Below are 57671 nucleotides of genomic sequence, written 5' to 3' on the forward strand. Positions count from 1 at the left end.
TCGGGCACTTTATGAGCTCAACATCGATATTATCTGTGCCAATACTCCGCAGGCCAAAGGCCGTGTCGAGCGGGCCAACAGGACTTTGCAGGATCGCCTGGTGAAGGAATTGCGACTGCGCGGCATTGATACAATCGAAGCAGCAAATGCTTATGCGCCGGAATATATTGCAGACTTCAATGCCCGGTTTGGCAAGGAGCCGCGCAATCCGAAGGATATGCATCGACCGCTGGCCGGGCATGAGAACATCGACAGCGCGATGTGCCGGAAGGAAGTACGGACACTTTCGCAAACACTGACGCTGCGTTACGACAAGGTGCTGTTCATCCTGGAGCCGACGGAGCTTGCAAAGCGGCTGGCCCGACAGAAGGTGATTGTCTGCGATTATCCGGATGGCCGTCTGGAGATCATGCATGGAACGGACACCCTGCCCTATACAACCTTCGACAAGCTTCGTTCTGTTCACCGGTCGCCTGTTGTCGAGAACAAGCGATTGGATGACATGCTATCGATTGTGGCCGAGATGCAGGCAGGTCGGGAATTGCAACGCAGTAAGAGTGGACCACGCAGAACGGGGCAGACGAACCACATGTTTGGTGTTCGCGACGGCAGCACAGCCAACGGTTATCAGAAGCGTGAGCGCAAATCGCGCACCGCTTACATGAACGATCCTGAAGTTACTGCACGTCGGGAAAAAGCATTAGCCCGGTTGGCTGCAGCCGAGTGAAATGCCCATCTTTAATGACATTTGGCACTCTCAAAGCTAAAGCCGAAGAGGTGGATATTCACCCGCCCCCATTCCTCGCTTGCAACCCTGACCAGCCTCTCGGAATGGGGGCTGAACGTCAGCACCTGTCGCATTTCTATCTTGCTAAAAACGTCGCATCCCTAACTTGCTAAAACAATGTTGATGCCAAGGGAAGCTTGATCGCTCATGAAAAGAAGCGCCTTTTCAGGCGCCTCTTTCTGTCTGTCTCAGAATGTCCGCTGGAGCGCGATCAGGCCTTGCCACGCGTCTGACCCGTTAAGGACAGACTTTTTGTCACGCCAGCGCACGTAAGAGATTTCGGGCGTGACCGTGAAGCCAGGAACCAGTTCGTAAGCGACGTTTGCCGTCGTGTAGAACGTGTCTGTGGCATCGTAAGAAAGCTGGGCATTGATGATGGCCTTGTCGGATATTTTGTAAGCGCCGCCACCCCAGGCAGCCCAGTCGCCGCCCCATTGACCGTAGAAACTATTGATCGCGCGAACCTGGCCTGCAGCTTGTCCGTTGTCGCCTTTGACGTCCATATAGCTGTCTTTGTTGGACTTAAAGCCACCCATGGCCCATACGGACAGCTTGTCATTGATGTTGAGATTGCCACGCAGCTTGCCCGCCCATTTTTCGTTCCGGGCATCGTATGCAGCAACTGTAATGACCGCGCCCCAGTCTTGAGCATATTTCAGACCACCGACGACGTGCGGGGTATAGTCACTTATAGTGCCGTCAAAGCCGTATTGCTTATCTGTATCGAGATTGTTGCCCTGTTCCAGCGACAGGATTGCCGAAATGCCATTGCTGCCGGAGTAGGTATAGCTGATCAAGCCTGTACGATAGCCGCCTGCAAGGATCACATCATCGTTAAAGACGTCGCCGAGATACCCCACGAAGGATATGAACGTCGAAAAATCGAGGCCGACACGCAGTCCCGCCAGATCGATATATGCGACGCGCAACGAGCCGGTGGAGCCGGAATCTTTGCCATTGCCCCACTGAAAGCGGGTTTCCGCATAGGTTTTTAGTGTGCCGAGCTCCGTTTCGGATGCCGTGCTGGCACGTAATGTGAAACGGGCAGAATTGTCCCAGCTATCGCGCTTGCTGTTACGCTGGAGATGAGGTGTGCCGTCCTTGTCAGTGAAGCCGCGGCCATAAACATCGTCCCCGCCCTGCATAAGATAGCGGACATAGCCATGTATCCGCAGGCATGTTTCAGTTCCGGGAATATAGAAATATCCCGCGCCGTATGCGTCACAAACCCGGACGTATTGTGTCGATTCCGGTTCCGGCGCGATGACTGCGTCTGCGCCATAGGCTGCAGATGCACTGCATGCCGTCGCAATGCAGCCTGCCAGCGATAAAGTAAACTTCATGTCCCCTCACAAATATAAAAATATGACCGGAAATACTTTTCCGGTCTAAAACGTCGTCAAGGTAAAACATAAAAATGTTTTCTATAATCGCAAATTCTAATAAGCGAATTATAGTTCGTGCTTATATGTGTGCTATTAAAGTATTAATCACAATAATTAGGGGGTTATTACTTAAAATAGTAAGATTAAAACAAGAAATATACATTCGATGCGTCTGGCGACTCCGGATCGGGGTCGCGCCATCAATGGGAGGGCTTTATGCATCGCAGTTTCTTTCTTGCAGGCGCTTGCTGTTTTTCGTTGGCTACCGTCGCGTCAGCCGAAACCGTGTTGAACCGTGACAGCGGCAGCGATCCATCAACACTGGATCAGCACCGTACAACGACGGTCAATGAAAGCGCTTTGCTGCGTGATCTCTATGAGGGGCTTGTTACCGAAGATGCAAAGGGCGAGCTGATACCGGGTGTGGCGCAGTCGTGGGATATTTCTCCCGACGGACTGACCTATACGTTCCATTTGCGCGCGGGTGCAAAATGGTCGAACGGCGATCCGGTTACCGCAGGTGATTTCGAATATTCGCTGCACCGTATCATCGACCCGAAGACTGGTGCGGGTTATGCCAATGTTCTCTATGCGATCAAGAACGCCAGGGAAATCAATACCGGCAAGCTCCCACTGGATCAGCTGGGCGTCGAGGCGCTTGACGACCGCACGCTGAAAATCACGCTTACGTCCCCTACCCCTTATTTCCTTTCACTGCTGACCCATCCGACGACCTTGCCGCTAAACAGGAAAGCCGTCGAGAAATACGGCGACAAGTTCACTCTGGCAGGAAACATGGTGTCGAACGGTGCTTATACATTGGCCAGCTTCACACCAAATGCGCAGATCGTCATGAAGAAAAACCCGAACTACTGGGATGCATCCAATGTAAAGATCGACGTGGTGAACTGGATTCCATTCGAACAACCGGCGTCGTGCATGCGCCGGTTTGAGGCCGGGGAGATCGACATTTGCGGTACGGTCCCCGCCGAGCAGATGGACTACATCAAGTCCAATCTGGGGCATAATCTGCGTGTCGCCCCCTATTTCGGCACCTTTTATGTCAGTGTCAGAGGCGAACCGGATAGTAAGTTGCGCGATCCTCGTGTGCGTGAAGCCATATCGATGGCGATTGATCGAAAGTTTCTGGCCAATGAAATCCGGCGTGGCATGATGATGCCGGGTTATTCGATGGTGCCTCCCGGTACTGAAAACTATGTCGTGGACGCGCCCCGGCTGGATTACATGAATATCGATATTCTGGATCGTGAGGACAAGGCCAGGGAATTGCTAAAGGAGGCCGGTGTCGCACCGGGAAGCCTGTCGGTCAAGCTGCGCTATGCCACTTCGGTCAACAACAAGAACACGATGATTGCTATCGCAGACATGCTCAAGAATATTGGCATCAATGCTTCACAGGACGAAGTCGAAGGCGCGACTTATTTCAATTATCTGCATGAAAAAGGCATGTATGATTTTGCCTATCAGGCATGGATCGGCGATTACAACGACGCCTATTCCTTCCTGAGCATGTTCACGACCGACAATTATTTCAATAATTCCGATTGGTCGAACAAGGATTATGACGCGCTGATTACAAAATCGGAAACGATGACCGACACCGGAGCGCGGGCTGAAACCCTTGCTCAGGCTGAGCGCATTCTGCTGAAAGAGGTTCCGGTCATCCCACTGCTCTATCCTTCATCACAAGCGCTCGTGGCAGATAAGGTTGAAGGCTACAGCGACAATCTGATGAACATACACGCAACCCGCTGGCTGTCTCTTCAAAGCAAATGAAATAAAGGCTGGTTGTATGGCCATCGCGCGGACGGGTTGCGCGGTGGCCTGATTCCAATGTTTCAATCAAAACAGGAATTGCTCTAGTATAGCACTTTCAACTGAATCAGTTTCCGACGAGATCAAAACGGTGGGGTATGAAACCAGCAATCGAGCAGCTCTTTCCCGGCTTTGAGATGCGGGAAGTGGAAACGAATGATGTTCGTTTCGCCGTCATGACTGGCGGTAAAGGCCTGCCGGTTCTGTTGCTGCACGGTTATCCGGAAACCATGGCTGCATGGCATCGCATTGCCCCTGAACTCGCCCGCTCCCGCACAGTCGTCGTGCCTGATCTGCCGGGCTATGGACGAAGCCGCATCACGTCCAATCCTGTTGGTGCCGGATCAAAACGCCGGATGGCCGCTAGTCTGGTCGCGTTGATGCAGGCGCTCGGGCATGAGCGGTTTGTTGTGATCGGGCATGATCGCGGTGGGCGTGTCGCCTATCGCATGGCATTGGATCACCCGGACAATGTGGTTGGACTGGTATCCGTGACGGTCGTACCGACTCCGGAAATGTGGGAAGGCGCCAGCAAGGCTTTCGGCATGGGGGCGTGGCACTGGTTCATGCTGGCACAGCCCGAACCGCTGCCTGAAATGCTTCTTTCCGGCAATCCTCGTTTCATGATCGATACGACCTTGCAGAAGATGGCGCATGGTCTCGACAAGCTGCATCCGCTTGCACTTGCGGATTATCGGGAAGCCTTTGACAGCGCGGAAGTCCGGCACTGGATATGCGAGGATTACCGCGCAGGCGCAGGTGTGGATGAAGCTGACGATCTTGCGGATCGGGCGGCAGGACGGCGCATTCATGCGCCGGTTCTGGTTTTCTGGGAACACGGCCGACGTTATGGCGGCGGGCGCGAACCGCTCGATATATGGGCAGACTGGGCCATCGATGTTGACGGCGAAGGACTGGCTGGCGGGCATCTTCTGCCTGAGATGGCTTCAGGTCCAATACTGGCTCGGTTAGACCCGTTTCTGCGGAGAATCGATGCCGGTGCATTGGCGGCAGAACAAGTACGTGACCGTTAATCTTATTGAAAATCCCGCTATGTGACTTTATGCGAAAGCAATCTTCCATATTTTTCCGTGGCAGAGACGTAATGAAATTTTGTTTGCCGGGCCTAGCAGGAAATCTGTTGCGCCAGGCTGACACCCGCATCGGAGGAGAACCGGAATGGATTTCACCCTGACACGCCGTCAGACATTGATGGGACTTGGTGCGTTGGGCATCAGCACAGCTTTCGGCTCCCCTGCCCGCGCCGCGACGCGAAATCTGGCCGTTCTCCATCTGGCGAGCCATGCGCCGAGCTATATCGCGCACGAGCGTGGCTATTTCAAAGATGCTGGTCTCGATATCGAGTTGAAGTTCTTCGAAGCCGCCCAGCCCATGGCTGTCGCCATCGCATCCGGCGATGCCGATTTCGGTGTGACGGCAATGAGCGGCGGTCTGATCAGTTTGGCCGACAAGGGTGCGATCAAGGTCATCGGCGGTGCGCTTGCAGAAGAAAAAGGCATTACCGGCAATGTCATTCTGGCCTCCAACAAGGCCTATGAAGGCGGGCTGACGGAACCGTCCAAGCTGGCGGGACACAGTTTTGGCATCACTACGGCAGGATCGTCATTCCATTTCATGGCGCACAAGATTGCCAAGGCCAACAATATTCCTCTTTCTGAAATCCAGCTGCGCCCATTGCAGAAGCTCGGCGCTGTTGTCGGTGCCCTGTCGACCGGGCAGATCGATTCCTGGGCCATCCAGCCCAATATCGCCAAGAAGCTCATCCGTGAGGGCGCTGCAAAGCAGATCGGTCTCGTCTCCGATTATGCGCCGGATTATCAGGTCACGACAGCATTCACGTCTACTAAGAATGCGTCCGACGAGCGCGCCATGACCGAAGCCTTCGTCAAAGCCTATTCCAAGGCAATCGACGATTATAATGCGGCCTTTGTCGACAACACTGCAGACGATGCAGCGCGCGACGACATTGCAAAGATCGTGCACAAATATGTCGAAAGCGACAGCCCGTTCGAGACGGCAAAACAGAACCTTATCGATGGTGCTATGCGCATCAACAAGGGGCTGGCCTTGTCGCTCAACAGCTGCGTGGAGCAGCTCGACTGGTTCCGCTCCGAAGGCATGGTCAAGGAAGCCGTCACACAGGAAAAGCTGTTCGACACATCCTACGTCAAGACAATTTGAGACTGGCTGAGGCTGGTTGAAACTGAACATTCCGTGCCCGACAGGTTTTGTCGGGCGCAAAGCCCGACGACAGGTATTCCAAACCGGGATGCGCGTCAAAACAACGAGATAGAGCGCGGATTTGATCCAATCATATCGAAACGCGCTCTAACGTCGAAGGGCGGACTTTCTGACTGGAGTTGAAATGGATCTGCAACTGAAAAACATCAGCCATTCTTATGGTCCGGTCGAAGTTCTCAAAGATATATCGCTTACCATCCCGCAGGGGCAGATCGTCTGCCTGATCGGCCCTTCGGGCTGCGGAAAGTCCACGCTCCTGCGTTTTCTGGGCGGTCTTGAGCGGCCATCCTCGGGCGAAGTGCTGCAGATAGGCTCGCCGCCGAAGGATTCACTCAATCCCCTCACTTATGTTTTCCAGCACTTTGCGCTGCTGCCATGGCGCAGCGTGGAAGGAAATATCAAGCTGGTGCTGGAGGATCATGGTCTTGGCCGGGCGGAAATGGACAGGATCGTGACCAATGTTCTGGAGCGCACCCGGCTGTCGGATTTCCGACAGGCATTGCCGAAGCAGCTTTCGGGTGGCATGCGCCAGCGCGTGGCGATTGCACGCGCCTTGTCGGTACGCCCTGCCGTCATGTTGATGGATGAGCCCTTGTCGGCGCTCGATAGCCAGACACGGGAACTGCTGATGGATGATCTGATTGCGCTGTGGACGCGCCAGCCATTCACCTCGGTCTATGTCACGCACAATCTCAACGAGGCGGTGCGGCTCGGCCATCGAGTGGTGGTGCTGTCGCGACGGCCGGGACGGATCAGGGAAATTGTCGATATCGATATTCCGCTTTCCGAGCGTCACCTTGGCGACCCCGTTCTGGAAGAAAAGCAGAAGCAGCTCTGGGAGCTGATGCGGGCGGAAGCGCAGGCAGCAGATCAGGAGTTGATCAATGGTTGAGATCGCAGAAATGAAGCAATCCAGCCAGGATGTTCGCCCGGTTCCTTTCCGGGGGGGCGGTTTCGCACCTCAGCCGGTGCGCCACATGGCCCTGATCCTGTTTATAGCGCTGCTGGCGCTGGCGGAAATCGGAACCCGCAGCGGCTTCATATCCAATCTGACATTGCCGCGCCCATCCGCCGTGCTGGAAACCTTCGTCCAGCTCTGGCAGACCGGCCTCCTGTGGCAGCATCTGCTGCCATCGCTGCGGCGGCTTGTTGTCGGCGCCAGTCTCGGCATCGCGGTCGGTGTGAGTCTCGGGGTAATGATCGGCTTGTTCAGCTATGTCCGCGCCGGTCTGGTGCCGCTCGTTGCCGCCCTCTTTCCGATCCCGAAGATCGCACTCCTGCCACTCTTCGTGATCTGGTTTGGCATCGATGAAATGTCGAAATATATGCTCATTGCCTTCGGCACCTTTACGCCCACCGTCGTCGCCACTTACGGCGCGGTCGATAATGTGGATCGTTCGCTTGTGCGCATGGGCCAGAGCTTTGGTCTCGGATGGTGGTCGATCGTGCGCAAGATCATCCTGCCCGGAGCCTTTCCGGCGATCCTGTCCGGGCTGCGAGTGTCGATCTCCATCGCCATCATTCTGCTGGTCGCAGCCGAAATGCTCGGCGCCCAGTTCGGCGTCGGTTCCTATATCCTTGAAGCCGGATCGCTTTACGATCTTGAAAAGCTGTTTGCCGGAGTCACAATCCTGTCGGTGATGGGACTGATCGTCAATTTCATCATCGGGCAGATCGAGAAGCGTTTCTTGACCTGGCGTGGCTGATCGCAATAATATTTCGTATAGACATATTATTGTCGACAGAATGAAATGTGTTGTCCGCTTTTCGTTGCATGTTCTTACCGGGACGTTATACGAAGGGACTCTATCGCAAATTTTTGCGTCTCATTTTAGATGCCAAGATCCCGCGTCTTGTCTGTTCCCCCATTCATGAGGCGCTACCCGAAAAGGAGCGGAAATATGAGCCGTTATGGCAAAGCACATCGTAAGTTCACCGGATGTGACGAGCGATGAGCGCCGAACCAAGCCGTATTCAGCCGGAAGAAACACGCAAGACTGCAATCGCGCTCAAGGATGTGCAGATTTCGTTCAAGCTGGCCGATGGCGGCCGCTTCGATGCTGTCGCCGAAAGCAATCTTGAAGTTGCTGAAAACGAGTTCGTGGCGATTGTCGGTCCGACCGGCTGCGGAAAATCCACATTGCTCAATGCCGTTGCCGGGCTTCTCGTACCGGCCAGCGGTACGGTCGAAATCAGCGGCCAGCGGCTGCAGGGTCTCAATCGCAAGGCAGGTTATCTTTTTCAGCAGGATGCCCTCATGCCCTGGAAGACTGTCTTGGACAATGTCTCCATCGGGCTGGAAATTGCAGGCACCTCGAAGGCTCAGGCGCGCGAACAGGCCCGTGAGTGGCTCGGCCGCGTCGGTCTTGCAAGTTTCGGCGACCGCTATCCGCATATGCTGTCGGGTGGACAGCGCAAGCGCGTCGGCCTTGCGCAGGTGCTGATCCGCAATCCGAAATATCTGCTGATGGATGAACCCTTCGGTCCCCTCGACGCACAGACGCGGGTTATCATGGGCGACCTTCTGCTGGACCTGTGGTCGCAGGACAAGAAGGCGGTCATGTTCGTGACCCACGATCTGGAAGAGGCTATCGCGCTGGCGGATCGCGTCGTCATCATGTCCGCCGGGCCGCGTGCCCGCATCATGGCCGAATATAAAATCCCCCTCGCCCGCCCACGCGAGATTTCCGAAATTCGTCTCGACGACAAGTTTCACGAAATCCATCGCGAAATATGGAGCGCGCTCAAGGAAGAGGTTCTCAAGGGCTATCAGCAGACGAGTGGGGAAAAGAAATGAAAAAGCCTATGCTGTTTCTGGCGCAGCTCAGCGTGGCTGTCGCCGTTATTCTGGTCTGGCACCTCTTCACCGCCACCCATCTGCTAGGCAATCCGGCCAAGGCGAAGTTCTTCTTTGCGACGCCAGGCGATGTGGCGCAACGCATCTACAAGTGGTTTGCGGAAGGCACGATCTGGTATCATCTCGGCATCACGCTGCTTGAAGCCATGCTGGCCTTTGCCATTGGCGCAATTGGCGGCGTGCTGATCGGGTTCTGGTTTGCCCGCAAGCCTTTGCTCGCGGCGATCTTCGACCCTTATGTGAAGGCAGCCAATTCGTTGCCGCGCGTCGTGCTGGCGCCGATCTTCGCGCTGTGGCTCGGCCTCGGCATCTGGTCGAAGGTGGCGCTCGGCGTCTCACTCGTCTTTTTCATCGTCTTCTTCAACGTCTATCAGGGCGTGAAGGAAGTGAATCAGACAGTGCTCGCCAATGCGCGTATGCTTGGCATGAACGAGCGCCAGCTTCTGCGCAATGTCTATCTGCCATCGGCGCTGTCTTGGATGTTTTCAAGCCTGCATACGGCTGTCGGCTTTGCCGTCGTCGGCGCGGTTGTCGGCGAATATCTCGGCTCGTCGGCAGGTCTCGGCTATCTGATCCATCAGGCGGAAGGCGTGTTCGACGTCACCGGTGTCTTTGCCGGTATGCTGGTGCTGACAGCATTCGTACTGCTCATCGATTGGGGCGTGTCCATCGTCGAGGAGCGCCTGCTTGTCTGGCGCCCGAAAGCTGCCGGACACAACGGTTAAGAGGATTCAAGGAGGAAACCATGAGGACAACACGTAGAGATATATTGCTGGGCGCCGCCGCCTTCGGGTTTGCGGGTATTGCCTCGCGCCTGCCTGCCTACGCGCAGGATGCATCTGCGACGCCGGAAAAGCCGGAGCTGATGTTCGGTGTTGGTGGCAAGCCGCTCTTCTATTACCTTCCCCTCACCATTGCCGAGCGCAAGGGTTTCTTCGAGGAAGAAGGCATCAAGGCGACCATCAATGATTTTGGTGGCGGCGCAAAGTCCCTGCAGGCGCTGATCGGCGGTTCTGTTGATGTGGTAACCGGCGCATACGAACACACCATTCGCATGCAGAACAAGGGACAGGACATCAAGGCCGTCTGCGAGCTTGGCCGCTTTCCGGGCATCTGCATCGGCGTGCGCAAGGACCTCGCAGGCGAAATCAAGACGATTGCTGATCTCAAGGGCCAGAATGTCGGTGTCACGGCGCCGGGCTCTTCAACCTCGCTGCTGCTGCAATATGCGCTCATCAAGAACGGTCTGGCAGCAGATGCCGCTTCGATCATAGGTGTCGGCGGTGGCGCAAGCGCGGTCGCAGCCGTCAAGAAGGGCGAAATTGCAGCCCTCGTCCATCTTGACCCGGTCATCACGCGACTGGAAGTGGATGGCGACATCACCTTGCTTCTGGATACGCGCACCGAAGAAGGCACGCGCCAGCTTTTCGGTGGCACCAATCCAGCCGCGACCGTTTATGTGCAGCAGAGCTTCATCGATGCAAATCCGGTAACGACGCAGCGGGTCGTCAACGCTTTCGTCAAATCGCTGAACTGGATTCACAAGGCTTCGGCCGATGAAGTGGCAGATGCTGTGCCGGAAGAGTATCTGCTGGGCGACCGCGAGCTTTACAAGACCGGCTTCGAGAAGTCCCGCGCCATGTATTCCGAAAAGGGCCTGATTGCGGAAGACGGATTCAAGAGCCTGTTCGAAATGCTCAAGGCGCTCGATCCGGAACTGGCAAGTGCGGATATCTCATTTGCGCAAACTTTCGATCCACGTTTTGTGGAAGCCGCAAAGGCATAATCCGCTTTGGGCAGGGGTATTCCCTGCCCTTTGCACCTTCGTCGCCGGAAGTTCAAAAGCGGCTCTTGGCAAAGCGCTTCTGCAGCCATTGGGCGGCTGGCCCCTGCCGTCGCCGCTTGTTCCAGATCAGCTCAAGCGCGACCGGATGCGCACCTTCGTCGAACTGCAGTTTCGGAATGACGAGTTCCGGCGCCAGCGGTGAATCCTGCAAGATATGTTCGGGAATGAATGCCCAGCCGATCCCCCGCGTGAGGATCTGCAGGATAACCCAGTGGCTCTCCACCCACCAGACCTCGGCACCCACCCGCAGACGACGGCTTTCAGCCGTATCGCTGTGCTTTCGGGCCATGATCTGGCGAAACGATCTCAAATCTTCCCAGCTGACCGCCGTATGAGCCAGTGGATGCTCTCGCCCGCAGACGAGAACCAGAGGCACCCATCCGATGGTGTGGAAGCCAAGTTCATCCGGCATCTGCTCGGCGCGCCACATCACGCCGAGGTCCGCCTTTCCTTCCAGCACAAGCCCGCTTATTGCCGTTGACGGCGGAAAAGTCAGCTCCAGTTCGACATGCGGGTATTCCTGCGCGAAGGCTGCAAACAGCGTCGCGATAGCCGGTTCGGGATAAAGCTCGTCGATTGCGACCACGAGACGGCTTTCAACATGATCGCCGAAATTTCTGGCGACGGAAATCAGATGTTCACGCCGGGCAAGCAGCAACCGCGCTTCCGGCAACAGCCGCGCACCCGCCTCCGTGAGCACCGGATTGCGGGATGCACGGCTGAACAGCTTGACGTCGAGATCGTCTTCCAGCGAGGAAACCAGCACACTGACGGCGGACTGCGCCTTGCGCAAATATCGCGCGGCAGCGGAGAACGAGCCGTGATCCGCTGAGGCCACAAAGGCTTCTAGCTGTTCGAGTTCGATACTCATTTATCGCAAATCCAGATAGTATCTAACTTTTCTTATCGCCAGAATAAGATAGAAGCACGCGCATTAACAACAGGGATTAAAGGAAATGCGCAGTTTTATGGACCGTGTCCGCCACGCAACGATGTTCGAAATCATCGGTCTGGCGATCTTCATACCCGGTTCCGCCTTCATTCTGGACAAGCCTGCAGCAGAGATGGGCGTGATCGGGGTTGTTTCGGCAACCACTGCAACCGTGTGGAATTTTCTGTTCAATCTGGGCTTTGACAAGGCGATGCTGCGTTTCACGGGTAGCGTCAACAAGAGCATGGCTGTCCGTGTTCTTCACGCAATCCTTTTTGAAGCCGGATTGATCGTGCTGCTGATCCCGTTCATCGCCTGGTATCTGGGAATTTCGCTGATTGCCGCCCTTGTGATGGATATAGCGATTGTCGTTTTCTATCTGGTCTATGCGTTTGTGTTCAACATTGCATATGACAGACTGTTCCCGCTACCGCTCGGGCAGACCGCAGAAGCGGTTTGACATCGCTTCAAGAGTGACGCGGCCGCGCCTTAGAGGCTGAATCCAAAAGCGGCATGTGTGTGCGAAAATGGTGATTTTCGAGCACCGGAGCACAATGTACTTTTGGGTACATGAGCACCGGAACGGAGACAAATTGCCATTTGCAGCCACACAGGGCGAGTTTTGGAGTGGGCTTTCAACAGGGGGCGCGGCGTTTGCGCAGGTTTGCCTGCCGTTGCTCCCAGGCGATGAGCAGCAGGCTTGCCAGCACGATGAGGAATGCACCGGCAAACACATTTGCTGCCGGAACCTCCGCCCAGATGAGATAACCGTAGATAAAGGCCCAGATGAGCCCGCTATATTCCACTGGCGCCAGCGCCGAGGCGGGTGCATGGCGAAATCCTTCATAGAGAAGGAACTGGCCGAGTGTCGATACAAGTCCCAGACAGATCATCAGAAGCCAGCCGGAGAGATCGGGGTCCTGCCATGTCCACGGAAAGGACAGCGCGCAGGCCAGACCGAAAAGCAGGCCGGTGGCATACATCTGCGTCATCGTGGTTTCGCTGCGGCTGACGAGCCGGACCAGGATCGTGCTCCACGCCCAGCAGAAACCTGCCACGATGCACATGGCGGCGGGAATGAGATTGGGCGAATGGGTGGGATTAGCAGCAACCGTTACACCGACAAAACCTACGGCGCAGGCGATCCACCTCCCCGGTCCGATTTTCTCCTTGAGCACGAGGATCGACAGGAACATGACCATGATCGGTGCGGAGAAATAAAGTGTGGTCAGTTCTGCCAGCTCGAGATGGCGGGCCGCATTGTAGAACAGCAGCCACGCGCCAAGCATAAGTGCGGCACGAAGGACGATGGTGTTGCGATATGGGCTTCGGAAAATGGACGGATGGCGGCGATAGCGTATCAGTACGCCGGTAATGACTACGATCACCAGACTGCGCATGAACAATATCTGCGGCACCTGATAGGTCGCGACGAGCCATTTTACCATCGCGTCCTGAAGGGCGAAACAGGCGTAACCGCCGCAAGCAAGCGCGATGCCTGCGAGCGGTCTTGAGTTAACTGACCCGGTGACCATGGATTCCTCGATCCGGCCCTAGAATCCCTACTGCGGAAAGGGCCACGAACGCTGAATTTGCAGGACTGGAGCGTGTAAGCAAGGGGCTGATATATGACGGCCGCAGACAGATGTGCCAATGTAGCCGGATTGCAACAAATTGGGAGGCTAAAACACCAGAGATCGATGCGCCGCAGTTCCTGCCGTCACGCCATCAGCGACCGACCAGGCGACGCTGTGTGCGCCACGGGTAATATCGCCCGCCGCAAAAATGCCTGGTACCGTTGTCGTCTTCAACCCGTCTGTCTGTATCGTTCTGCCGAGTGGCAGTTCATCCATTGCGCAGCCGAACGTGTCGGCAATCTGGCTATTCAGCCAATTGCGTGGCCCGATGTAAAGCGCATTGAGTGGGACCAGTCGCCCGTCTTCAAGTTCGATCTCTGAAATGTCGATCCCCTCGCCGTGCAACGCACGGACCGGGCTGCGTTCTATCTTCACGCCGCGCCGTTCCAGTTCTGCGAATGCCTCCGCATCCGGCTCCAGTCCCTTGTCAATGAAGAAGGTTGTCGATCCCCATTCGGAGATCAGCATGGCCTGATGCACCGACATCGGCGACATATTGAGAACGCCAAGCTGACGGTCGCTGAATTCATAGCCGTGGCAATAAGGACAATGAATGACGGAATTGCCCCATCGCTCCGCGAGGCCGGGAATATCCGGCAGTTCATCCGATATACCGAAAGCAAGGATCAGTCTGCGCCCTTCAACGATTTCGCCGCTATCAAGTTCGATCGCGAAGTTGTCGATTTCGCCACTACCGGAAACGGCCTTCCCTTGTGTGAACGTGACAGTCGGATAGGCTTCGACCTGCGCTTTTGCCGTTTCCAGCATGGACAGCGGGTTGCTGCCGTCCTGCGCAAAGAAACCATGCGAATGTTCGGCGAAACGGTTGCGCGGTTTTCCAGCGTCGATCACGCGGACAGATCGTCTGCCGCGCGCCAGATAGGTTGCGGCAGACAAGCCAGCGAAGCTGCCGCCGATAATGATTGCATCATGATGCATGACTGCTCTCCAGATCGAATGTTACGCCGCGCTCCAGCGCGCGCTGATGAAAATCCGCGCTCAGCATGGCGAGCGTGACCTCGCCAAAACGCTCCAGAAGAAGGTTTTCGGCGTCGGTGAATGCCTTGCTGAGCGAGGCATTGACTGCCTGCTCCACCAGACAGCCCGGCATTTCGGTGCGGTTTCCCATGGCCAGAAGCGCTGGTTCTCCGATGGCCTCGTAAATGTCGCGCAAGGTAACCTTATTGAGGTCGCAGGCGATCTCCCACCCGCCGCCATGTCCCTTTTCCGAGCGAACATAGCCCTGCTCTCGCAGGCCGCCCATGACACGTCTCACGACGACTGGATTGGTGGTCATGGCCTTGGCGAGAACCTCCGATGTGACCGGCCCTTTATGTTCCGCCATGTGGAGAAGGACGTGCAGAACGCCCGATAATTTGCTGTCTCTTTTCATGTAACTATAAATGTTACGAGAATCAGTAAATGTCAACACAACCAGTGAAAAGCACTGGGTCAGATAAATGTGATCGTTACGGAGTGGTTTGGATTATCTATATATTTCAGGCTTGTAACGGCTGCCAAGACGGTAACGATTTCCGGCATAGATCAGCTTGTTGACGGTCGCAACCGTTTCACCCGTCCATGTCCGGCGGTCCAGAAGCAGGCAGGCAATACCATCATCGAGACGCAGCAGACGCGCAATTTCCGCGTCTGGTGTTATCGCCGAAATGACCTGCTCAACCTCGGTCATCGGAGTGCTTTTCTGAAGATAATCGTAAGTCGTGATAGCCCGGAAGTCCTGCAATTCGTAATGCTGCACGAGACTCGTATTGACGAACCGCTCCTCAAGCTGCACCGGCACCTCGTTTTCGAGGTGCACGATCAGCGAATGGGCGATGGGGATACTCTTATGCAGTTCGAACGCATTGAGCAGTTCGGGCGTCGGTTCGATAATGTCGAGGGTGACGACTTCGGCGCGGTGCTGCCCGCCACGCGCCTTGATTTCATTGGCGATGTTGACGACTTCGATCAGCGTCGTTTCCGGCTTCGGGGGCGCGACGAAAGTGCCGACGCCCTGAATACGCTTCAATATGCCCTGATCGGTCAGTTCGCGCAGGGCCCGGTTGACGGTCATCCGGGAAATGCCGAGTGCATCCACCAGTTCATGTTCCGAAGGCAGGCGATGATTGCCGGGCCAGCGACCGGAGCGGATGTTGTCCAGCACCTGCGCCTTGACCTTCTCATAGAGCGGCCCGGCGGTTTCGGGCAGTTCCATGTCGGCGGCATGATGGGATTCCGATTTGTCGCCAGCACCCATGAGTCACATCCCTGTCCGTATGATCGTTTTCAAGCCGTCCGCTTCACCGGCAATCAGCCGGGCATAGGCGTCCGGAACCTCATCGAGCGATATTTCCCGGTCGACAAGCTGCAACAGCGACGCCTCAAGATCGGGCAGGATTTTTGCAATTTCACGCAGTTCGTCCTGATAGGCATGGCAGCCGATCAGGCTGATCTCCCGCTCGACCAGACTATTCGGATCAAGCTCGATCCTGCCGTGGGATATGCCGACAAGTGCGAGTGAACCGCCGCCGGAAAGCACGTCGAGCATTGCCTTGAGGACGCCGATATTACCGGTGGCATCAATGGCATAGCGGATTGGCTGGCCATCGAGTGCGGCTTCAATTGCCGCCTTGTCGAGCGGAACCTTGGTTGCGCCGGTGACAGTTGAAACAAGATTGGCGCGCTGCTCGTTGCGGTCGCAGACCAGCACCGGACCGTCATGCAGGCGGGAAAGAAGAAGCGCTGCAAGCCCGCCGATTGGCCCGCAACCCACAACGAGGACCGCCTCGCCCGACGGTACGCGCTGCTTGCGGATGGCGTGCAACGCCACCGAAAGCGGTTCGCCCATGGCGGCGACCACCGGGTTGATGGCCGGATCGTAATGAACGAGGAGCCGTGCAGGAAGTGCTGTCTCCTCGGCAAAACCGCCATCGCAGACTTCACCGATGAACCCCAGCGTTTCGCAGACATTGTGCCTGCCGCTTTTGCAGGACTGGCATTCGCCGCACCAGTAGCGGGAGTCCGCGATCACCGTATCGCCGGGTTTGAAGCTGGTCACGCCAGCACCAGTTTCGGTCACTACACCTGCAAATTCGTGGCCTGCGACCGAAGGCGAACGACTGATCCACTGCCCGGTCATGAAATTATGCAGATCGGAGCCGCAGATACCGGCAGCCGACACTTTCAGCCGGACCCAGCCCGGCTCAGGCCGCGACGGCGGGTCGATTGTCTCGACCCGCAAATCCTTCGCCGCATAAAGCCGGACAGCCTTCATCGTCAGCCTCCCCGGCTCTTTCTAGAGGTAATCCTTGCGGATTTCTGACACGGCGTTCTCGTGTGAGGAGAACCCTTCGTAACGCGCCAGTGTGCGGGCATGTTTTGCAAATTCCGGATAGGCGGAAGCCGTCACATAGCCGATGGACGAACGCTTGACGAAATCCGTTACCGAAAGCGGACCATAGGTCCGCGCCCAGCGGCTTGTCGGCAGCACGGCGTTCGGGCCGAGGCCGAAATTGCCGATGACGACCGGCGTGTGCGGTCCCATCAGGATTTCGGCAGCTTCTGTGATATGGCCGAGATGCGCGAACGGATCGGTCGAAAGAAGCTCCAGATGTTCCGGCGCATAGTCGTTGATGAACTTGTAGCTCTCTTCTACGGAAGACGTCAGGACGATGCCACCATATTTGCCGGTAAGCACGGTCTTGGAGAAGCCGACACGCTGTTCGGTCATGCGCGCCCAATGGTCCGGCAATGCGGCAAGCGCCTCTTCCGCGACGCGGCGGCTATGCGTGACCAGCCATGCGGAGGAATCCGGGCCGTGTTCGGCTTCGATCAAAAGATCGAGCGCCGCAAGGCCACCTTTCACCGTATCATCGGCAAAAATGACAGCTTCAGAAGGTCCAGCTGGCAGGCCAGGATCAATGACGCCGCCAAGCAGGCGCTTGGCTGCAACCACCCATGGGCTGCCGGGGCCGACGATCTTGAGCGCCGGTTTCACCGTTTCCGTGCCATAGGCGACAGCAGCGACTGCCTGCGCACCGCCGACCTTGTAGACGGTTTCTACACCTGCCAGCCGTGCTGCAACGAGTGTTGCGGCATCGACCGAACCATCCGGCGTGGGCGGAGTGACGATGGCAAGATCAGGCACGCCTGCAACGACAGCCGGAACGGCGGTCATCATGGTGACGGACGGAAAGGCTCCCTTGCCACGCGGAATATAGAGCGCGACGGAGCGGATCGGGGTGAAGCGGTCACCCGCAAAGGCGCCCGGACGCATTTCCTTCAGCCACATGGCCTCCGGCTTCTGTTCCTCGTGGAAATGGCGGATATTGTCGATGCCGAACTGGATCGCCTCGATCACGTCCTTTTCCACCTTGTCGAAAGCGGCATCAAACTCGGCTTCCGTTGCCTTGATGTTCGCCGGATCGACTTCTGCCTTGTCGAGATCGCGCGCAAAGCGGACAAGCGCCGCGTCGCCTTCGGTGCGAACGGCTTCGATGATCGGCTTAACCTTCTCGATAAAGCCCGACAGGTCGGTTTCCGAGCGCTTGAGAAGTTCGGCGCGCGCTGCGTCGTCCAGTTTAGCCAGTTCGTGAAAAGAAACATCGGACATGATCGGCTCCTTGTTGGCTGCGGTGGTGGCGCAACCCGTCATTTCGATTTGAGGAAGATGTCGAGCCCGACCAGCCGGTCGAGCAGGAAGATGGCAGCAGCGGCACAGGCGATGAAGACGACGGAGATGGCCGCAAGGTCCGGTGTGATGATGGACCGGATCGAATTGTAGATCTGCACCGGCAGCGTGACGATGCGTGCATCGACCAGAAGCAGGCTTACCAGAAATTCGTTCAGCGCCAGAATGAACATCAAGAGCGAGCCGCTGATGACGCCCGGCACGACGACCGGCAGCGTGACGAAGAAGAAGGTCGAGATCGGCCCAGCCCCGCAATTGGCGGCGGCGAGTTCCAGATCGGCATCGAGATTGGCGGCACTTGCCGTTACGGCCCAGATCATGAAGGGCAGATTGATGACGCAGGCTGCAATCCCGACCGGCCAGAGCTGGCCCAGAATCCCTGCCTGACCGAAAACCAGCATAAGACCGATTCCGGAACCGATCAGCGGAATGGTGAAGGGCAACAGCAGATAAATCTGGATTGTCTTTTCAAACCGCACGGCATATTTCGCCAGCGCTATGCCAGCGAGCGTTCCGACCGGAATGGCGACAATGGTGCAGATGAAGGAGACGTAGAGCGAGCGCAGAAATGCATCCCAGAGGTCGCTCGTTCCGGCGATCTTCTGATACCATTTCAATGAGAACCCTTCCGGCGGAAAGGTAATCATGTTGCCGGATGTGAAGGATGCGCCAAGCACCACGATGGTCGGTGCGGAAAGCAGCACCAGAACGGCGATCACGAATGTCCATATGACGATGGATTTCGACAGTGGCGAGGTCATTTGCGCGCCCTCCCCATGGCCAGTGTGCCAGCCCCGAACAGCGTGAACACGATCCCGACAAGGATGGAACCGACGCCGACCAGAAGCAGCGCAAGCGTTGCGCCCAGTCCCTGATCGGATGTGCGGAAGAACTGGTCATAGATCGCATTGGCGATGAAATCCTGCGATCCGCCGCCCAGAATGGCCGGTACGGCAAAATCGGTGAGCGACAGCGTCATTACCACCAGTCCCGCGCCGATCAGGCCTGGACGGGCCATGGGCAGGACAACATGGGCGAAGGTCCGCAGCCAGTTTGCACCAAGCGAGCTTGCCGCCGCTTCCATTTCCTCCGGAATGGCGGTCAGCGCCGGTGCAAGCATCAGCACGGCGAATGGCAACATATATTGAATGAGGCCGAACAGAACTGCCGGATAATTGTAGAGCAGCCGCATGGGCGCGATACCGACAAGGCCAAGCGCTTCGTTGACCATGCCCTGATTGCCGAGAATGATGAGCCAGCCATAGGCGCGCACGACCTGACCGATGAAGAAGGGCAGGAACAGCGCGATCAGCAGGAATTTGCGCAATGCAGCCGATGGCGTGCGCACCATGAGATAGGCATAGGGAAATGCCAGAAGAAGCGTGAATGCGGTCACGACGAGCGAGCCGAACAGGCTGCGCCATGCCACGGTTGCAAAGAGGCTTTCCGTCAGTGCGCGCTTGTAATTGGCGAGCGTGTAATAGTCCGACATCAGGAACGTCGAGGTGTCGAGCGTGCGCAGGCTGGTATCCGCGATCTGGATCAAGCCCAGCACCAGCAGTCCGACCAGAACAATCGCCGGAAGCAGCATCAGATAAGGCACGGCGCGATTGAACCGCGCGGGCCACAAAAAGGCTGCGATTGCTTCCAGCGCGTCCATGATGCGCCATGTCATGGGATAGGCAGTGCGTGCCGCTCGCATGTTTCAATTCCTGAATGTTTGTCCGAAATGTTTGCCCGAGGATGCCGGGCACACGGATCGCCCTATCGGGCGACCCGTCTTTTTTTTCAAGGAGCTGGATCAGCCCTGCATGATGGCCTTGAACTTCGAGAACCATTCGCTCTCGTTTTCCACCTGCACCTTTGCCGAAATACGGATGAGGTGTTTGAAATCCTCTTCCTTGGTCGGATAGGCCGGATCGTTCACCAGATCGGCGGGCGGGGTCAGGCCCGGCACGACGCCCGGCAGGCCAAGGCCGTCGAGCCAAACCTGCTGCGCATCCTTGGTTAGTGCGAAGTTGATATATTCCTTGGCCCAGTAAAGTTCGTTTTCCGGCAAGCCCTTTGGAATCCAAAGGCCGTCTGTGTCGAACTTCGCGCCCTCTTCCGGAACGGTCCAGTCGATCTTGACGCCGTTCTTCTGGGCTTCGCGCGCATTGGTAGAAATGGTGCAGGCCAGATCGATTTCACCCTTCTGGAACCAGGTGGTGAAATCCGGGTCTTCGCCGAGAAGCGGCTGCTGCTGCTTCACCTTGGTGATGAAATCCCATGCGGGCTGCATATTGCCCGGAATGTCTTCCAGCTTGCCGCCACCGGCAACCTGTGCCGGGAAGTGGAAGCCGATGCCGTCATTATAAAGCGCGATGCGTCCCTTGAACTTCGGATCGAGCAGAGCGTGCCACGACTTCGGCGGGCCATCCGGGAAGGCTTCCGGACGATAGGCCAGCACATAAACATAGCCGTAGGTGTTGACGATCGGATAGCCGTCGAGACCAACCGGCTTGGCAAGATCGGTCGTGTTCTTGAGGTTCGACAGGTCCGACAGGTCTTCCGTCACGCCACGCAATGCCGATTTGGTCGCATTGGTGGTCGTATCCCAGTTGACGTGGATCGGCGGAACACGCTTTTGCGCGACCGCAGCCCAGAGCTTCGGCTGGATTTCGTTGTCTTCCGTCAGGTCGTGACGGATGGAAATGCCGGTCTTGGCGGTAAACGGATCGGATACGCCAGCTTTCAGCGCCTCCACCCAGCTACCACCCCAGGCGCGCACGATCAGTTCCTTCGGCTTTGCCGGTTCTTCAGCGAATGCGCGCGACAGGCCGAGCGATGTCGTGCCGGCAGCGGCCGCAAAAGCGCCTGCGCTCTGCAGGAAGCGGCGGCGGTCGAGTATCAGAAAAGGCTTCTTCAGATTGCTCATTTTGTTTCTCCTCTGGAGTTTCCCCGTAACGTTTCAATTCATGCGGCAAAGACGATGAGATCGCGGGCGTTCCAGCCAAGATGCACGGTTTCACCTTCCGCAAACTGGCTATGGCCGATGGGATCGTGGTCGAAGACGCGCATCAACACATCTCCCAAGGCAGGAACCTGCAATTCATAGACGATGCGTTCGCCTTCAAAAATCGCGTCGGTAACGATGCCTTCAAGCACGGTATCGAGTTCTGCATGTGCCGCGGCGCTGCCGCCGATACGGATCTGTTCGGCGCGGATTGCACACGAGACATTTGCGCCGGAGCCAATCGGTTCGCGCCCCTCGCCTGCCATACCTACCAGAGCTATTCCGGCATCGACCCGCACGAGATTGCCGTCGAGCGAAGACGCCTTGCCGGAAATGAAATTGGTGACGCCGATGAAGTTCGCCACAAAGGCGTTGGACGGGTTGCGATAGGTCTCGGATGGCTGCGCCATCTGCTGGATTTCACCGCCATCCATGACGATGATTTCGTCAGATACGACGAGCGCTTCGCGCTGGTCATGGGTGACATTGATGGTCGTGACGCCGAGTTCTCGCTGGATACGGCGAAATTCGAGCTGCATTTCCTCGCGCAGCTTGCGGTCGAGGGCCGCCAGAGGTTCGTCGAGCAGAAGCAGGTCCGGTTCAAAAACGAGGGCGCGCGCGATGGCCACGCGCTGCTGCTGGCCACCGGAAAGCTCGTGCACACGGCGCCCGCCGAGGCCGTTCAGACGAACGAGGTCGAGATAGCGTTCCACCCGCTCAGGGATCGAGCGCGCATCGAAGCGGCGCATTTTCAGCGGAAACGCGACGTTTTCGGCTGCCGTCATATGAGGGAAAAGTGCGAGCTTCTGGAAAACCATGCCGATGGAGCGCTTGTGCGGCGGCACGGCGCTGACAGCTTCATCGTTGATGAATATTTCACCGATGCTCGGTTTCTGGAAACCGGCGATAAGGCGGAGAAGCGTCGTCTTGCCGGAACCCGACGGCCCGAGAATGGTCAGAAAACGGCCCTTGGCGAGATCGAAAGATGCCGCACGCACGGCATGGAAGCCGTTATAGATCATGCTGACATTGTTGACCGATACGGCAGCCGGTCCGTTGGAGACTTTACGGCCAGTTCCGGTTTCGGTTGTATTCATCGCTGTTTCCCATTTCAGTCAAAGCACCGGAAGATGCTTTATAAAGTTATTTCAATGCTATTTCACGATCTGATGATGTTCTACTTAAGGATATCAGAACCTGAATCAAAAAGCGGCATGTGTGTGCGAAAATGGTGATTTTCGAGTACCGGAGCGGAGCGTACTTGAAGGTACGCGAGCACCGGAACGCAGACAAATTGCCATTTGCAGCCACACAGGGCGACTTTTGGAGCAGGTTCTCAGATGGATGCAAGATAGCCTCCGTCAATCGGGATCACCTGCCCCGTGACATAGGACGATGCGGCGCTTGCCAGAAACACCACGGCACCCGCAACATCTTCCATTGCGCCGAAACGGCCCTGCGGAATCTTGCCCAGCATCGCCTTCTGCCAGTCGTCACTCTCGTAAAACACATCCGTCATGGCAGTGCGGAAATAGCCCGGCGCAATGCCATTGACGCGGATACCGGACGGCGCCCATTCGGTGGCCAAAGCATGGGTCATGCCCATGAGACCGGATTTGGAAGAACCATAAGGAGCGGCGGTTGGCACACCGACATAGGAGGTCAGCGAGCACAGATTGATGATCGCTCCCCCCTTTCCGCTCTCCGTCATATGGCGGGCAGCAGCCTGCGCGCAAAAGAACGCGCCTTTGAGATTGGTCGCCACGATACGGTCCCAGAGCGCCTCGTCCACCTCGAGCGAGGGGCGGATTTCTTCATAGCCTGCATTGTTGACGAGAATATCGAGGCCGCCAAGAGCTTCCGCCGCTTGCGCGACCGCGGCACCACAGGCGGCAACATCGCGCACATCGAGAGAAAGAGTTGCCGAGGTGCGGCCATGGGCGGCGATACGGGATGCCGTTTCGGAGAGGTCGTCGGACTTGCGCGCTGTAATGGCGACATCAGCACCAGCCGAGGCTAGCGCTTCGGCAATGGCCTGTCCCAGTCCCCGGCTTGCACCGGTAACCAGCGCTTTACGCCCGCTTAGGTCGAAAAGCGATAAAACCTGCATCATGTTCCCCTGCGGACCTTTGGCAAAACAATATTGTTGCCCGAACTTCTAACTGTTCCGGGTCGAATGTTTAGCAATTTTTTGTGGTCTCCCCAGCATAGGAACATCTTTTTCATAACTTGTCTATACATATATATACAAAATTGGATTTTAGTCTTAGAACTTCTCTCCCAAAGGCGCGCGACAAGTGACGCGCTGCACCAGAGGAGAACGTGAATGGCGCAGGAAAATGCCCGGTTTGGCGATCTGATTCGACCCGAAATCCGTGGTCTCAGCCCCTATAATGCCGGTCTCACCATTGCCGAGGTGGAGGCGCGCTATCATCCTCCGGCAATCGCAAAACTCGGCTCCAACGAGAACCCGCTTGGACCGTCACCCAAGGTGCAGGCGCTCTTTTCCGGTGCCCATGATCTGCTGCGGCTCTACCCCGACCCGTCGGGACGCGAACTGGCGCAGGAAATTGCGATCGAGTTCGATTGGCCGCAGGACCGCATCATTCTCGGCAACGGATCGGAAGACCTGATCGGCGTAATCTGCCGCACCGTTTTGCGGCCGCGCGACCGGGTGGTCACACTTTACCCGTCCTTTCCGCTGCACGAGGATTATGCGACGACCATGGGGGCAAGTGTCGAACGGGTTGAAGTGACGCCGTCGCTTGAAGTCGACGTTGATGCGCTGGTGGCGGCAGTTGCGACCGCTCCACGTCTCGTGATGTTCGCAAATCCGCTCAATCCGATCGGGAGTTGGCTGACACCGGAGGCTTTGCAGCGCGTTGTCAATGCGGTCTCGCCGGAGACGCTGCTGGTCGTGGACGAAGCTTATGCTGAATATGCAGCCGGCGACGATTATCCGTCTGCCGCTACACTTCTGCGCGACAGCGGCCTTCACTGGGTGGCGCTGCGTACCTTCTCCAAGGCTTATGGGTTGGCCGGTGCGCGGCTCGGGTTCGGGCTCGTCAGCGACCCGGACTTGCGCGGGTTTCTGGACCGCGCCCGCGCGCCTTTCAACGCCAATGGCATTGCGCAGGCTGCGGGGCTGGTTGCGCGCCGGGATAAAGACCATCTCGCAAAGGGTATCGCGCTTGCGCTTAGCGAGCGGGACCGGATGGCCGGTTTCCTGAGCGAGCGACAAATCCGTTTTGCGCCCTCCAAGGGGAATTTTCTGTTCATCGACGTGAAATCGGATTCTGTTGCGTTTGCCGAAAAACTGCTGGAAGACGGCGTCATCGTGAAGCCTTGGAAGCAGCAGGGCTACACGACTTTCATCCGCGTCAGTGTCGGTGCGCCGGAAGAAAATGATCTTTTCATGCGCTCTTTCGAGAAAGCGACAGGACTGGCTTGAGTTTGAAAGCAGGTTTCGGGAGGCTGTCTCCTGATCTCATGCTAGAAAGGTCTCATGAGAGACCTTTTCGACCAGATTGAACCGCATGAAATCCTGGCGCCGGGCGCTGTGCTTCTGCGTGGCTTTGCGCTTCCAAGTGAGGATGCTGTTCTGAAAGCCGTGGCCGATGTTTCTGCCGTGGCCCCCTTTCGTCATATGACCACGCCGGGCGGATATCGCATGTCGGTTGCGATGACGAATTGTGGAGAATTCGGCTGGGTCACGGACCGGACCGGCTATCGCTACAGTACCGACGATCCGGAAACCGGCCTTCTCTGGCCGACGATGCCGGATGCCTTCCGCGCGCTTGCCCAAACTGCTGCCCGTGAAGCCGGTTATCCTGATTTTGAGCCGGATGCCTGTCTCATCAATCGTTATGAACCGGGTGCGAAACTTTCATTGCATCAGGACAAGGACGAACAGGATTTCAACAATCCGATTGTTTCGGTGTCGCTCGGTCTGCCTGCGACTTTCCAGTTCGGCGGGTTGAAGCGAACCGACCCGATTGCGAAATATATCCTGCATCACGGTGACGTGGTTGTGTGGGGCGGACCTTCACGTCTCTTCTATCATGGCATACTCGCCCTGAAGCGCGGCGAGCATGAAAAACTGGGTCCGTTTCGCCTCAATCTGACATTCAGAAAATCGCGCTGACAGTCGCCAAACGCGGTTTTCGGAACGGACAAGCGACAGAAATCGCCTTTTAATTGCGGCGAAGGACCGTTCATTGTGTGGCGATTTTGTGGCAAGTGGAGTTTTAGTTAAACGCCCCGCCGTCGCTTTTACTCTCCGGACGCTCCTTCGCAACCTTATCGCGGTAGCCACTGGCTCGGTAGGCGGCAATCGGTTCGATGGCCCCGCCGGTGCGGCGACGTGCTTCCGCGAGGATCGGTTCGACATCGGTTCTATAGGCGCGTTTCAGGGTATCGGATGCCATCAGCGCATCGTTTTCCTGCTGATAGGTTTCCAGTGCCTCACGATCCACCAGAAGCGCCTGCGCATAGGCACGGCGGATTTCATTGGCGGATGAGATCAGGCTTTCCAGCGGATCGGTCACATTGTGCGACTGGTCGATCATATGGGCCGGATGAAAATCCTTCACACCGCGATAATCGGCATCCACCAACTCATTGAAAACAAGGAATAATCGATACGGATCGATAGAACCGGCATCGAGATCGTCGTCGCCATACTTGCTGTCGTTGAAATGGAAACCGCCGAGTTTCCCGAACTGAATCAGCCGCGCAACGATCATTTCGATATTGGTGTTGGGCGCATGGTGGCCAAGATCGACCAGACATTGCGCCTTTGGCCCTAGCGTCGAGGCGATGAGGTAATTGGTGCCCCAATCCTGCACCACCGTCGAATAGAAGGCCGGTTCATACATCTTGTGTTCGGAGAACAGGCGCCAGTCGTCGGGTAGTGCGTGATAGATTTCACCCATGGAAGCCAGATAGCGCTCAAAGGCGCGAGTGAAATTCTGCTGGCCCGGAAAGTTGGAGCCATCGCTCAACCAGACGGTCAAGGCTTTGGAACCTATGGCTTTTCCGATTTCGATACATTCGATATTGTGCTCTACGGCTTGCGCCCGTACTGCCGGATCGACATGGGTAAGCGACCCGAATTTGTAGGAAAGCTTCTGGTCTGCGCCGTCGGCAAATGTATTGGAGTTCATGGCGTCGAAGCCGAGACCAAGCGCTTCGGCATGGGCTTTGAGCTTCTCCGGATCGGCCTTGTCCCATGGAATATGCAGGGAAACATTCGGTGTGGCACGGCAAAGCTCGTTGATGACGGCGCAATCGTCCAGCTTGTCGAAAATGCCGCGCGGCTCGCCGCCGCCCGGAAAACGCCCGAAGCGGGTGCCGCCTGTGCCTGTGCCCCAGGATGGCACGGCCACGTAATATGCCGCCACCTTGTCTGTAATCGTGTCGATCTCGATGCCACGGCGCAAAAGCTGTTCGCCGAGCGCCTGATAATCGCTCTTCAATGATTTCTCAAAACCGGAATTATGCTCGGCGATGAAATCTGCCGCAATGCGTTGCTCGGACATGGTTCCTCCCAGAATGTCCAGATTATATGGTCAGCGCGGAAAGCTCTGCTGGTTTCCGGCGTCGACATTGATGATGTTGCCAGTCGATTTTGCCGAAGTATCGCTTGCAAGAAAGTAGATGGCTTCAGCAATGTCTTCGGGGAAGACATTCAGCTTCAGCATGGAGCGCTTGCGATAATGTTCCTCAAGCTCGGAAACATCAATCTTGGAGGATGCGGCACGCTGTTCGCGCCACTCGCCGTCCCATATCTTGGAGCCGCGCAGAACCGCATCCGGGTTGACCACATTGACGCGGATTCCGGCATCTGCACCTTCCAGCGCCAGACAACGCGCCAGATGGATTTCTGCGGCCTTTGCAGCGCAATAGGCCGAAGCATTGGGCGAAGCCGCAAGACCATTCTTGGAAGCAACGAACACCACATTGCCGCCGATCTTCTGGCGGCGGAACAAGCGAAACGCCTCCCGCGAAACGAGGAAGTAACCGGTCGCCAGAATGTCGATATTGCGGTTCCACATGGAAAGTTCGGTGGCTTCTACCGGCGCGGATGATGCAATACCAGCGTTGGAAACCAGAATGTCGATGCCACCCAGCTCGATGCTGGCTTCGACAAACGCACTCGCGACGCCTTTTTCGTCGGTGACGTTTAGTTCGACGCTGCGCACCTGATCGGCACCAAAGCGCTTTACGAGATTTTCGTGAGCGGTTTTGAGCGATCCTGCATCGATATCCGCCAGAACCACGCAAGCACCCTCGCCTGCCAGCCGTTCCGCTGTGGCAAAGCCGATGCCGCCAGCGCCGCCGGTAATGAATGCAATGCGCCCGGCGAGGCTTTTCGGCTTCGGCATACGCTGCAGCTTGGCTTCCTCAAGCAGCCAATACTCGATATCGAAGGCTTCCTGTTCAGGCAGGCCCTGATATTCAGATACGCCGGATGCACCGCGCATCACATTGATCGCATTGACATAGAACTCTCCGGCAATGCGCGCCGTCGCCTTGTCGCGCGCGAAGGACAGCATGCCAACGCCGGGGATCAGGAAAATCACCGGATTGGGATCGCGCATTTTGGGCGAATTGTCGTGCTTGCAGGTCTCGTAATAGCGCTGGTAATCGGCGCGATAGGCTTCAAGCGCATCCTCAAGCCTGGCAACGATGGCGTCCACATCCGGCTTGGCCGGATCGAAATTGACGACAAGCGGGCGGATTTTGGTGCGCAGGAAATGATCCGGGCAGGACGTGCCAAGCGCTGCCAGCGGGCGCAGATCGTTTGAATTTACAAATTCCAGCACGGCATCCTGATCGTCGAAGTGACCAAGCTTGCGCTCGTCCTTACCGATAAGTCCGCGAATTTCCGGCATCAGCCGTGCTGCAATGGCGCGGCGCTCGGAACCTGGGAGGCTCTGCGTGACAGCACCGCCGAAAGCGGGCTTGCCTGCCGTCTTTTGATCCAGCCATTCAATGGCCTTGTTGATGATGGCAAGCGTGGTTTCATAACAGGCTTTAGCATCATCGGCCCAAGTGAAAAGTCCATGACTTTCAAGGATAACGCCCTTAGCGTTGGGATTTGACTTCACGAAGGCTTCAAGGTCGAGGCCAAGCTGGAAACCGGGACGACGCCATGGTAGCCAGCCGATTTCGCCGCCGAAAATCTCGGCAGTCAGTTCACGAGAGTTCTTGGATGCAGCGATTGCTATGATCGCATCGGGATGCATGTGATCCACATGCTTGAAGGCGACAAATCCGTGCAATGGCGTATCGATGGAAGCGGCGCGCGGATTGAGGTTGAAGGTGCAGTGCGGCAGGAAACCGACCATGCGGTCCTCGTCCTCGACGCCCTTATAGATGCCCTTCAGCGCATCGAGCTTATCCTGATATAGCGTGGCGAAACCATCAAGCTTGATGGTGCCGACATCGCCGCCCGAACCCTTGACCCAGAGAACCTGAACCTTTTCGCCGGTCAGCGGATCAATTTCCTCGACTTTCGCAGACGTGTTGCCGCCGCCGTAATTGGTGATGCGCTTGTCGGAACCGAGCAGATTGGAGCGATAAAGCAGCTTGCCCGGCTCATCCATCGTTGCCGCTCTGGCATCATCCCACCGGTTTTCGAGAAGCCTGCTCTGGGCCACCATGTCATCCTCCCAATTCTGTTATGGTGAATCGCAAGCCGCCTGTACGTCTGCATGTCCGTCCGCATGCATGTCCAATGTGCCAGCGATCATGTTGCGGCAGATATGACGTATCAAACGAATTGCTGTCAATCATAAACGATCATAATCAATCATTATTGTGACTATTGTGCCCCATTGTGATTGTTTGTGATTGACATGCGCGACATTTATGCCCGATACAAAGACAAGGAGGAGCCATGCACGAAAGAGAGCGCCACCGCATCATCCTGAGTGCTGTTCAGGAAAAGCCGGTGATTACCATTCAGGATCTGGTGGAATTGACGGAGGCGTCGGAAGCGACCCTTCGCCGGGATATTGCTTCGCTCCATATGCAGGGCCGTATCAAGCGTGTGCGTGGTGGAGCAGAGGCTATTCATCCGCCGCAGTTCGGAAATCTCGCAGGCCGTCCTTTCAAGGTTTCGGAGACCGAAAACACGGACCGCAAACGTGCAATCGCTCGCGAAGCCGTGGCGCTTTGCGAGGAAGGCGACAGCATCATCATCAATGGCGGGTCCACGACTTTCCAGATGGTGCATTATCTTGCTCCGCGCCGCCTGCAGGTGCTGACCAATTCGTTTGCTATCGCCGAACATCTGCTACGCCAGTCGAAAAGCACGGTGATCGTGCCCGGCGGTGCGATCTATCGCGACCAGAGCCTTATCCTGTCGCCTTTCGACAATGACGTTATTCGTAATTTCTACGGACGGCGCATGTTCATGGGCTGTCAGGGGATCAGTCCGCTCGGCGTCATGGAATCCGATGCGCTGATCATCCAGAGCGAGCAGAAACTGATGGGCCAGGCGGACGAACTTGTCCTGATGGTTGATTCAACGAAATTCACACGCCGCTCCAGCCTCATCCTTTGCCCTCTCGACCGGGTCAGCACACTGATCACCGATGACGGCATTTCGGACGACGCGCGGCGCATGGTGGAAAATGCGGGCATCCGGCTCATCGTGGCGCAGGTCTCCGCAAATGCCGGCAAGGGCGACCCACGGGAGGATTCCGCCGAGGTGGCCTGAGCCGGAAAAAGCGAAACATATGTCTTTATACTGGGAGGAATGAGACATGAAACTTTTCAAGAAACTGGCACTAGGAACTGCGCTGGCTGTTGCCTTCATGGCCACTCATGCGCAGGCCGCCGACATGAAGATCGGACTTGTCGCGAAGTCGCTCGGTAACGGCTTCTTCGAAGCCGCTAACAAAGGCGCGCAGGAAGCGGCCAAGGAACTGGGCGGCGTCGAGGTCATCTATACTGGCCCGACCACCACGACGGCAGAGGGCCAGATCGAGGTCATCAATTCCCTGATCGCGCAGGGTGTGGACGCCATCGCCATTTCGGCCAACGATCCGGATGCTGTCGTCCCTGCCCTGAAGAAAGCTGCACAGCGCGGCATCAAGGTGATCTCGTGGGATTCGGGCGTCGCGCCTGAAGGCCGTATCGTCCACCTCAACCCGTCTTCCAACGAACTGATCGGCAAGATGTGCCTCAAGCTTGCAGCCGATCACCTGCCGGACGGCAAGGGCGATTTCGCGATCCTGTCTGCCACCACCACCTCGACCAACCAGAACATCTGGATTGGCGAGATGAAGAAGCAACTCAAGGACTTCCCCGGCCTCAATCTGGTGACCACCGTTTATGGTGACGACCTGGCCGATAAGAGCTACCGTGAAGCGCAAGGCCTGCTGACGTCAAATCCAAATGTGAAGGTCATCGTGGCCCCCACCACCGTTGGCGTTCTCGCTGCCTCGCAGGCCGTGAAGGATGCGGGCAAGATCGGCGATGTCTATGTGACCGGGCTTGGCCTTCCGTCCGAAATGGCCGGCGCCATCAAGTCGGGTGCAACCAAGGAATTCGCCATCTGGAACCCGATCGACCTTGGCTATTCGGCCACGCAGATCGCCTATCACCTCGTAAAGGGTGATGCCGATGGCAAGCCGGGCTCGGAAATTGAAGCCGGACGCATGGGCAAGATCAAAATCGGCGAAAACGGCGAAGCCGCAATGAGCGATCCTTTCGTCTATGACGCGTCGAATATCGACGAGTTCTCCAAGGTCTTCTGATCGGAAAGCGCATCCCGAAAAGTGGAAACCGGTTTTCGGAAAAGATGCGCGTACAAAAAAAGCGGCATTGGATATGCAAGCCCAATGCCGCCTATCGTTTTCCAAACCCGATTTCAGGTATCTGCGATGAATGCAGCCTTTCAATCCAGCGGCCCATCCGGCGGAGAGCGGACGCTTTCCACCACGGATCAGCCCATTCTGGAAATGCGCGGCATAGCCAAGACGTTTCCGGGCGTGCGTGCGCTCGATGACGTGAACATCGCGCTTTATCCCGGCAAGGTGACGGCGCTGATCGGAGAGAATGGCGCTGGCAAATCCACGCTTGTGAAAATCCTGACCGGCATCTATCAGCCCGACGAAGGCGAAATCTTCATCGGCGGCAAGCCGGTACATTTCGCAACCGCACAGGATGCGACCGACCACGGCGTGACGGCCATTCATCAGGAAACTGTGCTTTTCGACGAATTGTCGGTGGGCGAAAACATCTATCTCGGCCATGCGCCGCGTACCAAATTCGGCTTCGTCAACTGGAAGGCCGTCTATGCCCGCTCGCAGGCGTTGCTGTCCTCGCTGGAAACGACGGTCGATGCCCGCATCAAGCTGAAGGAACTGTCCATCGCCCAGCGCCATCTGGTCGCCATTGCCCGCGCGCTGTCGGTGGATTCGCGCATCGTCATCATGGACGAGCCGACCGCAGCCTTGTCGCGCAAGGAAGTGGACGATCTGTTCCGCATCGTGGCGCGGCTGAAGGCACAGGGCAAAGCCATCCTGTTCATCAGCCACAAATTCGATGAAGTATATGAAATCGCCGACAATTACGCGGTTTTCCGCGACGGGCACGCCGTCGGCCACGGCACGCTTGCCGATACGCGGCAGAATGAGATTGTCCGCATGATGGTCGGGCGATCCGTGGATCAGGCCTTTCCCAAGCAGGATGTCGCCATCGGCAAACCGGTGCTGAAGGTTGAAAACTATTCGCATCCAACCGAATTTCGCGACATTTCCTTTGAGCTGCGCAAGGGCGAAATTTTGGGCATTTACGGCCTTGTGGGTGCCGGTCGCTCGGAATTCGCACAATCGCTGTTCGGCATCACCAAACCATCCCGTGGCCGCGTGACGCTCGAAAATCGCGAGATCAGCATTCGTCGCCCCGGCGATGCAGTGGCGCATGGGATCGTCTATGTGCCGGAAGAGCGCGGACGCCACGGCGCGGTGCTGCAACTGCCGATCTTTCAGAATGTTTCGCTGCCATCGCTCGCCCGCACCTCGCGCAATGGTTTTCTGCGCATGGCGGAAGAACTGGCGCTGGCGCGAAAATATGCCGAGCGTTTCGACCTGCGCGCAGCAGCGCTTTCGGTCCCTGTCGGAACCCTTTCCGGCGGCAACCAGCAGAAGGTCGTCATCGGCAAGTGGCTCGCGACCAATCCGAAGGTCATCATTCTCGATGAGCCGACCAAAGGCATCGATATCGGTTCCAAGGCAGCGGTTCACGCCTTTATCAGCGAATTGGCCGCCGAGGGGCTGAGCATCATCATGATCTCGTCGGAACTGCCGGAAATCATCGGCATGTCGGACCGTGTGATGGTCATGCGCGAAGGGCTGATGGAAGGCATCTTTGAGCGCGCCAGCCTCGACGCGGAAGTGCTGGTGCGCGCCGCCACCGGAAACACGGAGTAGACGATGAAACAGTTGCTCAAGCAGCGCGAACTCCTGCTTCTTGTCATCATCGCTATTCTGGTGGGGCTGTTCGCAAGCCGCGCTCCGGGTTTTGCCAGCGCGCATAATCTGGCGAATATTTTCAACGATACGTCCATCCTCATCATTGTCGCGCTTGGACAGATGGCGGTGATCCTGACCAAGTCTATTGATCTGTCGGTCGCCGCCAACCTCGCCTTTACCGGCATGGCCGTGGCGATGCTGAATGCGACCTATCCGGGCCTGCCGCTCGTGTTTCTCATTGTGCTGGCAATTGGCATCGGCGCGGTTCTGGGCGCCATCAATGGCATCCTGGTCTGGAAGCTCAACATTCCGGCGATTGTCGTGACACTTGGCACGCTCACCATCTATCGCGGTATGGCCTTTGTGCTTTCCGGCGGCGCATGGGTGAATGCGCATCAGATGACTGCGCCGTTTCTCAACACGCCGCGCACGCCCTTTCTTGGCCTGCCGCTCCTCGGCTGGACAGCAATCCTGATCGTCGCGCTCGTCTATGTGCTGCTGACGCGGACATTCTTCGGTCGCGCCCTTTATGCCTCCGGCGGTAATCCGACCGCAGCCGTCTATACCGGGATCGACGTCGGCCGCACGCGCTTCTTCGCCTTCGTGCTGTCGGGTGCGCTCGCCGGGCTTTGCGGCTATCTCTGGGTGTCACGCTATGCCGTCGCCTATGTGGATGTTGCAGCCGGATTCGAACTCGACAGCGTTGCGGCTTGCGTCATTGGCGGCATCTCGACACTTGGCGGGATAGGCTCTGTTGCCGGTGCGGTTCTTGGCGCCCTGTTCCTCGGTGTCATCAAGAACGCCCTCCCCGTCATTGACATATCGCCCTTCTGGCAGATGGCGATTTCCGGCTCCGTTATCATCTTGGCCGTGATCTTCAATGCACGACAGGAAAAGCGGCGCGGACGCATCATCCTGCGCGACAAGGCTGCAAAAACTTACGAGGAGGTTGCGGCATGAATAATGAACAGCGCCGTCATATCCCCGACCGGCTCGGAACGCCATTCTCCCGCATCTTCGCAAGCTGGGAAATGCTTTTGCTTGGCGTGGCAATTGCGATCTTCATCGCGAATTCCTTTGCCTCACCCTACTTCCTCAATGCCTGGAACCTGTCGGATGCCACGTTCAATTTCACCGAAAAGGCATTGATCGCCTTTGCGATGACGCTTCTCATTATTTCCGGCGAAATCGATCTTTCGGTCGCCGCGATCATTGCGCTCGCCTCGACGGCGATGGGGGCAGCGGCGCAGGCAGGTGTCGGCACATCCGGCCTCGTGATGATCGGCATCGGCACCGGTCTTGTCTGTGGCGCGATCAATGGCGGACTGGTGGCCGGGCTGAAACTGCCATCCATCGTCGTGACCATCGGCACGATGAGCCTTTTCCGCGGCATTTCCTATATCGTGCTGGGTGATCAGGCCTTTGGTGGCTACCCGGCAAGCTTTGCCTATTTCGGACAGGGCTATGTGTTCTGGGTGATCTCTTTCGAATTCGCACTGTTCGTTCTGTTTGCCGTGCTGTTCGGCGTGCTGCTGCATGCGACCAGCTTCGGACGCCGCATCTATGCCATCGGCAACAATGAATTCGCCGCCCGCTTCTCCGGCATTCCGGTCGAGAAAACCAAATTCGTGCTCTTCTTATTGACCGGCGTGATGAGCGGTATCGCCGCCGTCTGCCTCACCTCGCGCCTCGGCTCGACACGCCCATCCATTGCACAAGGCTGGGAACTGGAAATCGTCACCATGGTCGTGCTGGGCGGCGTGTCGATCCTTGGCGGCTCGGGCACAATTGTCGGCGTGGTGATTGCCGCTTTCGTGATGGGTCTCGTGACCTTCGGGCTTGGGCTTCTCAATGTGCCGGGCATCGTCATGTCGATCTTCATCGGCCTCCTGCTGATCGTCACCATTTCACTGCCGATCCTCATCCGGCAGTTCAAAACGAGGCGTGCAGCATGACTGGCGAACGCTATGCATTTCGCATGAAGCTCAATCCTGGCATGGAAGCGGAATACCGCCGCCGGCATGACGAGATATGGCCGGAACTGGTGGACCTTCTGCACGAGGCAGGCGTGTCGGATTACGCGATCTATCTCGATGAAGAGACCAATATCCTGTTCGGCGTACTGATACGTAAGCCCAATCACGGCATGGCCGCCCTGCCTGATCATCCGGTGATGAAAAAGTGGTGGGCGCATATGGCGGATATCATGGCAACGAATGCCGATAATTCGCCGGTTTCCGTGGACCTCAAGCCAGTGTTTCACATGCCATGAAGCGCATTGCCATTCTGGATATAGGCAAAACAAACGCTAAAGTCGTTGTGCTTGATGCGGCAAGCGGCGAAGAAATCGTCGCAAACCGCATCTCCAATACGGTGCTGTGCGATGGCCCCTATCCACATTATGACATCGAGGCTCTGTGGCGCTTTTTCATGAAAAGCCTTGCCGCTTTTGTCAAAGAGCCGGGCTTCGACGCCATTTCCATCACCACGCATGGCGCGGCGGCGGTTCTCGTCGCGAAGGACGGCACGTTGGCCATGCCTGTTCTCGACTATGAACTCGACTATCCGGCTGAAATCCGCGCGGCCTATGCGGCCATAAAGCCGGACTTCAAAGATACATTCTCGCCACCGCTGTCGCTCGGCCTTAATCTCGGTGCGCAGCTTCATTATCTGAAGACGGTATTTCCCGCCGATTTTGCGCGGGCGCATTTCATATTCACCTATCCACAATATTGGGCCTGGCGCCTGACTGGCATTGCCGCTTCGGAAGTGACATCGCTCGGCTGTCATACGGATCTGTGGTTGCCGAAGGCATCCGCCTTCTCACCTCTTGTCGACCGGCTGGGCATCCGTGCAAAACTCCCGCCACTTCGCTCTGCCTTCGATGCGTTGGGCGAAGTTTTGCCCGAGATTGCAACAGAGGTCGGCCTTTGCAAAGCCGTGCCGGTTCATTGCGGCATTCACGATTCCAATGCATCGCTGCTCGCGCATCTGATGGATCGGGAGGGCCCGTTCTCGGTCGTCTCGACCGGGACGTGGGTGGTCAGTTTCGCTGTTGGCGGTAATTTAGACGGGCTTGACCCGAAACGCGACACGCTTGCCAATGTCGATGCCTATGGCCGTGCTGTTCCATCCGCCCGTTACATGGGCGGGCGCGAATTCGATATCATGACGGAAGGACTGACCTTCCCCCCGGTCATCAACCAGTCCGATATTGCAGCAAAGGTTCTGGCGCAGCACATCATGGCGCTGCCGTCAGCCGTGCCCGGTTGCGGTCCCTATCCGAGGTCCAATCTTCGCTGGATCAATGCTGACATGGCCAGCGAGGCAGAGCGCTATGTAGCCGCCTGCATCTATGCGGCGCTGATGACGGAAACCTGTCTCCACCTGCTGGGTGCCGATGGACCGGTTATCGTCGAAGGGCCGTTTGCCGGAAACCCGGTCTATCTTGAAGCGCTGGCGAATTTTACGGGACGAGACGTCGAAGCTGTATCAGGATCGACCGGCACGTCGCTTGGTGCCGGATTGCTCGCAGGTGCAACGGTTCCGGAGAAACACGGCAGGATTTTCAGACCGGGCGATGAAGTCTACGCTGCTTACCGAAAGCAATGGATTAGGAATACGGCATAAATTACTGAAACAATATATAATATGCCCGGAAATAAAATGATCTCCGGGCTGCTTTTCCTAACATGTCTTTATCCCAAAAACGGTTCCCACTTTTGGGAGACATGTTCTAGTTCAACGCTTTCTGCCGTGTCTCCACATCGATGAAAAAGGCGATAATACCGGCCAGCGCCAGAAGTCCCGCAAACAGTGCCACGGCGACATAGAAGCTCTGGCTGATGACGAGTGCCAGCGCGGACGGCGCAAGCAAGCCGCCAAGGCGAGCCATCGCGCCCGCCGCTCCCATTCCGCTTGCGCGCAATCCCGTCGGATAAAGCTCCGGTGTGAAGGCATAGAGCGCGCCCCATGTGCCAAGCAGGGCAAAGCTCATGATGAGAATGGATGCACCGACAACCGCTGAACTGTTGGCCACTGTAAAGAGAGCACAGGCCGCAGCGCTGATGAACAGAAAGGTGATCAGCGTCTTCTTGCGTCCCCACGCTTCCACGCCATAGGCGGCGAGTGCGTAGCCCGGCAATTGAGCCAGTGCAACCACGACAAGGAAGCCGTAGCCGCGGACGAAGCCAAAACCATCACCGGCAAGCTTGGCCGGTATCCAGGTGAAAATACCGTAATAGGACACCGAAACGAGAAACCAGATTGCCAGCGTCGTCAGCGTGCGCTGGCGCAGATTTGGCGACAGAAGCTTTTCGCCTGTCACCATAAGGGGCGCTTCTAGCCGGGCCTTCGGCGGCAACTCCGGTTTGCCATTACGGCGAAGCACGCGGTTCATGACCGATTTGGCTTCTTCCGGACGTCCCGATTTCAGAAGATGCATTGGGGATTCCGGCACCCAGAGGCGCAGCCAGATGCCGATGAGCGCCGGTGCAGCAGTGACGATGAAGATATAGCGCCATCCATCTTCTACGCCTGCAAGGCTGGTGGCCCATGCCGCAAGGGCAATGATAACGGTGCCGACCGCCCAGAAACCTTCGAGCATCACAAGCCAACGGCCGCGATTTTTGGCGGGAAGGAATTCGGCCATCATCGCATAGTCGACCGGCAATGTTCCGCCGACTGCCACGCCCGTCATGAAGCGCAGGAAGAGCAAAATACCGAAACTCGGCGCAAATGCCGAAAGCAGTCCGAAAACGGCATCGCAGGCGACAGTGATCAGAAGCACGCGGCGGCGACCGTATTTATCCGCCAGTCGCCCGAAGACCGCCGCGCCGATCAGCATGCCAAGGAAGAACAGCGTGCCGGTCTGCAATGCTTGTGGGACGGTCAGGCCAAAAGTCTTTGCAATGGCAGCACCAGTAAAGCCAACCGCCAGCACCTGCATGGCATCGGCGGCCCAGACAAGGCCAAACACACCCAGAAGACCGCGCTGAAATGCGCCCGTACCCGCCTGATCGAGCGTCTGTTCAATGGTAACTTTCATGCCGCGACGTGTCCCCTGCTACCGGCTGAAGATATGCTGCCTTTTACAGCGCCGACGATGGGCTGCTGTCAATCGCCCTTTTCAGATATTGCCCGATCTTTTGCCTGCAAATATTCCCAGAAGCTCTCGGCATGGGCCGGAAGTGCCGCATCGTGACGATAGATACGGACCTCGACCGTGAAATCCCAATAGGGATCAGTTGAGGCTGGCACTAGCTCGCCGCGTTGCAGTTCGTCATAGATGAGGCTTTCGGGCAGCCAGGCCATCCCCCAGCCTGCAAGCGCCATGGCCTTCAGACCGATCGACATGGTGTTTTCGTGAACCACCTGACGCTTGAACGCGGTACCGGATGCAAATTTCTGCGACAGGGCAGCGCCAAAGAAGGAAAAGTCACCATAGCTCAGATATGGCAATGGCGCTCCGCTGGCAACGGCATGATCGAGGATCGGGCCTGTCGGAGACGGGCGCGAGACCGGCATCAGCCGTTCCGTGCCGAGTACGATGTACGGAAACTGTGTGCGGTCGATCAGGATCGGCACGGAATTGTGCGCATAGGTCAGGAAGAAATGAACCTCTCCTTCCGTCAGCGTCGCGATATTGTCCTCGAAACCACCCCGATCCGGACTGAGCAGAGAGCGTATGCTGCCAACATCGTCATCGATCTGCTTCAGCCAGTGCGGAAAGAATGTGACTGTCAGCGTGTGCAAGGCTGAAAATGTGAGGACGGGGTTTTGGACCTCGCGGCTCGGCTGCAGTGCCTTGCGTGTGTTGTAGAACTGGCGAACGGTATCCTGCGCGACCGGCAGAAAAGTTCGTCCCTCACGAGTAAGCTCTGCAGGAAAAGTCGCGCGATTGACGAGAGTAACGCCAAGCCAGAGTTCAAGCTGCTTGATGCGACGGGAAAACGCGGATTGCGTCACATGCCGGGTATCCGCCGCGCGCGAGAAACTGGACGTTGCCGCCAGCGCGATGAAGTCTTCCAGCCATTTCAGTTCCATTGGGTCGGGGCCTTTCCAGCAAAGGGCAATAAGGCAGTATGGCAATAGGGCAGTATGTTTGGTTCGGCTCGAACGAGACCTTTTTCCTGCTGCCTTACCCCTTATGCAATTTCTGCATAGTGATTGCAAAACATAGCATTGGCAGCTCCCAAGCTTTTTCCATACCGTCCGGCAAAACTGTTAAACGCGCATCTGTTCCGAAAACCGCTTCACGTTTTTCGGGGTGCGCACAATCAATCACATAGATGTCCGAGGACGTGTTTTGGCCAGGGTAATTTATTTGAACGGCGCTTTCGTTGCTGAGAACGAGGCGAAAGTGTCGGTGTTCGATCGCGGCTTTCTGTTTGGTGACGGTATTTACGAAGTCAGTGCTGTCATCGATGGCCGCCTTGTTGACAACGAACTTCACCTCGCCCGTCTGGAGCGCTCCGTCAGGGAACTCGGAATTCCGTTGCCTGCTTCGCTGGACGCCATTCGCGCCGCACAGATCGAGCTGATGAAGCGCAATGAACTGCATGAAGGCGTCGTCTATATGCAGGTGACGCGCGGCGAAGCCGAACGCGATTTCGTCTATACCGACGACATCAAGCCGAATTTCGTCATGTTCACGCAGGCCAAGAACCTCGCCAGTTCGCCGTCGGTCCAGAATGGCGTAAGGGTGGATGTTGCACCGGATACGCGCTGGGCGCGCCGCGACATCAAGACCGTCATGCTTCTGGCGCAGGTGCTGGCAAAGAAACAGGCCAAGAGCAAGGGCTACCATGAAGTCTGGCTGGTTGAAGACGGCTTCGTTACCGAAGGCGGTTCATCGACGGCATTCATCATCACCAATGACAATGTGCTGGTAACGCGGCCGAATTCGCACGCTATCCTCCCCGGCTGCACGCGCCGCGCCGTGATCAAGATCGCGGAAGAACAGCACCTTCGCATTGAAGAGCGCCTGTTCACGGTCGATGAGGCGAAGGCCGCCAAAGAAGCGTTTCTCACGAGCGCATCGAGCTTCGTGACGCCAATCATCGGCATTCAGGATCATACGATTTCCGACGGCAAGCCGGGGCCGATCACCCGCCGTTTGCAGGAGATCTACATGGATATGGCTCGCACGGGATCTGAGCCGGTACTTCAGCCGTGACTAACGAACGGGTTTTGCCTGCAAGGTTGCGAACAAGACCTGTTTTCTGCAAAACGATAGAATCCTAGAGGAAGGCCCGCTGCTGTGGGCTTTCCTCATGCGCATTATCGAGGCCAGCACACGGAAAAAACCATGACAGGCAAGGCACGCGACTACGGCATCATCTGCGGCATCATGCAGCCGGGCGAAAACAACGCCATCACCGATGTGCCGGGCGTGCGCGTGGGGCACCGCACGTTGCGCAACGGCGATATCAATACCGGCGTGACAGCAATCATCCCGCATGGCGGCAACATATATCGCCGCAAGGTGCTGGCCGCTTGCGATGTCATCAATGGTTTTGGCAAAAGCACCGGTCTCGTGCAGGTCGAGGAACTGGGCACGCTGGAAACGCCGATCCTGCTCACCAATACATTTGGCGTCGGAACCTGCGCCAATGCATTGATCCGAGAGGCGATTGCAGGCAATCCCGATATCGGGCGCACCACGGCGACCGTCAATCCGGTCGTTCTGGAATGCAATGACGGTCCGCTCAACGACATTCAGGCCATGGCCGTCACGGAAGCGGATGCGCAGGAAGCCTTGCAGATTGCGGGAACGGACGTTGGTGGAGGCAATGTCGGTGCAGGAACTGGCATGAGCTGTTTCGGATTCAAGGGTGGCATCGGCACATCCTCGCGCCGATTCGAACTTGACGGCAAGGTGCATCACCTCGGTGTTCTGGCGCTGACCAATTTTGGCCGCGCCGGTGATCTGGTTCTTCCGGACGGGCGCAGGCCTTCGCCGAAGGCCGAAGCACAGCCGGAAAAAGGTTCAGTCATTCTGGTGCTGGCGACAGATGTTCCGATGGAACACCGCCAGTTGAAGCGCGTGACCCGCCGCTGTGGCGCGGGACTGGCACGCCTTGGTGCATTCTGGGGCCACGGAAGCGGTGATATCGCCATCGGCTTTTCAACGGCTGTGACATTCGACCATGATGAAACGCGTGATATGGTTGAAATCGCGGTGCTCAACGAAAACCGTATCGACACGCTGTTTCGCGCGGCAGTTGAATGCACGCAGGAAGCCGTCCTCAACTCCATGTGCATGGCTGAACCTATGCGCGGACGCGCCGCAAACCGTCGCTCGCTGGCCGACTGGCTGGAAAGCAACAAAGATTAGACGCGGCAACCTCTGACGGGGTCCACATCAAATCCTGATATTTTCTGTGTATTGCCACATTTGGCTTCGATCATTCGCTGATGATCGAGGACGAAGGGTGGCAATATGCTGCAAAACCGCGACTCGGCGCGACCCATGGCACGCTCCCACGAGTTTGGGCTGCTTAGGCACAACCGTTGGCGGTATAAGGGCGCTTCGTTTTCGGGGCAGTCATATGCCGAATCGATGACAGCGCTGAAATTTCAGGACCAATTTTTTGACGACATCGTTTGTTCGCCTGACTGTACTGGGAAGTATCCTGCCATTGCTGGCGGCATGCGTCACCGTTGGTCCTGACTATCAGAAGCCAAATGTGCTGACGCCTGCTGGTTGGAACAGCAAGGCTGACAAGCGTGCCCCTCAATTGGGTGATTGGTGGAAAAACCTGAAAGACCCGGTTCTGGATCAGCTGATAGCGGACGGAATTGCCGGTAGCCCGGATGTTGCTACTGCGAAGGCGAAGGTGCGGCAGACCCGCGCCAATTACACCTCGGCCGGTGGCGCGCTTTATCCGCAGTTGGATGGAAGCGGAAGCTTCACGCGATCTGACAGTGGAACTACTCTTGCCTCCAATCAGTCGAGCATGGGTTTTAAAACCCAATGGGAACTCGATCTTTTCGGCGGCAACAGGCGCGGTGTGGAAGCAGCCTACTACAATGTCGAATCCGCAAATGAGCAATTGCGGGCAGCGCTCGTTACGCTGATCGGCGACATCGCAACCAACTATGCAAACTTGCGCGGTGCGCAGGCCAATATTGCCATTGCGCAGCGCAATGCGGCGTCCCAGCGGCAGACCGTAGCACTGACACGCAGCCAGCTGGAAGCCGGACAAATCTCGCAGGTCGATCTTTTGAGCGCCGAGACACAGGCAGCTTCGACTGAAGCCCAGATACCGGGTCTGCGGATCAGCTACGCCCAATATCTCAATCAGTTATCTGTGTTGACGGGCCGGTCTTCTTCGGCACTGGCGAGCGTTCTGGACAAATCACGTCCGATACCCGCGATCCCACGCAAAATTTCAGCCGGCCTGCCTGCCGATTTGCTGCTCAGCCGCCCGGATGTCCGCGCAGCGGAACGCGATTATGCAAGTTCAACTGCCAGCATCGGCCAGAAGCAGGCCCTGCTCTATCCAAGCATTTCGCTCACCGGTAACATCAACACCGGCGGCCCCAATTTCGGTGACCTTGGAAAACTGTCGACAATCAGCTGGGCTTTCGGTCCAAGTTTGAGCGTACCGATCTTCCATGGCGGCCAGCTGAGTGCGGATGTCGACGCGGCGAAAGCGGCACGCGACCAGTCGTTTATCGCCTATCGGAAGTCCATCCTGACGGCGCTCAGCGAAGTCGAGAATGCCAGCGTATCGCTCCACCAGAACCGTTTGCGCACCGCGCAGCTACAGAAAATCGTTGGCAACAGCCGCAAGATCAACGAGCTGACGCTGGAACAATATAGAGCTGGCACGAAGAGCTTCGTTGATGTGCTGACGGCGCAGCGCGACCTTCTGAGCGCAGAAACCAACCTTAGTCAGGCCCGAACCGATCTGGTCCTGAATTATGTCGCCCTGCAGAAAGCACTGGGTGGTGGCTGGAACGGCATCATTGACGTTGCGAAACCTGAAGTCGTTGACGGCTATACAGGTCCGCGTATCGTCAAGACCCCGTCGCTTCCTCCGCTGACAACCGATAAGAGACCACTATGAAACCCAAGTCGAAACGCCGTTTTCGCTGGCGCCTGTGGCTGGCCATCCTCATCGCATTGCTGATCGTGGGCTATTTTGTCGTCCGCTCCCTCACGAAAGAAGAACCTCTGCCCGCCACGACTGAAATCAAGCGCGGTGAGATCGAAAGTTCGGTTCTTGCAACGGGTACTTTGCGGCCTAAAAACCTGGTTGCCATCGGTGCGCAGGCGACAGGCCGCATTCTCTCGCTCAAAGTCAAACCGGGCCAGCAGATAAAGGCCGGCGAAGTCGTTGCCCTGATTGACTCGACCAATCAGCAGAACGAGCTGAACAAGGCCCAGGCATCGCTTCGCCAGAACGAAGCCACCCGTGCACAGAACCTTGCCGATCTGGAGCTGGCCAGGCAGGATCTGGCGCGAAACCAGATGATGATCGGCAAGAATGCCGTTGCACGTGCGGATTACGACAAGGCGGTCAGCACCGTAAAGTCGAAGGAAGCACAGGTCGCCAACAGCGAAGCGGCGATTGCGGCAGCGAAAGTCGACGTCCAGATCGCCGAAACCAATCTCGCTTATACCCGCATCACAGCGCCCATTGACGGCACGATCCTTGCGACGGTGGTTCAGGAAGGCCAGACCGTTAACGCACAGCAAAGCGCGCCGACGATCGCTATTCTCGGGCAGCTCGACACGATGACCGTCGAGGCGGACATTTCGGAAGCGGATGTTACTCAGGTTCGCGAAGGAATGCCGCTTTATTTCACCATATCGGGACAAAACCTGAAGCGTTATGACGCGACGCTGGAAAAGATTGAACCGGCTCCGGATTCTATCGTCAGTGACAAAAGCTTCACGACAACGGCTGTGAGCGCATCGAGCTCGGCGACTGCCTCGGCCATTTACTACAAGGGTATTTTCAGCGTTCCCAATCCGGATGGGCTGCTCATAACCTACATGACGACCGAAGTTCATATTCTGCTTGCGAAGGCAAAAGACGCCTTGATTGCGCCTGTGACCGCTCTCAAGGACACGAGTGAACCGGGCAAGGCCACGGTTCGCGTGGTGACAAGCGCCAACAAGATCGAAGAACGCACGGTCGAAACCGGCATTACCGACAAGGTCAACACCGAAATCCGTTCGGGTCTGAACGAGGGGGATAAGGTCGTGACCGATAATCAGGTTACTGCTCCTGCCCCGGACAGTTTCTGACATGAGCGATACGCCGCTTCTCTCGCTCAAGGGCGTTTCCCGACAATATCCGTCGGGTGACGACTTCACGACGGTTCTGAACCATGTGAACCTGACCATCGAGCGCGGAGAGATGGTGGCGATCATTGGCGCGTCGGGTTCGGGCAAATCCACGCTGATGAATATTCTCGGCTGTCTGGATCGTCCGTCGGAAGGCGAATATCTGATTTCCGGTCGCGCTACGTCGGAACTTGAAGCTGATGAGCTGGCACAATTGCGGCGTGAGCATTTCGGTTTCATTTTTCAGCGCTATCATCTGCTTGGTGAACTGGACGCCGTAGGCAATGTCGAGATACCGGCCATTTATGCAGGCCAGAAAAAGGCGGAACGGCGCGAAAAGGCTGAAATGATCCTTCAGCGGCTTGGTATGGGCGAACGCACCCATCACCGGCCCAGCCAGCTTTCCGGGGGCCAGCAGCAGCGCGTTTCCATCGCCCGCGCCCTCATCAACGATGCTGATGTCATTCTGGCGGACGAGCCAACGGGTGCGCTCGACAGCCATAGCGGCGAGGAAGTCCTTGGCATCCTTCAGGAACTGAACCGCGAAGGACGCACCATCGTCATCGTCACGCATGACCGGCAGGTTGCAGCGCGGGCGCAGCGCATCATAGAAATTCGCGATGGCGAAATCATCTCCGACACACGTAACGGTGAGACCGAGCGGCGAGTGATGTCTGTGCCGGTTGAGCAGCAGCAGGCCAAGCCAAGACTGCTCGCCGGGCTTCGCGACCGCTTCAACGAGGCATTCGCGATGGCGCTCCGGTCGATGAATGCGCATCGGCTGCGCACGTTTCTGACGATGCTCGGCATCATTATTGGCACGGCATCTGTCGTCTGCGTCGTGGCCCTGGGACAAGGGTCACAGCGGCAGATTCTAGAGCGGATCAGCGATCTCGGCACCAATACGCTTTACATCAGTCCCGGCAGGGGATTTGGCGACCTGAAAGCCGCGCAGATCACAACGCTCAATCTGGACGATGCCAAGGAGATCGCGAAACTGCCCTATGTGGTGGCTGCGACGCCATCCGGTTCGACAAACTCAACGATCCGTGTCGGCGACAAGGAAGTCAGCGTTTCGGTGAACGGTGTGGGTGCGGAATATTTCGTCACACGCAACAGCAAATTGCTCGAAGGCCGGTTTTTCGATCAGCGCAATGTCGATGATCTGGAACAGGTGGCTGTGGTTGATGAAACAGCCAAGACGACACTCTTTCCCCATGAAGTAGGCTCTGTCATCGGCAAGATCATCCTTTTGAACAAAGTGCCAGTGCGCATTGTCGGTGTCGTCAAGGCCGAGGAACGCGGACCGGGTGGCGCGCAAACGCTTGAAGTCTACCTGCCCTACACGACTGTTCAGACACGCATGACCGGCTCACGTTCATTACAGATGATCCTCGTTCGCGTCGCCGACACAATGGACCCGTCGGAAGCCGAAAAACTGATTACGGCTTTCCTGACCAAACGGCATGGCGAGAAGGACTTCTCAGTCTTCAATACCGACAGCCTGCAAAAGACCATTCAGGCCACGACGGCAACGCTTGCCCTTCTCGTGTCCAGCATTGCAGGCATATCGCTTTTTGTCGGCGGCATCGGTGTCATGAACATCATGCTTGTCGCCGTATCGGAAAGAATCAACGAGATCGGTGTCCGCATGGCCATTGGCGCACGCCAGAGCGATATTTTGCAGCAGTTCCTGATCGAGGCGATTCTCGTTTGTCTGATCGGTGGCGTGCTTGGTGTTCTCATCGCTGCCGGATTCGGCCTGCTGTTTGCGCAGTTCAGTTCGATGTTCCAGCTCATCTATTCTCCCGCCTCCATCGTGGTTGCGCTTGTCTGCTCGAGCCTGATCGGCATCGGATTCGGCTTTATTCCGGCTCGCAACGCCTCCAAACTCGATCCGGTCGTCGCCCTCGCACGGGACTGATCAGTGAGTCTCGGACTTGAGGCCTCTCTGCCGCCGGATGCCGTTCACGGCTGCAGAATTAACAGGTAGCGGAAACTACCCTTGATTGTTGCATTGCGCATAAATCAATATAAGAAATACCTTTATTAGATTGATATTGCTGATTTTATATATGCAACCGAAGGTAATATAGTCTTTGGGGGGAGCTATGCATGAGGATATATGTCCCGCAAGAAATTTCTGTCTTTTGGGTCGTTTCGGAAGGGGGTTGTTAACCTTCATTTTTTATTACTTGGGCTCATTCAGGCGACAGTATCTATGGTTCAGGTATCATGCGTAATTTGAGAGAAAATTTCCCCCAGTCTACAGGAAATCGTGCAGAGAACGCTCAGGACCCGAAGCAGCCTAGCGGTCAGACGGGCAGTCAAAACCCCGCCAGTGACGATGCCTGGAAAATCCATTTTTCGCTCGGTGCGAATGTTCGTTTTACCCGCACGCCAGAAGTTGAGCTTTTGCGTCGTCGCGGCGAGGAACTCCCGAGCATCAATGAGCGCACTCAAGCTGAAGCTGCGCCAGAGATCAGTGTCGAGAAGGTTGCCGAAGCTCAACCCATGGCGGTCGCCAAATTGCAGAAGACCGTGTCGCAGAGCATGGTTCGCTCGCCAATAGCACCGGTGCCGCCTGCAATGCCTTTGATTCCTGTGACAGTTGTCGCAGCTCCTGCAGAGCCCGCTCTGGAAGTAGCCCCAGTTGTGGCTGAACCGGTCGCGGCTGACATTGTAAATCCGGCCCAGCCATCGGCCTTTGCCTATCTTTCAGACTTCGCTTTCTGGGAAGGTTGCGACATCGATACGGCACTTGTGCCTGCGGAGCCTCTGGTTTCTGCTGTTCCAGCAGAACCGCGCAAGCCTTTGCCGACCGTTGAATCCATTCTGGCACAGTTCCGTATTCGCGAATGGAACAAGCAACCGGAGCCAGCTGCAGTCGCCCCGATTCAGCCAGTCGTAGAGACACCGGCTGCCCTTGCGCCAGTTGAAACGGTTGCACCGAAACCTGTTGCCACTGTTCAGGTCGAAACGCCCGCGCCGCAGCCGATTGTGGCTGTGCCAGAGATCGCACCCGAAGTTATCGGCGAAGCCACCGAGGACGAAGTTGTACTCACCGTTGCTGAAGCGGAGGAACATGTCATCGAGGAAGTAGTGGTTCCGGAGCCGGTCGTCGAAAAGCCCGCCGCGGTCAAGGCGGCGCCTTCGATTGCATTGTACCAGCCGCAGCCCCTCCCCCGCGCCGAAGCGCCTGTCATTCACGGCAGCTATGAGTTTCCGCCGCGAGACCTCTTGCAGATGCCGCCCGAACAGGACGGAAATGTCATCACGCAGGAAATGCTGGAACGCAGCGCGGGGTTGCTCGAAAGCGTGCTGGAGGATTTCGGCGTGCGCGGTGAGATCATTCATGTCCGCCCTGGTCCGGTCGTCACGCTCTACGAGTTTGAACCGGCGCCTGGCGTCAAGTCCTCGCGCGTCATCGGCCTTGCCGATGATATCGCCCGCTCCATGTCGGCGCTTTCCGCCCGCGTGGCTGTGGTTCCCGGCCGCAATGTCATCGGCATCGAACTGCCGAATGCCAATCGCGAAACTGTTTACCTGCGTGAAATGATCGATAGCCGTACCTTCGAGGCATCGAACTACCGTCTGCCGCTTTGCCTCGGCAAGGGTATTGGTGGCGAGCCGATCATCGCTGAACTGGCCAAAATGCCTCACCTTCTGGTGGCAGGCACCACCGGTTCGGGTAAGTCGGTCGCCATCAACACGATGATCCTGTCGCTGCTCTACCGTTTCAAGCCGGAAGAATGCCGCCTGATCATGGTTGATCCGAAGATGCTGGAACTGTCCATCTATGATGGTATTCCACACCTGCTGACCCCGGTTGTTACTGATCCGAAAAAGGCCGTCGTCGCTCTGAAATGGGCCGTGCGCGAGATGGAAGAACGCTATCGCAAGATGGCCCGCCTCGGCGTGCGTAACATCGAAGGCTTTAATGCCCGCGCCGCCTCGGCCAAGGGCAAGGGCGAAACCGTGATGTGCACGGTGCAATCCGGCTTCGACAAGGAAACGGGGGAAGCGACCTATATTCAGGAAGAGCTCGACCTGACGCCCATGCCGTACATCGTGGTAATCATCGACGAGATGGCCGACCTGATGATGGTTGCTGGCAAGGACATTGAAGGCGCCGTCCAGCGTCTTGCCCAGATGGCCCGCGCCGCCGGTATCCACCTCATCATGGCAACCCAACGCCCTTCGGTCGATGTCATTACCGGCACGATCAAGGCAAACTTCCCGACCCGCATCTCGTTCCAGGTCACCTCGAAGATCGACAGCCGCACGATCCTCGGTGAAATGGGTGCCGAGCAGCTTCTCGGTCAGGGCGACATGCTTCATATGGCAGGCGGCGGACGCATCGTCCGTGTCCATGGCCCGTTCGTTTCCGATGAAGAAGTCGAAAAAGTGGTCAACCACCTGAAGGAACAGGGACGTCCGGATTATCTGGCGACCGTCACGGAAGACGAGGAAGACGAAGACGCAACGCAGGACGCAGCGGTTTTCGATGCAACCTCGATGGGTTCGGAAGATGGTGACGACGTATATGAACAGGCCATCAAGGTCGTGATGCGCGACAAGAAGTGCTCCACATCCTATATCCAGCGCCGCCTCGGTATCGGTTATAACCGTGCTGCGTCGCTCGTGGAGCGTATGGAGAAGGACGGTCTGGTCGGCCCTGCCAATCATGTCGGCAAGCGCGAGATCCTGACGGGCAACCGCGACTGATCACTGCTAAATCCAAGTTAAAAAAAGCCGGATCGCACACGCGATTCGGCTTTTTGCTGTGCCTTGCCAATGGGTTGGAAACTGTTGCGCCAATGCGCTTGTCAAGATGTAAAATTTGGTTAATACTTAGTTCATTCGTACATTCTTGATAATCGGTCGAGATAGCCTCGAAAGCGGTCTCGCGCCCAGAAGATAGGGAGAATGATCGATGAAGAGCATTATTATCGGTCCTGCGGCTACCGAAAAGGATCGTACAGTTACGCAGCAGATTTTGCTGCGCATTCATGAGCAGATGCCAAAGCCCTCCGAAGACAAAACACAGGTTTGCAACGTATTGCGCCTGTCGAAGGGTGGCTATTCGCACCGCAGACGCAGAATTCATAAACTAGCCTGAGTTTAATTAATCGTATCACGTTTTTCTTCAGCGTCGCTCGCATCCCAGCGCAGCAGGCGCTGCATTTTTTATTTTCCGATATTTGCTGGTCGGCAGTGTCGATCACGGTCTTGTTCCAGCCCTACCCTTTTTAAAAGGAGACGTCTGGGGTAAGGGATAGCAATTGTCTCTCTTCATCCAGACATCAAGGAAATGCTATGCCCTCGCCCGCTCAAACCGACGGACAGCCGGAAAATAAGAAGTCTGGCATCTTTCTGGGGTTATTGACGATTCTGGTGGGCTTCTTCTTCATTCTCTTCATGGGGCTGGGAATCTGGCAGGTGGAGCGTCTGCAATGGAAGCTCGATCTCATCGCAAGGGTCGATGCGCGCGTTCATGCCGAACCAATTGCAGCGCCGGGCCCGGACGATTGGGCCAACGTCAACCAGAAAGACGATGAATACCGCCATGTCACGTTGACCGGCACCTATCTGAACGACAAGGAAGTGCTGGTCCATGCGCTGACCGAGCGCGGCGCGGGCTATTGGGTCCTGACGCCGATGCGTTCATCCGATGGCGCACTGACTTTCATCAATCGCGGCTTTGTTCCAAGCGACAAGCGCGATCCGTCATCGCGGCAGGAAACGCAGATTGCTGGTGAAACGACCGTAACAGGCCTGTTGCGTATGCCGGAACCTGACGGGTTCTTCCTGCGTCCGAACGATCCGGCGCGCAATGACTGGAATTCACGCGACGTTGCGGCCTTTGCGCAGAAGGAAAATCTGGGACCTGCTGCGCCCTATTTCATCGATGCGGATGCAACAGCTGGCGCGGGAGCGCTTCCCATTGGTGGACTGACGGTCGTGAAATTCCGTAACAGCCATCTTTCCTATGCAATCACATGGTTTGCGCTTGCTGCCATGGTTGCCGGTGCCGCCATTTTCCTCTGGCGGCACGAGCGTAAGTTGAAGAGCTAGATGTGCAACGCGTGGCCGAGCGCTTTCATGCTGGCTTCGGCAAAGCCTTCGCTCAATGTCGGATGTGCGTGGATCGTACCGGCGATGTCTTCCAGTCTTGCCCCCATCTCCACCGCCTGCGCGAAGGATGATGAAAGCTCGGATATGCCGACGCCAACAGCCTGAATACCGAGGATGAGGTGATTATCCGCACGTGCAACGACACGGATCAAGCCGTCTTCACGCTCGATCGTCATTGCTCGGCCATTGGCCTGAAACGGGAAAATGCCCACCTGAATCTCATGACCGGCCTTGCGCGCCTCATCCGGCGATAGCCCGACCGTAACGATTTCCGGATCGGTGAAGCAGACGGCGGGGATACAGCGTTTGTCCCAAAGCTGATTGCCGACTGCGATGATTTCCGCCACCATCTCGCCCTGTGCCATGGCACGATGCGCAAGCATTGGCTCGCCGGTCACGTCACCAATGGCATAGACACCGCGCATGGAAGTGCGGCAGCGCTCGTCGATACGGATGAAACGTCCATCCATATCGAGACGAATTTCACTGAGACCCCAACCGTCGGTCTGCGGCTTGCGGCCCACAGTGACGAGGATCTTGTCGGCCTCGATGGTCTTCGTAGCGCCGTCGGCGGTCAGGACTTCAAGCCCTGCCTCATCCTTCGATAGTCCCTTGGCTGAAGTGCTGGTCAGGACTTCGACGCCGAGCGCCTTCAAACGCGCCATGACCGGACGCGTCAGCTCGGCATCATATTGCGGCAGGATGCGGTCAGTGGCTTCCACCACAGTGACTTTCGCGCCAAGCTTGGCAAAGGCCGTGCCGATTTCCAGCCCGATATAGCCGCCACCGACGATAGCCAGCTTTTCCGGCACCTTTTCCAGCGACAGCGCTTCAGTGGACGAAATGACTTTTCCGCCAAATGGCAGCGCCTGAATTTCAACCGGAACGGAGCCGGTTGCGATAACGATGTTTTCGGCATGGATCGTCTGGCGGCCGGTATCGGTTTCGACCAGAACGGTTTTCCCGTCGAGAAAGCGTGCCTGTCCATGGAACATGCGCACGCGTGACCGTTTCAGGAGTCCAGCCACACCGCCATTAAGGCGGCTCACAATGCCGTCTTTCCATTCAAGCGTTCTGGCAAAGTCGATGGCCGGATTCTGCGCCGTAATGCCGAGCGCGCCCTTCGATGCAAAGACGGAAAGGCGGTGGAATTCATCAGCTGCGTGGATCAGCGCCTTGGACGGGATGCAGCCCACATTGAGGCACGTGCCGCCCAGTCGCGTCTTTTCCACCAGCACCGTATCGATGCCGAGCTGGCCTGCCCGGATGCCGCATACATAGCCGCCGGGGCCGCCGCCGATGATCAGGAGTTTGCAGGAAATCTCGCTCATTCGATCAGCCTTCTACAAAAATCATCGCTGGCGTTTCCAGAAGGCTTTTCAGCTTCTGTACGAAAACCGCAGCGTCCCAGCCGTCGATCACGCGATGGTCGAAACTGCACGACAGGTTCATCATCTTGCGCGGCACGAACTGCACTCCGTCCCACATAGGACGCACGGCCATCTTGTTGATGCCGATGATTGCGACTTCCGGGCGGTTGATGATCGGTGTCGTGGCGATTGCACCGAGTGGTCCAAGCGATGTGATGGTGATGGTGGAACCTGTCAGTTCTTCTCGCTTCGCCGTACCGTTGCGCGCCGCGTCAGTAACGCGCGACAACTCAGAAGCTGCAGCGAACACGCTCATGCTTTCCGCATGGCGTACTACCGGCACAATCAGACCGTTGGGCGTCTGCGTGGCGATGCCGATATGCACACCACCAAACTGGCGGATGATGTCGGCCTCGTCATCGAAATGCGCATTGAGACCGGGCTGTTCTTTCACTGCCTTGACGATAGTCCGAATAATGAAAGGCAGAAGCGTCAGACGCGGGCGATCTTCTTTCTTTTCATTATTGAGGCCGCTACGCAGCTCTTCCAACTGTGTAACATCGACCTCTTCGACGATGGTAATATGCGGAATATGGCGCTTCGCCTCGGCCATGCGTTCGGCAATCTTGCGGCGAAGGCCGATGACCTTGATCTCGTTGACCGAGGTGTCGGTTGCATAACCGGACAGAGCCGGTGACGCGCCTGTTTCCTGCTGGAAAAAGACGTCCAGATCTTCATGCGTGATGCGCCCCGCCGGACCCGTACCGCGAACACGACGCAGATCGACGCCTGCATCGCGAGCGCGCAGTCTGACGGACGGTGTTGCCAGCGGCCTTTCGCCCTCGCTGCGTATCGGACCCGCACCAGAGAATGCGCGGCTTGTGGCTTCACGCTTGGGGGCAGCCGCTTTTGGAGGAACCGGCGTCTGCAACAGAACCGGTGTTTCGGGAGTTGGTGCCGGTTGCGGCTTGGCCGTTTCAACAGCAGTCGGAGCCGGTTCTTCTGCGTTCCCTTCGGATTTCTCTTCCGTCGCACCGCCCTCGATCTCCAGACGGACGAGTTCAGACCCGACAGCGATCTTCTCGCCGACTTCACCATTGACGGCGATGACCTTGCCGCCGCGTGACGATGGAATTTCCACTGTTGCCTTGTCGGTCATGACGGCGGCGAGAAGATCGTCCTCGCGCACGACATCGCCAACCTTCACATGCCATTCGACCAATTCGGCCTCGGCAACGCCTTCACCAACATCGGGGAGTTTAATTGTAAAATGTGCCATGTTTCCCTCCCCCTCAAGCTTCCATGATGGATGTTAGCGCGCGGCCAACCCGGTCGGGGCCGGGGAAATAGGCCCATTCCTGCGCATGCGGATAAGGCGTGTCCCAACCGGTAACGCGGAGGATCGGCGCTTCCAGATGATAGAAGCAATCACGCTGCACGAGTGCAGCAAGTTCCGCGCCGTAACCGCAGGTCAGCGTCGCCTCATGCACGATTACGCAGCGCCCGGTCTTCTTCACCGACGCCATGATGGTGTCCGTATCGAGTGGAAGCAGCGTGCGAAGATCGATCACCTCAGCATCGACGCCGGTTTCCTCGGCGGCGGCAAGCGCCACATGGACCATGGTGCCATAGGCAAGCACCGTCACGTCGCTGCCCTCGCGGCGAATGGCAGCTTTGCCTAGCGGCACGGTATAATAGCCTTCCGGCACATCACCGAGATCATGTTTCTTCCAGGATGTCACCGGACGGTCGTGATGCCCGTCGAAAGGGCCGTTATAAAGACGCTTCGGTTCGAACATGATAACGGGATCAGGGTCTTCGATGGCCGCCAGCAGCAGTCCCTTGGCATCGGCAGGCGTCGACGGCATGACCGTCTTCAGGCCCGATACATGGGTGAAAAGCGCTTCCGGACTCTGGCTGTGCGTCTGGCCACCATAGATGCCGCCGCCGGATGGCATGCGGATCACGATAGGACAGGTGAACTCGCCCGCAGAGCGATAGCGTAGGCGTGCGGCCTCGGAAACGATCTGGTCGTAGGCCGGGTAGACATAGTCCGCGAACTGCACTTCGATGCAGGGGCGAAGACCGTAAGCGGCCATGCCGATGGCGGTGCCGACAATGCCGAGCTCACTGATCGGCGCATCAAAGCAGCGTTCCTTGCCGTATTTCTTCTGGAGGCCAGCCGTACAGCGGAAAACACCGCCGAAATATCCGACATCCTCGCCGAACACGACCACCTTCTTGTCGCGTTCCATGGCGATATCGTGGGCGTTCTGGATCGCCTCGATCATGGTCATCTTGGTCATGAATTATTTCCTCCGCATTTCCGAACGGAAAACCGCTTCACACTTTTCCTGGAAATGCTCAAAACCCCGCTTCCTGACGCTGGCGGATAAGATGCGGCGGCGTTTCGGCATAGACATCCTCAAACATGTCGCGCATCGACGGCTTGCGGCCATCATGCAGCGTACCAATGGCTTCCGCTTCACGCTGTGCAGCCACCACCAGATCCATCACTTCGGCTTCGGCCTGCTTGTGACGTTCATCCGACCAGACGCCGCGCTTGATAAGATGGTTCTTGAGCCGCAGGATCGGATCGCCGAGCGGCCATGCGTCGCTTTCGGCCTTCGGACGATAGGCGGATGGATCGTCAGAGGTTGAGTGTCCGCCAGCGCGATAGGTCACATATTCGATGATGGTCGGCCCGAGATTGCGCCGGGCGCGTTCCACAGCCCATTTGGCTACCGCATGAACGGCCAGATAGTCATTGCCATCGACACGTAGGGCAGGAATGCCGAAGCCGTGGCCGCGCGCTGCGAAAGTGCCGGAGCCGCCGCGCGCAATGCCCTGAAAGGTGGAAATGGCCCATTGGTTGTTGACGATATTCATCACCACCGGGGCTTTGTAGGTCGAAGCAAAAACCAATGCGGCGTGGAAATCGCTTTCTGCGGTCGAGCCATCGCCGATCCATGCAGCAGCGATCTTCGTATCGTGGCTGATGGCCGAAGCCATGGCCCAGCCGACGGCCTGCGTATATTGCGTCGCGAGATTGCCGGAAATGGTGAAGAAGCCATGGTCCTGTGACGAGTACATCACCGGAAGCTGACGGCCTTTCAGCGGGTCCTGCTCGTTGGAGAAAATCTGGTTCATCATCGTGACGAGCGGATAATCGTCGGCAATGAGCAGACCGGCCTGACGATAGGTCGGGAAATTCATGTCGCCTTTGCGCAATGCCTTGCGGAAAGCACAGCTGACCGCCTCTTCGCCGAGATGCTGCATATAGAACGAGGTCTTGCCTTGACGCTGAGCCATCATCATGCGGGCATCATAAGCGCGCAGGGTCATCATGTGGCGAAGCCCGTCTTTCAACTCATCATCGGTCAAGGTGCCCGCCCAGGGGCCGACCGCCTCGCCTTCGCGGTTCAAAACGCGGATGATGCTGAAAGCCAGATCGCGCATTGCTTCCGGCTTTTCGTCGATTTCCGGCCTGCGAACGCTTCCCGCACGCGGGATTTTGACATGGGAGAAATCCGGTGCGTCACCGGGCCGCCACTCCGGCTCGGGAACATGCAGGGATAGTACGACATCATCGCTCATGCGGGTAACCCTCGAAACTGGCCTCACAACTGGCCTAGGGAACTTACAAAATGTCGAACGGGAGAATATCGGATTGGTTCCGTGCGTTTCGGAAACCCTATCGTCGGCGTTGTTAGTCACATCTGCCGACCTTGTTCCTCCCATGCGACATGGCGCCGATTTCCTCCTTCGGCACCATCCGTTTTCAGGGTGGAACGGGTTCAAAAATAAAGCAAGATTATTTTTCGGCCGCTTCGGCACTCTTTTGTGAAACGGGTTCGCTCGTGCTTTGGCAGCAGCTAAGGTGCGCCGGACGAAACAAGCTTATTCCCGTGATTTCGATGGGATTTTAAGTGGAATGTTTAACTATCTGGTACCGCAATAATATTGCTTTTGATTGACGAAAACGTCAGTACTTATTGGTACTCTTTCGGCCCTTTCGAGCGCGGTTTTCGTTTCTCACAAACTCAGCATGAGGCTTTTTGTCCATGTATCCCAGCGAGAATTACGTCCATCAAACGACGCCGATTCTCCAAAAAGAAAAGCCGCACCCGAGGGCGCGGCTTGGTAAGAAGCTGCGAAATATTCGGTTCAGCGGATCGCTTTGCCGTTCGCATCAAACCGATGCGTCTTGCTATCATCAGGCGTAATGAAGATCATGTCGCCTTCGTTGTAGTGATGTTCGCCGAAGAGCCGCACCGTAATCAGGCCCGCAGCTTCGGTTTCGACGTAAAGGATCGTATCGGCACCGAGATGTTCGGCGTGGATGACCTTGCCTTGCCATTTGCCGCTGTCGCGGCTGACGGAAATGTGCTCGGGACGGATACCGACCGTCTTCGCTCCTGCGTCGCCAACACGGGTGCCGTCCACGAAATTCATCTGCGGCGAGCCGATGAAGCCTGCGACAAACAGATTGTCAGGCTTGTTATAGAGTTCCATCGGCGAACCGACCTGCTCGATGCGGCCGGCATTGAGGACAACGATACGGTCAGCAAGCGTCATGGCCTCAACCTGATCATGCGTGACATAGATCATCGTCGCCTTGAGCTCGCGGTGCAACTTGGCGATTTCAAGCCGCGTCTGCACGCGAAGTGCAGCATCGAGGTTCGACAGCGGTTCATCGAACAGGAACAGTTCAGGTTCGCGCACCAGTGCACGCCCGATGGCGACGCGCTGGCGCTGGCCACCTGACATTTCAGCCGGACGGCGACCCAGATAAGGGTCAAGCGACAGCATTGCCGAAGCTTTCGAAACGCGTGTTTCGATTTCAGCCTTGGCCGTGCCTGCCTGCTTGAGGCCAAGCCCCATATTGTCCTTGACCGTCAGGTGAGGATAAAGCGCATAGGACTGGAACACCATCGCGATGCCGCGCTTGGAAGGCGGCGTGACTGTGACATCATCGCCATTGATGAGCACCTGACCGGAAGAAACATCTTCCAGACCGGCTATGGAGCGCAGCAGCGTTGACTTGCCGCAACCGGAAGGTCCGACGAAGATGATGAATTCGCCGTCCTGCACTTCAAGATTGATATCCTGCAGAACTTCCTGTGCGCCGTAGCGCTTGTGTACCGATTTGAGTAGCAGCGATCCCACGTAACTAATTCCCTTAGAGCATTTCCAGCAAAAGTGCGAAGCGGTTTTGCGTAGGATAATGCGTGAAAACAAAGAGATAGAGCGGTTCCACGAATCCGTTTTAACTGGAACCGCTCTAATTTCTACCGGCTTACAGTTTGACAGGCTGGCCCGAGCGCACGCTTTCATCTGCCGCAAGGCAGATGCGCAGCGATTGCAGCGCGTCATCCATATGTCGGTTGAGATCGATATCTTCGCGAATGGCCTTCAGCATGTAAGCCTGCTCGCGTTCACACAATTCCTGATGTCCGGGCTCGTCGGCCATGGAGAGGTTCGTATCCGGTTTCAGGAACTTTCCGTCCGCCCCACGCTCGGCGCGGTGAACACGGATGGTCGAGGTCTTGGTATGTGCGTCCACATCGTCGGATTTGGTCACGGCCTCGTTCATGACGATCGAGACGCAGCCGTTCGGCGAGATGACGTCCTTCACGAAGAAGGCCGTTTCCGACATCATCGGTCCCCAGCCCGCTTCATACCAGCCGACCGTGCCGTCATCGAACAACACTTGAAGATGGCCGTAATTATACATGTCCGGCTTGATCTCGTCGGAGAGGCGCAATCCCATGCCGCGCACTTCCACCGGCTTGGCGTCAGTGATCTGGCACATGACGTCCACATAATGCACGCCACAATCGACAATGGGCGACGTGGTGTTCATCAGGTTCTTGTGCGTCTCCCAGGTTGCGCCACTGGATTGCTGGTTGAGATTCATGCGGAAGACGTAAGGTCCACCGAGCTGGCGTGCCTCGGAAATAAGCCGCATCCACGACGGATGATGGCGCAGAATATAGCCGATGACGAGCTTGCGCCCGTTGGCGCGTGCGCAGTCGATTACCCGACGCGCATCCTCAACCGTCGTTGCCAGCGGCTTTTCCACGAACACATGCGCGCCCTGCTCCAGCGCCGCGACGGCATAATCCGCATGGCTTTCCGAATAA

50 protein-coding genes and 1 pseudogene (2 of these 51 cut by a window edge) are annotated in these 57671 nt (G+C 57.0%); 27 read left to right on the top strand and 24 right to left on the bottom strand.

Annotated features, from left to right (window positions below; all coding sequences use genetic code 11):
* A protein-coding gene (locus tag ABDF71_RS14735; RefSeq protein WP_151610612.1) for an ISNCY family transposase crosses the window boundary here: on the top strand, positions 1-727 show its 3' portion. The gene continues 695 nt to the left of window position 1, outside the view; the window shows 727 of its 1422 coding nt (coding positions 696-1422); its start codon lies off the left edge, out of view; it ends in the stop codon at positions 725-727.
* 248 nt (positions 728-975) lie between these two features.
* Here the strand turns inward: ABDF71_RS14735 and ABDF71_RS14740 are convergent, their stop codons facing one another.
* Entirely contained in the window at positions 976-2130 is a 1155-nt protein-coding gene (locus tag ABDF71_RS14740) for a porin (protein WP_258124352.1), read from the bottom strand.
* 258 nt (positions 2131-2388) lie between these two features.
* Here ABDF71_RS14740 and ABDF71_RS14745 point away from each other — a divergent pair, with 258 nt between their 5' ends.
* From ABDF71_RS14745 to ABDF71_RS14780, 8 genes are all read left to right on the top strand, one after another.
* A complete protein-coding gene (locus ABDF71_RS14745; RefSeq protein WP_151663808.1) occupies positions 2389-3969 on the top strand; it encodes a peptide ABC transporter substrate-binding protein in 1581 nt (526 codons plus the stop codon).
* A gap of 137 nt (positions 3970-4106) precedes the next feature.
* Positions 4107-5042, top strand: a complete 936-nt coding sequence (locus tag ABDF71_RS14750; protein ID WP_151663809.1) for an alpha/beta fold hydrolase — start codon at positions 4107-4109, stop codon at positions 5040-5042.
* A gap of 145 nt (positions 5043-5187) precedes the next feature.
* Positions 5188-6210, top strand: a complete 1023-nt coding sequence (locus ABDF71_RS14755; RefSeq protein WP_010658792.1) for an ABC transporter substrate-binding protein — start codon at positions 5188-5190, stop codon at positions 6208-6210.
* A 184-nt stretch (positions 6211-6394) separates the two neighbouring features.
* Positions 6395-7162, top strand: a complete 768-nt coding sequence (locus ABDF71_RS14760; RefSeq protein WP_010658791.1) for an ABC transporter ATP-binding protein — start codon at positions 6395-6397, stop codon at positions 7160-7162.
* Positions 7155-7976, top strand: a complete 822-nt coding sequence (locus ABDF71_RS14765) for an ABC transporter permease (RefSeq protein WP_012092987.1) — start codon at positions 7155-7157, stop codon at positions 7974-7976. The genes ABDF71_RS14760 and ABDF71_RS14765 overlap by 8 nt, the downstream gene beginning before the upstream one ends.
* 245 nt (positions 7977-8221) lie before the next feature.
* Entirely contained in the window at positions 8222-9067 is an 846-nt protein-coding gene (locus tag ABDF71_RS14770; protein WP_010658789.1) for an ABC transporter ATP-binding protein, read from the top strand.
* Positions 9064-9852 carry an ABC transporter permease gene (locus tag ABDF71_RS14775; protein WP_029927414.1) on the top strand — a complete coding sequence of 263 codons (789 nt, stop codon included), beginning with the start codon at positions 9064-9066 and terminating at the stop codon, positions 9850-9852. Before ABDF71_RS14770 ends, ABDF71_RS14775 begins: the two co-directional genes overlap by 4 nt.
* A gap of 20 nt (positions 9853-9872) precedes the next feature.
* A complete protein-coding gene (locus ABDF71_RS14780; RefSeq protein WP_258124353.1) occupies positions 9873-10913 on the top strand; it encodes an ABC transporter substrate-binding protein in 1041 nt (346 codons plus the stop codon).
* Between the two features lie 52 nt (positions 10914-10965).
* Here ABDF71_RS14780 and ABDF71_RS14785 read toward each other — a convergent pair whose 3' ends face one another.
* Positions 10966-11844: a LysR family transcriptional regulator gene (locus ABDF71_RS14785; RefSeq protein ID WP_151663811.1), complete on the bottom strand. Its 879-nt coding sequence runs from the start codon at positions 11842-11844 to the stop codon at positions 10966-10968.
* Between the two features lie 85 nt (positions 11845-11929).
* Here ABDF71_RS14785 and ABDF71_RS14790 point away from each other — a divergent pair, with 85 nt between their 5' ends.
* A complete protein-coding gene (locus ABDF71_RS14790; RefSeq protein WP_012092982.1) occupies positions 11930-12364 on the top strand; it encodes a PACE efflux transporter in 435 nt (144 codons plus the stop codon).
* Between the two features lie 9 nt (positions 12365-12373).
* On the opposite strand, the pseudogene ABDF71_RS14795 reads toward ABDF71_RS14790, so the two are convergent.
* The 12 genes and pseudogenes from ABDF71_RS14795 to ABDF71_RS14850 form a co-directional block, all read right to left on the bottom strand.
* Positions 12374-12504, bottom strand: a pseudogene (locus ABDF71_RS14795) (flagellar basal body P-ring protein FlgI); the annotation flags it as partial.
* 35 nt (positions 12505-12539) lie between these two features.
* The gene (locus tag ABDF71_RS14800; RefSeq protein WP_010658784.1) at positions 12540-13439 is read right to left on the bottom strand and encodes a DMT family transporter; all 900 of its coding nucleotides are present in this window, start codon (positions 13437-13439) and stop codon (positions 12540-12542) included.
* Between the two features lie 147 nt (positions 13440-13586).
* Positions 13587-14480 (bottom strand): NAD(P)/FAD-dependent oxidoreductase, encoded by an 894-nt coding sequence (locus ABDF71_RS14805; RefSeq protein WP_010658783.1) that lies wholly within the window; start codon positions 14478-14480, stop codon positions 13587-13589.
* Positions 14470-14934: an Rrf2 family transcriptional regulator gene (locus tag ABDF71_RS14810; protein ID WP_012092979.1), complete on the bottom strand. Its 465-nt coding sequence runs from the start codon at positions 14932-14934 to the stop codon at positions 14470-14472. The genes ABDF71_RS14805 and ABDF71_RS14810 overlap by 11 nt, the downstream gene beginning before the upstream one ends.
* 93 nt (positions 14935-15027) lie before the next feature.
* Positions 15028-15798: a histidine utilization transcriptional repressor HutC gene (gene hutC, locus ABDF71_RS14815; protein WP_010658781.1), complete on the bottom strand. Its 771-nt coding sequence runs from the start codon at positions 15796-15798 to the stop codon at positions 15028-15030.
* Between the two features lie 3 nt (positions 15799-15801).
* Positions 15802-16815 carry a zinc-dependent alcohol dehydrogenase gene (locus ABDF71_RS14820; RefSeq protein WP_151663812.1) on the bottom strand — a complete coding sequence of 338 codons (1014 nt, stop codon included), beginning with the start codon at positions 16813-16815 and terminating at the stop codon, positions 15802-15804.
* Between the two features lie 21 nt (positions 16816-16836).
* Entirely contained in the window at positions 16837-18153 is a 1317-nt protein-coding gene (hisD, locus tag ABDF71_RS14825) for a histidinol dehydrogenase (RefSeq protein WP_010658779.1), read from the bottom strand.
* A gap of 38 nt (positions 18154-18191) precedes the next feature.
* Positions 18192-18992 carry an ABC transporter permease gene (locus tag ABDF71_RS14830; protein ID WP_010658778.1) on the bottom strand — a complete coding sequence of 267 codons (801 nt, stop codon included), beginning with the start codon at positions 18990-18992 and terminating at the stop codon, positions 18192-18194.
* Positions 18989-19933, bottom strand: a complete 945-nt coding sequence (locus ABDF71_RS14835) for an ABC transporter permease (RefSeq protein WP_029927429.1) — start codon at positions 19931-19933, stop codon at positions 18989-18991. The genes ABDF71_RS14830 and ABDF71_RS14835 overlap by 4 nt, the downstream gene beginning before the upstream one ends.
* Before the next feature lie 99 nt (positions 19934-20032).
* Positions 20033-21148 carry an ABC transporter substrate-binding protein gene (locus tag ABDF71_RS14840; protein WP_151663813.1) on the bottom strand — a complete coding sequence of 372 codons (1116 nt, stop codon included), beginning with the start codon at positions 21146-21148 and terminating at the stop codon, positions 20033-20035.
* 38 nt (positions 21149-21186) lie between these two features.
* Complete coding sequence (locus ABDF71_RS14845; protein WP_029927431.1) at positions 21187-22323, bottom strand: ABC transporter ATP-binding protein; 1137 nt, start codon at positions 22321-22323, stop codon at positions 21187-21189.
* Between the two features lie 239 nt (positions 22324-22562).
* The gene (locus ABDF71_RS14850) at positions 22563-23336 is read right to left on the bottom strand and encodes an SDR family NAD(P)-dependent oxidoreductase (protein WP_151663866.1); all 774 of its coding nucleotides are present in this window, start codon (positions 23334-23336) and stop codon (positions 22563-22565) included.
* Positions 23337-23552: 216 nt separating this feature from the next.
* Between ABDF71_RS14850 and ABDF71_RS14855 the strand changes: the two genes are divergently transcribed.
* Together ABDF71_RS14855 and alkB are read left to right on the top strand one after the other, a co-directional pair.
* The gene (locus tag ABDF71_RS14855) at positions 23553-24677 is read left to right on the top strand and encodes a histidinol-phosphate transaminase (protein WP_151663814.1); all 1125 of its coding nucleotides are present in this window, start codon (positions 23553-23555) and stop codon (positions 24675-24677) included.
* 54 nt (positions 24678-24731) lie between these two features.
* Positions 24732-25370, top strand: coding sequence for a DNA oxidative demethylase AlkB (gene alkB / locus ABDF71_RS14860; protein ID WP_151663815.1), 639 nt, complete (start codon positions 24732-24734; stop codon positions 25368-25370).
* A gap of 103 nt (positions 25371-25473) precedes the next feature.
* Here alkB and rhaI read toward each other — a convergent pair whose 3' ends face one another.
* Together rhaI and ABDF71_RS14870 are read right to left on the bottom strand one after the other, a co-directional pair.
* Entirely contained in the window at positions 25474-26766 is a 1293-nt protein-coding gene (gene rhaI, locus ABDF71_RS14865; protein WP_151663816.1) for an L-rhamnose catabolism isomerase, read from the bottom strand.
* Positions 26767-26796: 30 nt separating this feature from the next.
* Positions 26797-28893: a bifunctional rhamnulose-1-phosphate aldolase/short-chain dehydrogenase gene (locus ABDF71_RS14870; RefSeq protein WP_258124355.1), complete on the bottom strand. Its 2097-nt coding sequence runs from the start codon at positions 28891-28893 to the stop codon at positions 26797-26799.
* A gap of 236 nt (positions 28894-29129) precedes the next feature.
* On the opposite strand from ABDF71_RS14870, the gene ABDF71_RS14875 reads away from it, so the two are divergent.
* The 7 genes from ABDF71_RS14875 (at position 29130) to ABDF71_RS14905 (ending at position 36345) form a co-directional block, all read left to right on the top strand.
* Positions 29130-29954: a DeoR/GlpR family DNA-binding transcription regulator gene (locus ABDF71_RS14875; protein ID WP_010658769.1), complete on the top strand. Its 825-nt coding sequence runs from the start codon at positions 29130-29132 to the stop codon at positions 29952-29954.
* Between the two features lie 46 nt (positions 29955-30000).
* The gene (gene rhaS, locus ABDF71_RS14880) at positions 30001-30996 is read left to right on the top strand and encodes a rhamnose ABC transporter substrate-binding protein (RefSeq protein ID WP_010658768.1); all 996 of its coding nucleotides are present in this window, start codon (positions 30001-30003) and stop codon (positions 30994-30996) included.
* A gap of 126 nt (positions 30997-31122) precedes the next feature.
* Positions 31123-32673 carry a sugar ABC transporter ATP-binding protein gene (locus ABDF71_RS14885; protein WP_373418746.1) on the top strand — a complete coding sequence of 517 codons (1551 nt, stop codon included), beginning with the start codon at positions 31123-31125 and terminating at the stop codon, positions 32671-32673.
* 3 nt (positions 32674-32676) lie between these two features.
* Positions 32677-33675, top strand: a complete 999-nt coding sequence (locus tag ABDF71_RS14890) for an ABC transporter permease (RefSeq protein ID WP_010658766.1) — start codon at positions 32677-32679, stop codon at positions 33673-33675.
* The gene (locus ABDF71_RS14895) at positions 33672-34670 is read left to right on the top strand and encodes an ABC transporter permease (RefSeq protein ID WP_151663821.1); all 999 of its coding nucleotides are present in this window, start codon (positions 33672-33674) and stop codon (positions 34668-34670) included. Before ABDF71_RS14890 ends, ABDF71_RS14895 begins: the two co-directional genes overlap by 4 nt.
* Complete coding sequence (gene rhaM, locus ABDF71_RS14900) at positions 34667-34987, top strand: L-rhamnose mutarotase (protein WP_010658764.1); 321 nt, start codon at positions 34667-34669, stop codon at positions 34985-34987. The genes ABDF71_RS14895 and rhaM overlap by 4 nt, the downstream gene beginning before the upstream one ends.
* On the top strand, positions 34984-36345 hold the full coding sequence (locus ABDF71_RS14905; protein WP_258124357.1) for an FGGY-family carbohydrate kinase: 1362 nt from the start codon (positions 34984-34986) through the stop codon (positions 36343-36345). The genes rhaM and ABDF71_RS14905 overlap by 4 nt, the downstream gene beginning before the upstream one ends.
* Positions 36346-36451: 106 nt before the next feature.
* Here the strand turns inward: ABDF71_RS14905 and ABDF71_RS14910 are convergent, their stop codons facing one another.
* Positions 36452-37762 (bottom strand): MFS transporter, encoded by a 1311-nt coding sequence (locus ABDF71_RS14910; protein WP_010658762.1) that lies wholly within the window; start codon positions 37760-37762, stop codon positions 36452-36454.
* Between the two features lie 68 nt (positions 37763-37830).
* Complete coding sequence (locus ABDF71_RS14915) at positions 37831-38760, bottom strand: LysR family transcriptional regulator (RefSeq protein ID WP_010658761.1); 930 nt, start codon at positions 38758-38760, stop codon at positions 37831-37833.
* 280 nt (positions 38761-39040) lie between these two features.
* Between ABDF71_RS14915 and ABDF71_RS14920 the strand changes: the two genes are divergently transcribed.
* The 8 genes from ABDF71_RS14920 to ABDF71_RS14955 all read left to right on the top strand — a co-directional run bounded on the left by ABDF71_RS14920 (position 39041) and on the right by ABDF71_RS14955 (position 50095).
* On the top strand, positions 39041-39892 hold the full coding sequence (locus ABDF71_RS14920) for a D-amino-acid transaminase (RefSeq protein WP_010658760.1): 852 nt from the start codon (positions 39041-39043) through the stop codon (positions 39890-39892).
* A 132-nt stretch (positions 39893-40024) separates the two neighbouring features.
* Positions 40025-41053 (top strand): DmpA family aminopeptidase, encoded by a 1029-nt coding sequence (locus ABDF71_RS14925; RefSeq protein ID WP_151663823.1) that lies wholly within the window; start codon positions 40025-40027, stop codon positions 41051-41053.
* Between the two features lie 256 nt (positions 41054-41309).
* Complete coding sequence (locus ABDF71_RS14930; RefSeq protein ID WP_500061676.1) at positions 41310-42791, top strand: efflux transporter outer membrane subunit; 1482 nt, start codon at positions 41310-41312, stop codon at positions 42789-42791.
* Entirely contained in the window at positions 42788-43978 is a 1191-nt protein-coding gene (locus ABDF71_RS14935; protein ID WP_500061677.1) for an efflux RND transporter periplasmic adaptor subunit, read from the top strand. The genes ABDF71_RS14930 and ABDF71_RS14935 overlap by 4 nt, the downstream gene beginning before the upstream one ends.
* A gap of 1 nt (position 43979) precedes the next feature.
* The gene (locus ABDF71_RS14940; protein ID WP_151665495.1) at positions 43980-45941 is read left to right on the top strand and encodes a MacB family efflux pump subunit; all 1962 of its coding nucleotides are present in this window, start codon (positions 43980-43982) and stop codon (positions 45939-45941) included.
* A gap of 311 nt (positions 45942-46252) precedes the next feature.
* The gene (locus ABDF71_RS14945; protein ID WP_500061678.1) at positions 46253-48745 is read left to right on the top strand and encodes a DNA translocase FtsK; all 2493 of its coding nucleotides are present in this window, start codon (positions 46253-46255) and stop codon (positions 48743-48745) included.
* Positions 48746-48953: 208 nt separating this feature from the next.
* Positions 48954-49139, top strand: a complete 186-nt coding sequence (locus ABDF71_RS14950) for a hypothetical protein (RefSeq protein WP_010658754.1) — start codon at positions 48954-48956, stop codon at positions 49137-49139.
* A gap of 197 nt (positions 49140-49336) precedes the next feature.
* Positions 49337-50095 (top strand): SURF1 family protein, encoded by a 759-nt coding sequence (locus ABDF71_RS14955; protein ID WP_036586299.1) that lies wholly within the window; start codon positions 49337-49339, stop codon positions 50093-50095.
* Here the strand turns inward: ABDF71_RS14955 and lpdA are convergent.
* The 6 genes from lpdA to ABDF71_RS14985 all read right to left on the bottom strand — a co-directional run.
* Positions 50092-51486, bottom strand: coding sequence for a dihydrolipoyl dehydrogenase (gene lpdA, locus ABDF71_RS14960; RefSeq protein ID WP_151663828.1), 1395 nt, complete (start codon positions 51484-51486; stop codon positions 50092-50094). The two genes, ABDF71_RS14955 and lpdA, sit on opposite strands and share 4 nt — an antisense overlap.
* A 4-nt stretch (positions 51487-51490) precedes the next feature.
* A complete protein-coding gene (locus ABDF71_RS14965; protein ID WP_151663829.1) occupies positions 51491-52804 on the bottom strand; it encodes a dihydrolipoamide acetyltransferase family protein in 1314 nt (437 codons plus the stop codon).
* Positions 52805-52817: 13 nt separating this feature from the next.
* Complete coding sequence (locus ABDF71_RS14970; RefSeq protein WP_010658750.1) at positions 52818-53831, bottom strand: alpha-ketoacid dehydrogenase subunit beta; 1014 nt, start codon at positions 53829-53831, stop codon at positions 52818-52820.
* A 58-nt stretch (positions 53832-53889) separates the two neighbouring features.
* Positions 53890-55122 carry a 3-methyl-2-oxobutanoate dehydrogenase (2-methylpropanoyl-transferring) subunit alpha gene (locus tag ABDF71_RS14975; RefSeq protein WP_010658749.1) on the bottom strand — a complete coding sequence of 411 codons (1233 nt, stop codon included), beginning with the start codon at positions 55120-55122 and terminating at the stop codon, positions 53890-53892.
* 570 nt (positions 55123-55692) lie between these two features.
* On the bottom strand, positions 55693-56694 hold the full coding sequence (locus tag ABDF71_RS14980; protein WP_010658748.1) for an ABC transporter ATP-binding protein: 1002 nt from the start codon (positions 56692-56694) through the stop codon (positions 55693-55695).
* Positions 56695-56824: 130 nt separating this feature from the next.
* A protein-coding gene (locus ABDF71_RS14985; RefSeq protein ID WP_151663831.1) for a Gfo/Idh/MocA family protein crosses the window boundary here: on the bottom strand, positions 56825-57671 show its 3' portion. 224 nt of this gene lie beyond the right edge of the window; the window shows 847 of its 1071 coding nt (coding positions 225-1071); its start codon lies off the right edge, out of view — the gene reads right to left on this strand; it ends in the stop codon at positions 56825-56827.

This window comes from Ochrobactrum sp. WV_118_8 (genome assembly GCF_039631535.1).
In the GTDB taxonomy this organism is placed as follows: domain Bacteria; phylum Pseudomonadota; class Alphaproteobacteria; order Rhizobiales; family Rhizobiaceae; genus Brucella; species Brucella anthropi.

Bases quoted from the DNA above. Each gene is read 5' to 3' on its own strand.
- ABDF71_RS14740 (WP_258124352.1), bottom strand. From the start codon at position 2,130: ATGAAGTTTACTTTATCGCTGGCAGGCTGCATTGCGACGGCATGCAGT.
- ABDF71_RS14745 (WP_151663808.1), top strand. From the start codon at position 2,389: ATGCATCGCAGTTTCTTTCTTGCAGGCGCTTGCTGTTTTTCGTTGGCT.
- ABDF71_RS14750 (WP_151663809.1), top strand. From the start codon at position 4,107: ATGAAACCAGCAATCGAGCAGCTCTTTCCCGGCTTTGAGATGCGGGAA.
- ABDF71_RS14755 (WP_010658792.1), top strand. From the start codon at position 5,188: ATGGATTTCACCCTGACACGCCGTCAGACATTGATGGGACTTGGTGCG.
- ABDF71_RS14760 (WP_010658791.1), top strand. From the start codon at position 6,395: ATGGATCTGCAACTGAAAAACATCAGCCATTCTTATGGTCCGGTCGAA.
- ABDF71_RS14765 (WP_012092987.1), top strand. From the start codon at position 7,155: ATGGTTGAGATCGCAGAAATGAAGCAATCCAGCCAGGATGTTCGCCCG.
- ABDF71_RS14770 (WP_010658789.1), top strand. From the start codon at position 8,222: ATGAGCGCCGAACCAAGCCGTATTCAGCCGGAAGAAACACGCAAGACT.
- ABDF71_RS14775 (WP_029927414.1), top strand. From the start codon at position 9,064: ATGAAAAAGCCTATGCTGTTTCTGGCGCAGCTCAGCGTGGCTGTCGCC.
- ABDF71_RS14780 (WP_258124353.1), top strand. From the start codon at position 9,873: ATGAGGACAACACGTAGAGATATATTGCTGGGCGCCGCCGCCTTCGGG.
- ABDF71_RS14785 (WP_151663811.1), bottom strand. From the start codon at position 11,844: ATGAGTATCGAACTCGAACAGCTAGAAGCCTTTGTGGCCTCAGCGGAT.
- ABDF71_RS14790 (WP_012092982.1), top strand. From the start codon at position 11,930: ATGCGCAGTTTTATGGACCGTGTCCGCCACGCAACGATGTTCGAAATC.
- ABDF71_RS14800 (WP_010658784.1), bottom strand. From the start codon at position 13,439: ATGGTCACCGGGTCAGTTAACTCAAGACCGCTCGCAGGCATCGCGCTT.
- ABDF71_RS14805 (WP_010658783.1), bottom strand. From the start codon at position 14,480: ATGCATCATGATGCAATCATTATCGGCGGCAGCTTCGCTGGCTTGTCT.
- ABDF71_RS14810 (WP_012092979.1), bottom strand. From the start codon at position 14,934: ATGAAAAGAGACAGCAAATTATCGGGCGTTCTGCACGTCCTTCTCCAC.
- hutC (WP_010658781.1), bottom strand. From the start codon at position 15,798: ATGGGTGCTGGCGACAAATCGGAATCCCATCATGCCGCCGACATGGAA.
- ABDF71_RS14820 (WP_151663812.1), bottom strand. From the start codon at position 16,815: ATGAAGGCTGTCCGGCTTTATGCGGCGAAGGATTTGCGGGTCGAGACA.
- hisD (WP_010658779.1), bottom strand. From the start codon at position 18,153: ATGTCCGATGTTTCTTTTCACGAACTGGCTAAACTGGACGACGCAGCG.
- ABDF71_RS14830 (WP_010658778.1), bottom strand. From the start codon at position 18,992: ATGACCTCGCCACTGTCGAAATCCATCGTCATATGGACATTCGTGATC.
- ABDF71_RS14835 (WP_029927429.1), bottom strand. From the start codon at position 19,933: ATGCGAGCGGCACGCACTGCCTATCCCATGACATGGCGCATCATGGAC.
- ABDF71_RS14840 (WP_151663813.1), bottom strand. From the start codon at position 21,148: ATGAGCAATCTGAAGAAGCCTTTTCTGATACTCGACCGCCGCCGCTTC.
- ABDF71_RS14845 (WP_029927431.1), bottom strand. From the start codon at position 22,323: ATGAATACAACCGAAACCGGAACTGGCCGTAAAGTCTCCAACGGACCG.
- ABDF71_RS14850 (WP_151663866.1), bottom strand. From the start codon at position 23,336: ATGCAGGTTTTATCGCTTTTCGACCTAAGCGGGCGTAAAGCGCTGGTT.
- ABDF71_RS14855 (WP_151663814.1), top strand. From the start codon at position 23,553: ATGGCGCAGGAAAATGCCCGGTTTGGCGATCTGATTCGACCCGAAATC.
- alkB (WP_151663815.1), top strand. From the start codon at position 24,732: ATGAGAGACCTTTTCGACCAGATTGAACCGCATGAAATCCTGGCGCCG.
- rhaI (WP_151663816.1), bottom strand. From the start codon at position 26,766: ATGTCCGAGCAACGCATTGCGGCAGATTTCATCGCCGAGCATAATTCC.
- ABDF71_RS14870 (WP_258124355.1), bottom strand. From the start codon at position 28,893: ATGGTGGCCCAGAGCAGGCTTCTCGAAAACCGGTGGGATGATGCCAGA.
- ABDF71_RS14875 (WP_010658769.1), top strand. From the start codon at position 29,130: ATGCACGAAAGAGAGCGCCACCGCATCATCCTGAGTGCTGTTCAGGAA.
- rhaS (WP_010658768.1), top strand. From the start codon at position 30,001: ATGAAACTTTTCAAGAAACTGGCACTAGGAACTGCGCTGGCTGTTGCC.
- ABDF71_RS14885 (WP_373418746.1), top strand. From the start codon at position 31,123: ATGAATGCAGCCTTTCAATCCAGCGGCCCATCCGGCGGAGAGCGGACG.
- ABDF71_RS14890 (WP_010658766.1), top strand. From the start codon at position 32,677: ATGAAACAGTTGCTCAAGCAGCGCGAACTCCTGCTTCTTGTCATCATC.
- ABDF71_RS14895 (WP_151663821.1), top strand. From the start codon at position 33,672: ATGAATAATGAACAGCGCCGTCATATCCCCGACCGGCTCGGAACGCCA.
- rhaM (WP_010658764.1), top strand. From the start codon at position 34,667: ATGACTGGCGAACGCTATGCATTTCGCATGAAGCTCAATCCTGGCATG.
- ABDF71_RS14905 (WP_258124357.1), top strand. From the start codon at position 34,984: ATGAAGCGCATTGCCATTCTGGATATAGGCAAAACAAACGCTAAAGTC.
- ABDF71_RS14910 (WP_010658762.1), bottom strand. From the start codon at position 37,762: ATGAAAGTTACCATTGAACAGACGCTCGATCAGGCGGGTACGGGCGCA.
- ABDF71_RS14915 (WP_010658761.1), bottom strand. From the start codon at position 38,760: ATGGAACTGAAATGGCTGGAAGACTTCATCGCGCTGGCGGCAACGTCC.
- ABDF71_RS14925 (WP_151663823.1), top strand. From the start codon at position 40,025: ATGACAGGCAAGGCACGCGACTACGGCATCATCTGCGGCATCATGCAG.
- ABDF71_RS14935 (WP_500061677.1), top strand. From the start codon at position 42,788: ATGAAACCCAAGTCGAAACGCCGTTTTCGCTGGCGCCTGTGGCTGGCC.
- ABDF71_RS14940 (WP_151665495.1), top strand. From the start codon at position 43,980: ATGAGCGATACGCCGCTTCTCTCGCTCAAGGGCGTTTCCCGACAATAT.
- ABDF71_RS14945 (WP_500061678.1), top strand. From the start codon at position 46,253: ATGCGTAATTTGAGAGAAAATTTCCCCCAGTCTACAGGAAATCGTGCA.
- ABDF71_RS14950 (WP_010658754.1), top strand. From the start codon at position 48,954: ATGAAGAGCATTATTATCGGTCCTGCGGCTACCGAAAAGGATCGTACA.
- ABDF71_RS14955 (WP_036586299.1), top strand. From the start codon at position 49,337: ATGCCCTCGCCCGCTCAAACCGACGGACAGCCGGAAAATAAGAAGTCT.
- lpdA (WP_151663828.1), bottom strand. From the start codon at position 51,486: ATGAGCGAGATTTCCTGCAAACTCCTGATCATCGGCGGCGGCCCCGGC.
- ABDF71_RS14965 (WP_151663829.1), bottom strand. From the start codon at position 52,804: ATGGCACATTTTACAATTAAACTCCCCGATGTTGGTGAAGGCGTTGCC.
- ABDF71_RS14970 (WP_010658750.1), bottom strand. From the start codon at position 53,831: ATGACCAAGATGACCATGATCGAGGCGATCCAGAACGCCCACGATATC.
- ABDF71_RS14975 (WP_010658749.1), bottom strand. From the start codon at position 55,122: ATGAGCGATGATGTCGTACTATCCCTGCATGTTCCCGAGCCGGAGTGG.